The sequence below is a fragment of the Psychrobacter sp. UBA3483 genome (assembly GCF_002377905.1).
Classification (GTDB): Bacteria; Pseudomonadota; Gammaproteobacteria; order Pseudomonadales; family Moraxellaceae; genus Psychrobacter.
This window is the reverse complement of the sequence record NZ_DFQS01000069.1, coordinates 1-50,638: the sequence shown is the minus strand read 5'-3', so window position 1 is coordinate 50,638 and position 50,638 is coordinate 1. Positions and strand designations below refer to the sequence as shown.

Below are 50,638 nucleotides of genomic sequence, written 5' to 3'. Positions count from 1 at the left end.
TTCGAAGTTGAGAGTGGGGTAAAAATAGATAGATTTTACACACCCATTGCCAATTTTATTAATTGAGCAATGGTAAAAACAACCAAAAATCCCGCCAAATATAAGCCTATAAACCAAGCCCATTGCGATTGTTTTTTACTGAGTTTTTTCATCACTATCTCCAAACTGCCTTTTAACTCCAAGCTATTTTCTAATAATCAGTTATCACATATTCATGAGCGGATTAAGATAAGCGCGGCTACTATCCTTACTAGATAGATAATAGCCGCAGCTTATTTAATACATGTGCTCGTGGTCGGTTTTACCTTTAAAAGTATAATACGCGAAAGCCGTGTAACTTAAGATAATAGGTAACATAATACCGGCGCCGATGAGCATAAAGGAGAGCGAAGTATCAGCCGCTGCTGCCTCATAAATTGTCATTTGATACGGTACGATATATGGGAATATCGCCATACAAACGCCGATATAACCCATCAGAAATAACGCAACGGTCAATAAAAATGGACGATACTCGCGCTCAGTAGTTAAATCTTTACGCATAAAGAAGAATAAGAGCAAGACGATAATTGGCATCGGCGCTAGATACAACAGCCCTGGTAAACTAAACCAGCCTTCCAGCGCTTCGATATCTGAAAAATACATAAATATCGTCACCGCAATCATTGCGATGATTAAGGCGGTGAGCAGCCAACCTGATACTTTGCGCGCCCAGACTTGTAGCGTGTGTTCGGTTTTGATAATCAGCCAAGTAGAGCCCAGTAGCGCATAACCAATCAATAGCGCAAAACCACACATGATAGAGAAAGGTGAGAACCAATCAAAAGGGCCACCCGTATACAGACGATTGCTGGCCTCTAAACCTTGGACCAGCGCCCCAAGCATAATACCTTGGGCAAACGTCGCAACGACAGAGCCGATAAAAAAGAAACCATCCCAAACGTAGCGATGGGCGGTGGCTTTAAAACGGAATTCAAACGCCACGCCGCGCATAATTAAGCCAAACAGCATAAAGATAACCGGCAGATAAAGACCGCTCATAATGATGCCGTAAGCGACAGGGAAGGCTGCAAATAAACCACCACCGCCCAGTACCAACCAAGTCTCGTTACCATCCCAAAAAGGCGCGATAGAGTTCATCATGCGGCTACGATTTTTATCAGAGCCTGCAAACGGGAATAGAATGCCGCAGCCCAAATCAAAACCATCTAGTAAGACGTAAATAAAGACTGATAACGCAATTAAGCCGCCCCAGATTAAGGGTAAATCTAATACATCACCATAGTTAAACATTAGCGTAACCCTCCATTATCGACGTCGTCAGCAGGTTCATCCAAACCTTCTTCAGGCCCTTTGGTTTTATCAGCAGCGCGCTTATCACCGCTTAGCGTGCGACCTTGGGCTTCAGTGACAGAGTGATCATAGAAATGATCATCCGACGGATCTTCGTACGGCTTGGGTCCTTGTGCAATGAGGCGCAAAATATAAAAGCTACCCGCGCCAAAGACAAAGGCATACAGAACGATAAAGCCAATCAAGGTTGTCGCCACTTGCTGCGCTGCGACCGGTGACATGCTTTCAGCAGTACGAATTACTTCATATATCGTATAAGGTTGACGCCCCGTTTCAGTCACAAACCAACCCGCAAGCAATGCTACAAAGCCAAGTGGCGTCATCATCATCCATGCACGGTGGAAGAGTTTGCTCTCAGGATCGAACTGCTGCTTTTTAAAGTACTTATAAAGGCTAAATAAACCAATGAGTACCATCAACATACCAATACCAACCATGATACGAAATGCCCAAAACACAATCATAACGGGCGGCTGATCTTCTGGTGCCCAATTTTTAAGACCCTTGACCTCGCCATCTAACGAATGTGTCAAAATTAAACCTGACACATAAGGAAGACTGACTTCATAGTTATTGGTCTGGTTTTTTTGGTCAGGTATCGCAAACAGCCGTAATGCTGCACCGCGTTCATCTTCCCAAATTCCTTCCATCGCCGCGACTTTAGCCGGTTGATGCTCTAAGGTATTTAAGCCATGCTCATCACCAATGAGGACTTGCGCTGGTGCCACAAATATCGCCATAATCATCGCCATGCCGAGCATAACCCGACCATGCTGCCGATGCTCAACGTGTCTTTTGGACTGCAGATAATAAGCGCCAATACCACCAACCACGAAAGCGGTGGTTAAGTATGCCGCCGTCATCATATGGGCGTAGCGATAAGGGAACGAAGGATTAAAGATAATCTCAATCCAATTGGTGGGATATAACAGGCCATCAGCGCCTAGCATAAAACCTTGCGGCGTTTGCATAAAGCTGTTGGCAGCTAAAATCCAAAATCCTGAAATCATCGTACCGATGGCAACAATGGCGGTAGAGGCAAAATGCATGCGTTTGCTTACCCGTCCCCAACCAAAGAGCATAATTCCTAAAAAGGAGGCTTCTAAGAAAAACGCCGTCAAGACCTCAAAAGCCAGTAGTGGCCCTAAGATATTTCCGGCTCTGTCGGAAAATACTGCCCAGTTGGTACCAAATTGGTAAGACATGACGACACCAGATACCACGCCCAATCCGAAGACGACAGCAAATATTTTTACCCAGTGTTTGTATACTTCAACATAAATAGCCTCGCCAGTTCTTAGCCAGCGAAACTCAAGAACGGTCAACCAACTGGCAAGACCGATAGAAAAAGCGGGGAAGATAATATGCCAGGAAATAACGAAGGCAAACTGAATGCGCGCGAGCATCAACGCATCCATTTGATCAATCATAAATGTAGCGAACATAAACGGTTACCCTTATCTGTTAGCTGAATAGCGTTGGCTTCCATGATACGCGCAAGTAACTGTCCGTAACCGTCCATCAATTAGGGCGCTTATTATTACGGGCAATCGCTAAGTATTAGTTAGCGGCAAATGTAATTAAGATAAAAATTTAACTAAAATAGCGTTCATTACCCTTATGTTTTATTCATTACCGTACGGTAAGACTCAGACATTCTAGAGTTGACTATTTAGCCAAAGTAAATAATTTATATCCTTATAAACTATTAAATATTCATCAAATGATAGTTTAAGTCATAGCAAACGTGTCAGTATTATGCGCTTCACCTTACGCACACGCAAGTTGCACAAGTGTGCTATCACACACCTATGCGTTCATAAACCACTTACAATATTAGCCAATAACCTTTGAAATAATAGTCATTGTTTAACTATTGTTATCAATAGATACCAAACAGTAATATAAAAAAACAAATTTTAATAATAAGAATTTAAAGCTTTTTATATAGGTAAAATTTAGTTTGCATCTTGCTGCTGTAATTGTTGATGTAAAATACGGCGTAAGGTCAAAATGGTTTGCGGGTTTTCTTGTATGCTATGACCGCCGTTGATGACCGTCTCTGAGGCCGCACCATCGAGGTGAGCGCTGGTGTAGGGCACGATACCATCTGACAGCTGCTCGGTGAGTGCTTGCCCAACCTCCCCATCGACTGTCACGGCGGCGACCAGCGGCTGACCTGGCAACTCATCACTATCCGTTAACAGCGGGTTGTTATCATCGATGCCGATAGCGTCCTCTGTATTGTCATCCTCTGCTATTTCTTCGGACAAATCGAGCTTTGCCCCAGCAGGTTGCATTTCTGCCAAACCTCTGGTGATATCGGCATCGTTATTGGCGATGATTGAATGATAGGTGATACGGTCGTTGATACGGATGTCTTTGGTTAATTGAATAAAAGATGATTTGTCACTTAATTGACTGGCGCCATTTTGTAGATATAGGGCGCCGAGCGGGTTTTGAGCCAAATCACCTTGTATAGCTAAGGTGGCTAAGTTATCGGTCACCGTTTTTACCAAGCCAACGGGCAGATAAACTATGCGGCGTAGTGCCCGAGTAAACCAGCGGTCGGCGTAATCAGTACCGCGAAACGGCGACGATAAAAATACCGCCGTATCTACTTGCGGTAAGGTTTTAAGCTCAAAACGCTCTTTCAGCTGCTCTTTGCCTGCAGATTGTTTGATTGCTTCACGTATTTGGCGCTTTTCACTCATGGACAGTACGTTTTGGTCGTCAAGTCGGTCTAAATCATCGAGCAAATTTTCGTCAGACAGCATCATACGCGCAATGATACCGCCCATACTGTGGCTGATAATGACGCTATTTTTGCTAGCAATATTTTGCCCAGTGGGATCGGTTTTTTCATAAGTGGTATTGATGAGCTTTTGGATTTGATAGCGATTTTCCAAAATAGGCAGATTGGTGGGATAAAAAATCTGCCAAACTTGATAGTTATTACGCAGTTTGTCGTCATTAAAAATATCGTTGGTCAAATTTACCCACGTTGCTGGGCTTGACGCCAAACCATGCAGCATGATGATGACGCGCTTATCAGGGTCATAGGGCTCGAGCATAAAGAGTTTGGGTAAACTGGTTTCTTTTTTACGGGTAATCAGGTTTAGATAACCGACGCCATCGAGCTGGTTTTCTGCCAGCCATAAGCCGTAACCCGCCGAAAAGTTTGCCGCCAATGGATAATCGTCACCTAAAATATTGGCGCTCTCGCTGCGGTAAGGATTATATAAATGAATATCAAGCTGTTTGCTACTCAGCGTATCAAGTACACTGTTGCCAGTCGGCTTAATCAGACCAGTCATCAGTAAGTGTCCGGTTGGATAAATGCGCGTACTGGCATCATCACTGTCCAAGCTTTCTTTTGAACTTTGATTTACATCGCTCATCGTTTGACGCTTGCTTTCTTGATGGAGTCTGCCTGTCCTATCTGCTAACGATGAAACCAATAACTGACGAATGGTGGTGGTATAGCGGTCATCTAATGAAGCCACCAAGCTGATACCCAAACCTGGACGCTTACTAATAGAGTTTAGTCCAGAGAGGCGCAGCTCATAGGTCGAGACCAAATCGGTTAGGGCAGCGGTTTGTTGATTGGCATTTTTGAGGTAGGTATTTTCATTGGGTAAATAGACATTGAGATTGTAGTCGTCTATTTGCATTTTCATGACTTTGATTTGGTCGGTTGCTCGCCCCTTGACGGCCGTGCGGTTGGCAATCGCTGCTTGCTCGCTACCAGTCACCTTACTTGCCGACGTTGGCAAGTATTCTACCTTGGTATCACCCATCATCTTACCGCCCCCATCAGCCGTCTGATAGAGTTGGGTAATCACATCGTTACTGGCAGCGTTATAGATGTCTTGAGTTTGGATATCCATCTCGCTTGGAATACGACTTTGCGCTTGTGAGCGTTTGGTTTCTTTATCAGCACCTTCAAAATCATGCTCTAAACTGTCGTAAAATAAATAGGTATAACTGGTTTTAATGGCATCAAACAAACGTTCTTGATAGCCAATCAAGCAGCTATCGGTTCTTTTTTGCTGCGCTTTAGCATCAGCGTCGCTTAAAGGCGCGTTGGCATAGTAAGGATCAAGTGGTGGGCGGGCAAGGGCATTGCGGCAATCTTTAGATTCGCCAAGCTGGCGCGCTTTTGCGTAGTGCAATTCAGCAAAAACCGCCAATGCTGGGCGATAATGTTCATTTAGCATGCTGTCGGTAAGCTGCGTTAGGCAGAGGTTAAACTGCTGCATACAAGCTTGTTCATTTAGCCCGGCTGACAATAAGACTGAAGCGGTGTCGCTACTCAGTTTGTTATCGGTGACGATATTGCCGCGCTGAGCCGCAATGGTCTTTGCTGAGGCCTGTTTATTGACTGAAACGGTGCTACAGGCAGGCAATAGCGACATTGCTGCGACCACTGCCAACAAAGTGAGGGGTTTATTGTTATTCTTATTTTCTGGCGACGGTATACCGTTGGCAGGGTCAGCAAATATCATAGATTATTCCAGTAATAATGATCAGCAAGGCATCATAAATAAGTGATAAATATCACCTTTATATAGCAGCATGAGTGTAACGTAAGTTGAGCTATTCGACTATTGTATTTGTTATCTCATATTCAGTCATCTTATATTCATATAGTATGAAATACTATCGAAAAGATGGGGAGGGTACTGCTTAAAATGCCGTATGGATGTTTTCATATTAGACACAAAAAAGCGCGCTTATATTATTAAAAATAATTGAAGCGCGCCTTTCCTTGGTCTTTAAATAGGTAAGAGTTGGTTATTATTTTGCCAACCAGCTAACCTATTCAGCTTTACATAACGAAGATCTAAGTGCTTGGTTTGATGTTAATATCTGGAGCAGGGATATCCCAAATATAGAATTTACCGTCCTCGATCAGCTTAATTTGTTGACGAATAACCGCATTATCAGGGTTTTGTTGTGCCAAGCGGCGTAAACGCTCTAACGCTTTATCACGGCGATCACTTAATAAGTCAGATTGCGCAAGACTTTGCTCAGCTTCGGTGTAACCAAGAGTAACGGCTTGATCAAGATATTTTTGACCTTCTTTAAAACCGCCCCCTTCTGAGAGCATCATGCCATAGATAAAATTGGCTTCGCCGCTATTTGGTTTAAGTTTAATGGCGCGATCGATATATTGTCCGCCACGTACCGTGTATTCTGAGCCTAAATCTAAGTTACGTCCCATGCCATTGAGTTTGGCGGCGCGAACTAAGACATCATATGAAGCATTTGGCGCTTTGGCATACGGTTCAATCCACTCGGTCATGACTTTAATTTTTTCACGGGCGTTGTGGCGTTGGGTACGGTTGGGAAAATTTGGTGGATAATGGCGCGCATTTGGCGACACTTCTTTAATGAAGTCATCGAGTAAGCTGACGTCCAGTTTATCAGTGCCAAGTCCTTGCTGCTGCGGTATGAGCACGGTAGGCACAAAGCTGATATCTGAAATAGTCACTTGCGGCGCTGGGATATTTGGCAGCTGACCACTGCGTAAATCAATACCCGTTGCGGTGATAGGTCCGCGCTCATAAACGCGCGTCGTACCGGTCAACTCGGACGTGTCTGGTGTTGGTACGGCTGGTGGTTGGACAGCATTTTGCGCAGTATTTAAAGGTACACGATTTGGCTGTGTAATAGCCTGCTGGATATTCTGGACATTGCCTTGTTGCGCATTACTTTGCTGCATATTACTAGCTTCAGTATTGGCTGATGGCGCTATGTTAGTTGGTTGAGCAGTATTCTGCACAACGTTATTTTGAGCGCCAGCCTCAACTCCAACATTGGCTTGGGCATCAGCTTGCGCCGTGCTGATCGTTGCATTTGGTTTTGCTAGGCGAATGATACGTTTACTAGAATCGATAGCGCTAGGTACTGCTGTGCTGCTCGTAGCAGGCGCTGCGGTGGCGTCCGCTTCTGCTGCATTTACTGGCGCTGATAGCAGCATAGCACAGGCTGCTGCTAGTGCCGTTAGAGTCGCAAACCTAGGCGCTTTACTAGAGTGCGATACTTTATTACAAATAGGCGTTTGGCTGATGGCTTTCATAAAAATAATTACCTTGTTTAATCGTTGTCGTTTATCAGTTATTGTAGTTACTGACTTGTTATCTATTCATCCATTGATTGATCGTTAGGTTTTGGCATTCCGTAAAATCGTACAAATTTTTCATACCCTAGCAAATTAATCTGACTGCTAACAGTAGTAGGATTGTTAAAAGTACAGAATAATGCCGTAACTGAAGCCACTATAACAAAAATGTAGCTGAGTAGTGCTTTACGTATTATAGATGATAAACGGTTATAAATGATAAGCCGTGGCTTTCATGCGATTGGCCATCCAGCGCATTGTGTGGCGTACCAGTGGCGACAATGCCGCGCCGCCATTGGCCAGTGCCAACTCGCGGTGATGTAATTCTTCAATATCCATTTGCGCCAGTATTTCTCTTGAGCGTTGATCTTGCGGTGGCAATTGACCGATATGATCTTGTAAATGCTCACTAACTTGCGCTTCGGTTTCGGCGACAAAGCCCAAGCTAAACTCATTAGAAATCGCCCCTGCTACCGCGCCAAGACCAAATGACATGCCATACCATAGGGGCGTAAAAATACTAGGATGGCTGCCAAGCTCATCTAAGCGAACCTCGCACCACACTAAGTGGTCGACCTCTTCTTCAGCCGACTGTTGCATGGCTTGCTTGACGTCATCGTTTTTTGCGGCAAACGCTTGCCCGTGATACAGCCCTTGGGCACAGACTTCGCCCGTATGATTGATACGCATCAAGCCTGCGACATGACGCGCTTCGTTGATACTCAGCTCAGGAATCTCATCACTGCTGACAGGCAGCGGGCGAGTGCTAGGATTTGAATGCGGTACGACCGCTCGCAATGCTTTATCTACCCCAAGTAATAGCTGGTCAATTTTTGATAAGGAACGCTGCGCCATGGTTCACTCCTGATGGCTGTATGAATTATAAATAAAATTTACGGTAGACAGATTTAAGTTATTTAATATACCACTTAGCCTATCAAACAACACTTATCGAATCACTATAACAAACAATAGACAATCTCGGCAGCGAAATTATTGGCTTGCCGATTCACATTGTTATATGGCTAGTCGTATCGATTCTGCTCGTCGTCATGGGTTTGGATAACGGCCTGTTTGACATGTTTATTAAGCTTGAGATATAAAAATATACCAAAAATAATATTTAATAAGCCGGTGACTAAAAACAGTTGCGGCAAATTTAGCCCCAGCGCATTTAATATCACAATCGAGAAAATCGCCGAACACACCATAAAGATGGCATTAAAGATATTATTGGCGCCAACAATGCGCGCACGATGGCTTTTTGGCGCATAAGCCTGCATAGAAGCATATAAAGGCACGATGTATAAACCGCCGCTAAAGCCCAAAAAGAACAAGTCGGCAAAGACGCGCCAGCTACCGCTCAGACCCCATAAATCACTGATACCAAATAGGGCAGCCGAGCTGGCATTGATATTGAGCCCTGACAAAGAAAAATATAAATCAATGGCAAAAATGCTAAGACCTGCAATACCAAAGGGCAGTAAGCGCAGACTGACTTGGTTTTTGGTCAAGGATTTGCACAGTAGTGAGCCAATCGACACCCCAACTGAAAATAGCGTTAATAGAAAAATGACTACGGACTCATCGCCATGCAAAATGACTTTGCTGAATTCTGGCGTTTGGGTCAAAAACGTCGCGCCATAAAACCAAAACCAGCTATTACCAAGAATGACAAAGAATAAAAAAGGTAAGGAGTATAAATAACGCACCGTCGCCATACTGGTGGTAAAGATATTCCAATTAATCTTCAAATTAGGCTGCATCGCTGGCATGATGGGAATAAAACGGGCGGCAAAATAGCCTATCGCCGCGACAAAAAGCACCGTCATACTTATCCAAAATAGCGGCTCGGTAATTTGAGTCAATACCCCAGCGATAATCATACCAAGCAAAATAGCAAGTGAGGTACCCATTTGAAACAAACCATTGGCACCGACCAGCTCATTTTCCCTCATTGCTTGCGGCAAGTACGCATACTTAATTGGCCCAAAAAACGTCGATTGCGTCCCCATCAAAAACAGTGCCACAAATAACAGCGCGTACCATTCAAAGACAAAGCCGACAGCAGCAATAATCATGATGCATATCTCAAGCAATTTGATTAAGCGCGTCAGTTTTGATTTTTCAAACTTATCAGCAATTTGCCCTGCCAATGCCGAAAATAAAAAGTACGGCAAAATAAACAACATCGCCGCCAAGTTATTTAAAATACTGACTTCCATGCCCAATTGGCTGGCAGCAGTATAGGTTAGCACCAGTATCAGTGCTTGCTTAAAAACATTGTCATTAAAAGCACCCAAAAATTGGGTAAAAAACATGGCATTAAACCGGCGATGTTTAAAGAGTTGAAACTGATTGGCCATGAAGATTCCTACAGATGGGTCGCGGCTAATAAAGAAGAAAACAAGCTTTTACGTAGCTATTGGTAGATAAACAATTATCAATACTATCAAAAACTTATCGAAATATAGCATAGGTTTTATCAATGTTAAGCCGTATAATAGCAAGGCTTTGGTAAAAATACATGGGCACGGTGCTATGATTTGAGAATTAACTAAGTTATGATTTGTAAATTTTAGCCGTCCAAACCTTTAATTTCAGCGAACTGCTCTACGTTTATTCACCGGTAAGACGGGGCGATTGGCATCGACCGTTAATTGTGCCGCGTGAGGTGATAGGAAATAAATATGAAACATCAGCCTTCAACTCTAGCGCGCCACTCATCGGGGATAGTGCCTACTGCTGCGTCAAATGCGCCGCTGTGTTCGGCTAAATTTGCCCATCTTACTCATATAAATCCTATGGATAACCCTTGTCTTTATTTTACGCGTACGACTCTGTCTCGGGCATTGGCCACCAGTTTGGTTGGTTTTGGGGTCAGTTTTGGTATCGCGCCTGTCACATTTGCCGCCACCGATTTAAATACTAATGCGGTCAATAATGCAAGCAGCAGCCAACTTATCAAAAATAGCGGAAATGATGCGACCACTGCACAGTCGCAACGACAATCGCAGCCACCAACGCCAAAACCGCCTTCTAACTCTTCGGCTCAGTCCTCGTCTAAACGCCCACTTTCTAAAGATGCCTATGAAGACAGCCAGCTTGATATTGCTTTGGACGCCTTACGTCTAAAAAAAGCCGTTGAAGAAGGTATTATCGATCAATCAGTATTGGATGATTATAGTGAGCAGAACTTAGGTATTAAAAATCCTAACAAAAACGCCACCACGCAAGCAAATACCACGGATAAGTCCCAGTTATCAAATAATGATATCGATAGTATTAATGACTTTGCTAGTGCTATCGGTAATGGCATAGATAGTCTAGACAACAACCAAGCATTTGACCGCAATGAAAACTTAGAACAACAAGTTAATAGCGTGCAGCAGCAAGGTTATCAGATGATGACACCTGCCGAGATTGATCGCGAGCTGGCGGCGATGGATAAGCAAAACGCTCAAGATATCGGCAATATTAATCAAAGTAATGCTGTTAATAATATCGATGGCATGCGTTATGACGACAATGACTTTCAAGCTTTGGATGCAGCATTTGATGCGCCTGTTGCAAGGTTAGACGATAGCACGCCGCCAATTGGGCTGGATGTGAGTTTGGATACCACCAATCTACCCGCACCGAGTAATCTTGAAACCTTGGGTAGAAATGAGGCGGCTGCTAAGCAGGCGGAGATAGATGATGTGATGTCGCGTCCTATTGACGTCAGCGATTCGGTTGGTAGTGGCACTGGCGATAGTACGGCCAGCGTAGACATGAATAGTGGTGGAGAAGATGCTCAGTCAGCTAACGCCCAGTCGGACAGCATCAATCCTGATGATTATTTGCCTAACTATGAAAACGATGTAAATGCGGTAAAAGAAAGTATCGAGCAAGCGGCGAAACCCAAACCGATAGCACGTAATAAAAAAGGCAATATTGTTAAGCGTCTTTATAATCGCTTTTTTAATGGTGGCGTCGTCACCCTACCGCATGTTGAGACGACCATTTATTTGCAACAAGCCGCAGCAGATAATTTAAACGATAATAGCAAAAACAATGCTCAAAACGGCCCAAGAAACACGAGGCCAACATTAACCAAAGCCGATGATGATATTCAGCCCTTTAAAAATATTAAAGCTGCCATTGATGATACCACTGTGCAGTCTGTGGTTGATTTCACTGCTGCGCTGCCGCGTCTACGCCAAAGCGCCTTAGATGCCGCCAAAGCCGTCGGCTACTATGATGTAACCTTACGTTTGCGTCAGCCAAACACAGATACCATCGATGTCATCATTGAAAAGTTAGGCGAGCCGGTACGCGTTGATAGTCGTATCGTCGATATTCGCGGCGAAGGTAGCGAGCAAGAAGAATTTGCCAAGCTGGAAAAAGACCTGCCGCCACAAGAGGGCGATATCTTTAACCATCGAGTTTATAAAGACAGCAAAGCGGCGCTTGAGTCCCTCAGTGATACCTATGGTTACTTTGATCAATATTGGCTCAATAAGTCGGTCGATATTATCTTGCCCGATAATACCGCCGATGTGTCGCTGGTTTATAATACTGGCGATCGTTACAAGTTTGATGAAGTGGTGTTTTTTACTTATGATCAAGAGTCAGGGACGCTAACCCGCGATCCTGAAAAGCTGCCGGTTGAATTGTCGTTATTAAAGCAGTTGGTTGGCTTTGAAGAAGGCGAGCCATTTTATCGTCCGGCCGTGACCAAGTTTAGTAACGATTTATCGGCGACCCGTTATTTTAATACTGTTAACGTCGAGACGATTTTGCCGCCAGACGAGCGTACAGAAAGCAGTACTTTAGCCTTTGATAACACGCCTAATAGCCGTAGTGCTGATACTACCGATGACGACTTCGATAGCAATAATGCGGAGCAAAATGAGGCAGTCATTAACGAAAATGACGCTGAGCGCTACGCCACGAGCGGTGAGACGGTCAATCCAGCGGACATCGCTGCTATCGAGTTTGAAGCCGATGAAGAAACCTTGGGTAAACTGCAAGCCATTAAACAAAAAGCCGAACGTTTAAGCCGTCTGCCAGATGATCGGGTATTGGATGAAAAAGACCAAAAAGCGAACAGCATTTTGGGTAAAATTAGTGATTCTATTAGTAATGTCGCGCAAAAAATATTCCCTGATGAAAAAAGCATCCTTGCTGATGAAAACTTTGTCCCGCCGACGCTTGCTGGGCGTAAAACCCCGCAGGATGTGTTAGAAAACAAAAAAGTGCCACTGTACGTCTTTGTCTCGGCGAACAAACCACGTGATGCTCAAGTCGGTCTCGGTTATGGTACCGACACCGGGGTACGCGCCACTGCCAAGATAGATTATAATCTGCTCAATCGTAAAGGCTATCAAGCAGGTGCGGAAACCGAAGTATCGCGAATCACCAAAAATGTTGCCGTTTATGGCAGTCGACCATGGAAGCATCCGCTAAATGATAAGTTGGATGCTCGTTTGACCTATGAAGAAGAGGTCATCGATCAAGGCGAGGGTAATTTTGACTTATCTACCAGAACCTTAAAAGCAGCATTGGCACGTAATATCCGCCGTGAAAACGGTTGGGATCGTAGCTATTCTGTGCGCTACCGCTTGGATGAACTAGAAACTGGCGTCGATGAGGAAGAGTTAGACAATCTTCCGATACGCTTTACTTCCTCAAAACCCAAGCAACAAGCATTATTGTTTGGTTATGGCATGAGCAAGACTGACGTTGATAGCACCACCAATCCTACGCGCGGTATTCGTCAGTATTACTCTCTTGAAGCAGGTTCAGAAAGCGTGATCAGCGATACGGACATGGCGATAGCTCGCGCCGGCGTGAGCGGTATTTATAGCTTTGGTGCTGACGATAAGCACCAAGTGCTGGGCAGTTTAAATACTGGTTATATCTGGGCGGATGATTTTTACGAAGTGCCTTATAAACTGCGCTTCTTTGCGGGCGGCGATCAAAGTATTCGCGGTTATGATTACGAGAGCTTATCACCGATTGATAAAGGCTATCTCACTGGCGGGCAAATCCTCGCAGTCGGTAGCGCGGAATATAACTACGAATTTAAACCAGGTTTCCGCGGGGCGGTGTTTACCGATGTCGGTAATGCTTATGACAAAGATTTTGAAACCGACACCAAAGTTGGCGTCGGCGTCGGTATCCGCTGGGCGTCGCCGGTCGGTGTGGTACGTGTCGATGTTGCCGCTGGCGTGACGGAAGATAGTATCCCTGTTAGACTGCATCTGTTTATCGGGTCGCCTTTATAAATGGCTGCTATAAGTACATCTAACACCAGTGCTTATAACCTGCTCTAATAGAAACTAAAAACAGCCTTATTTTTCATTCTAGCGCTTGCTGGTAATCCTTCTTTAACATAGCTGAGTGTCATGTTGACCAAAAATACCCCGCCAAATAAGCCATCGGATGAAGATCCAGCACAGCGCGATGCCCGCGCTGTCAGACGTTGGTTTCCCCTGTCTTTTTTGCTCAAATTAACGGTCCTTATTCTTATTGTGCTGGCGATTATGTTCGCCATATTTTTATATGCGGTCGGTACTGAGTCAGGCACAAAGTTTATCTTAGAAAAAATCAGTGCCGAGACGGGGGTTAAGTTTAAATATGGTCGTGGTAATTTGCGCGATGGTATTTGGGTCAGTGATATCGATATCAACGCCACCGAAGACCTTGAGATATTGGTCGACAAAGCCTACATAAAAATAGGCTGGCGCGCGGTATTTGCTAAAGAAGTACATCTGCGCGATGCCGATATTCAAACCATTGAAATTATCAATAATAAACCACCTACGGGCGAACCGTTTGATTATAAAACCCTTAGTTTGCCGGTCAATCTGCGTTTTGATCAAGCAAAAATAAAAACCATCATGTATAAGCAAATCACCAAAGACCCTATCGTTGTGCATAATATTGAAGCACGAGATTTGACGTGGGTTGGTAGCGTGGTGAACGTCGGGCGCGGCAAATTACAGTATGCTGATATTGTAAAAGTCAGTGCTTTAAAAGGTCAGGCGGATTTACAAGGCGACTATCCTTTAGATTTGAGCGCTATTGTTGAGGTGAGCGCATTAGAAAAAGCCTATATCGACCCTTTAAATATCACAGCAACCGGTACGCTAAAACGTACCGTTGGTAAAGTCCGTAGCCGCTATAACGATAGCGATGTCAGTGGTGATTTTGTGGTGCAAGGCTTGGATGAAGGTTCGCCGTTTCAAGCGAAGCTTAAATGGGATGATATTTTAATTCCTTATGCTGATAGCCAAAATATCCACCTAAAAAGCGGTATGGCGACCGCGTCGGGTGTCATCTCGGAGATACGTTTGCGTATCAATACCGAGCTGACTGCCAAAGATATCCCTTCAGGTCACTATCAAGGTCGCGGTATTATCGCCAACAGTCAGCTGCGCGTTGATCGCTTGGATGCGCAAGTACCAGCAGGCAACTTAACGCTGCAAGGCATATTAGATTGGAAAGAGAGTTTTGATGCGGTAGTCCGCGCCACGGGCAGTAATTTTGATATTCGTCAGGCGATTCCAGATGAGTATGCTGACTTTAAACCTTATGCGCCGCAAAAGCTCAATGGTCGTTTATCGGTACATTATCAGCATAAAAATAAAAATGGCAATCTAGAGATGGATGCAGATTTGCGTCAGCGCGATGGTGAGCATCTCAATGCCAATATTGTTCGCGGTAAAACGCCAGCTCGTGGTCGAAGCACTAACTCTAAACAAGTCACACCTTGGTATGTCGACGCCAAATGGCAAAATCTGGTACGTCGAAATGTCCCAAATATCGGTAATATTAATAGCCCAAGCGGACAAGCAGACGTCATTATTCGCGGCTCAAACTTATCAGTCGACGCAAATGCGGTCATCAACGAGCTAAATGCCGCGCCCAAAGGCAACTACGATGTGCGTGTGCGTAAAGCCGGTGACGTGATTAATATCAACCGTCTTAATTACAAAGGCATAGTAGGCGACCTATCTGGCACAGGACAGATTCAACTGGCCAATAAAAAACGCCCGCTAACGTGGCAGATTGACGCGCGTACCACGGGTTTGTTACCCAAGCAATATCGTAGTGATTTACCACTTGAGCGTCTAAGTGGGCGTATCAATGCGCGTGGACGTATGCTCAATATCAGTAAAAACCGCGTCAAAGGTCAGCGTCATATCATCAGTTTTAATAATACGGATTTAAAAGCAAACCTCGATGCCAGCCAAGATAGTCGTGCTATTGGTATCACGGGCAGCGGTGATGCCAGCGTCGATATTATCGGCGGCGAGCTATCTGTTTTTGACGCCCGTTTTGATGGTCATGTTGATACCGCTGATGTGCCAAAAGGTCGCTTATCGATTGATGCTGCTGGTACGCCAAAATTGATTCGTATTCGTAAACTCAACTATAACGGTGAAGCCGGCGCAGTAAAAGCAAACGGTGTCATTGACTTACGTCAAAACATTGGCTGGACGGTCGATGGCCGCTTTGACAAATTTAACCTTGGCTATTTTTTACCCAATAATGCTGCCATTATCACTGGTGATTTAAAAACCAGCGGTGTGTGGCAAACGCCGCCAAAGAACCAAGCTAATGCTAACGCAAAGGGTAAGCTAAAAAACTTCGCGGTAAATTTTGATGGTGTATTGGACGCTGAGCAACTGCCAGCCGGTAAACTTAGCATTGACGCCAGTGGTGACGCGCAGCTGATTCGTATCAAGCGTTTCCGCCATGTTGGCGCCGCAGGTAGTATCGATGCTAATGGTACGGTCGATGTGCGTAAAGGTATCGCTTGGGACATCAAGGCGGTGATGAATCGCTTTAACTTGGGTTATTTCTTTAAAAATATCCCAAGTACCATCACTGGCACTATTGATACCGATGGGCGCTGGGGTGACAATCAGCAAATCGTTAATATCAAACAAGTTAACCTAAGTGGCGTGCTAAAAGGCCAGCCGCTCAGTGCCAAAGGTAGTTTGGCGGCGAAGCTGCGCTTACCGAAAGACTTGAGCAGTTATTTTAAACGCTTACAAGCACAAGATGCACAGGGGCAGTATCAGCAAGTTAATGCGCTAATCGATAGCTTAAATGCCAATAATTTGGTGCTACGTTGGGGCGACAATTATCTTACTGCTAATGGCAATGCTAAGCAGCTACAAGCTAAGATTAATATCACCAGTCTTGACCAGCTATCAGATAAGCTTGCTGGTAAAGTGACGGGCGGCGCAACCTTGTCGCAGCCGGTAGGACAGGCTCTACCCACGATTTATATCGACTTGGTTGGTGAGCGTCTAGCGCTACCGGGCTTTATTTTGCGTCAAGGGCGTATCCGCGGTAAGCTGGTCAATTTGGCCAATAGCCCAAGTCAACTTATTGTTAGCGCCGAAGGGTTGGACGTTGCAGGTCAGAGCTTTAAAAAAGTCAATGCGACTTTTAATGGCACTGAGCAGGCACATGTAGTCAATCTTGAGGTGGCAAATGATGAGCTTGCTATCGCCGCTCGGCTTAAGGGTGGTTTTAATCGCGATAAGCTCAGTTGGTCAGGCGTGATTGGTAAAGGGCGTATCAAATCAAAATATGCGACGTTAAACCAACTACAACCTGCGCAATTAATTGTCAATTTACCCAAAAAACAGGGTAATAATTCTACTGACTTAAAAGTGCAGCTTGCCGCCCACTGTTGGCAGGCGACCGACCAAACGGGCAAGCTGTGTTTACGTGAGAATCTCATTGCTTCACCAGCGGCAGGTCAAGTCAATTTAGCGGTACAAAATCTGGATACCTCGCTATTCTCGGTCTTTTTACCCAAAGATATCGATTGGCAAGCGAAGATTAATGGTAAAGCCATCGTCGGTTGGCAACGTGGTCGTCCGCCGACAATTAATACCACGCTGTATTCTGACAACGGCAAAATCGGCTTGATTCAAGATGGCGATAGTCAGCCGGTTACCTTACCTTATAAGCGTGTATCTGTTATTGCTTTATCAGTCCCTGAAGGCATCAAACTGCGCACGGATATCAATACTGGTCGCGGTGCGCGTGGCTATGCTGAGGTTATCGTTGACCCTTATAAAACGCCGAAACCCATCTCGGGTGCGCTGGTGCTCAATGAGCTGAATCTGGCAGTGTTTAAGCCTTTCTTCCCCGGTATGCGGGTGCTCGAAGGTAATATCACCATGGCAGGTGGCTTGGGCGGTACGCTCGATAAACCGCAGTTTTATGGTGATGTGAAATTGGCAGATGGCCGTATTGCGATGCTTGATTTGCCTATCAACCTAAGAAAAGTTAATGTCGATGGCAAAATTCGCGGTACGCAGGCAACTATCGATGGCACCTTTAATAGTGGTACCGGTACGGGTAAACTGACCGGTACAGTGAATTGGCAACAAAAACTGCAAGCCAAGCTCAGTATTATCGGCGAGCGTTTGGTTTTAACCCAGCCGCCATTATTGTTGGCTGAGATTAACCCTGATATCGACATTATAGTGCGTCCGGGTGACCGTTATGTCAATATCACTGGCGCGGTCAGTGTGCCATCAGCAACCATTCGTCCACCAGAAGCCAGTGAAGACATCATTATTCAAACCGAAGATGCGGTTGTGCTTGATCGCCGTTTGATTGGTAATATTGATGAAGTTTTAGCCATCTCAAAACCTTGGTCAATCAATGCCGACATTGGTATCGACTTGGGCGACGATATCAATTTCCGCGGTTTTGGTGCAGTAATTCCGTTAGCAGGGGCGATTAATGTCACCCAAAATGGCACAGGCGTTATGCGCGCCAAAGGCGTCGTGCAGGTTTCTCGTCGTACCAATGTCAATGTTTTTGGTCAGAGCTTAGAGCTGAATTACGGTCAGGTGCGTTTTAATGGCGATGTGATGAAACCAAATCTGAGCATTGAAGCGGTGAAAACCATTAGCGGTAAAACCGTTGGTGTGCGCGTTAAAGGCAATACAGAGAATCCAAACATTATCGTCTTTAATAATGCCGGTCTTACCCAGCAGCAAGCGATGAATGCCTTGATAACTGGCCGTATTAATAATAAGAGTGCGACGCAAATTAGTGAGCAAGGCTTTAAATCGCAAGTGACGAATAACCTTGCAGCGGCAGGACTAAGCTTTGGACTGAGTGGCACACGCAATCTGACCAATCAAATAGGTCAAGCGTTTGGCTTCCAAAGCCTAACCGTTGATGCTTCAGGCAGTAGCGAAGACACCAACGTCAACGTCACCGGTTATGTGACGCCTGACTTATATATTCGCTACGGCGTGGGGGTGTTTAATGCGCAAAATAGCCTATCTATCCGTTATCAGTTGACGCGCCGGATTTATGTCGAAGCAACTTCAGCGGCGGAGAATGCGGTCGATGTGGTTTATAGTTGGCAGTTCTAATTAGCTAGGCTTCTAATAGCCTAGCTATCAGCTTTTAGGTCGCTTGTTAGTGGTTCATTTAATGCAATAAAAAACGCCTTTATTAAAAGGCGTTTTTTATTGCGGCGCGCGGTTTATTTATTTGGTCAAAATTAAGCGGTTATTGCGCGTTAAGCGTAAGCGGTATTCTTCGCCTTCGTGCTCGATACGTACCTCTTTAGTCAGCGCAAATAGGTGCTGTGATTGCAGAGTAGGTAGACGGTTTTCGCGGCAGTTTAAATAACGAGAGATGACCATGCTCATAGTAAATTCCTTTTGATAAAATAATTAAAGATAAGGCTGTAGGGTAAAGTAAGTTATTAACGATAATAATTATCATTTACATTGAGAGCTTTTGCAAGCTATTTGATAAAATAAATCACAGTGATTATGTAAACTTATATAAAGCAGCATTTACAAAGTTTATAAATCGAAACATTGGTATAGGTATAAAGGACAGTAGAATGAGCAGTCATTCAGAGACTTCAAGCAAAAATTCGTTCGCTAAAAATGAAGTACGTAGCCATCAACCGCTAAAAATCGTTAATGTTGCGGTGGCAGTCATTTATTATCAGCATCAGTATTTGCTCGGTTTTAGACATGCATCGCAGCATCAAGGTAATCGTTATGAGTTTGTAGGCGGCAAGATAGATGCGAATGAAACCACTCAGCAAGCGCTGATACGCGAAGTCGCTGAAGAGACGGGTATTGATATCGCGAATAATACTGCGGTAAAACTTGGGCGGCTGCATCATGACTATGGCGACAAGCAGGTTTGCTTACAGGTTTACAAGGTAGCACTAAGTGCGCAGCAGTATGAGCAGCATAAAGATTGCCAGCAGGGATTAGAAGGGCAGGCGCTAGCTTGGGTGGATAAATCGAAGTTATTGGCAGGAGAGTATCATCTGCCAGCCGCCAATAAGACCATTCTTGCATGGTTGCGCTTACCACAGCAGATAGCAATTACTTATTCATTGGCACACTTTAACGACGCGGCTGATTCAGCAGCAGCTTGGATGCACTATCATGCCATGCATTTAGCACACGATGCTTGGGTTTATGTCCGACCAAAAGCCATGGATACAGATAATAATATAGCGCAGTTATTACGCTTGCGTGCAGATATTCAGGCAATTGTACCTGCCGAATTTGAAAGCAGCCAAGCGTATCAACAAGTCATAAACCACCAAATCGTTGTAAAGCAGTTAACCCAGACGCAGCTTATGCAGGGGTCAAGTGATATCAATAACGATATTGACCAAAGCAAAAATGCAATTCACGACGATTTTTCTGCAAACGACTTATTAAACTATCCACTAATCATAAGCTGCCACGACGCCGAAAGTATTGCTGCCGCTAATAAGTTGGCACATAAACGTTTAGAGCAGCAATTACCGCCCGTTATTGGTATTTTTCTATCACCAGTTTTAGCAACCCAAACCCATCCTGATGCCGAGCCGCTTGGCTGGCAAGCATGGTCAGAATTAGCAGAATTAGCAAATATGCCAGTGATTGGACTCGGTGGTCTATCGCCAGAAATGAGCGTAAAAGCAGAGCAGTATGGCGGCATTGCTGTTGCTGGCATCCGTCAATTTTTACGGTAATTTTTAACATGGTTTTTAGACTATTTGAGAGTATGTTTTAGGCTAATAATCAATCAAAACATAAAAGGAGATTGCAAAGCTAAAAGCAAATATAAGGCTATACAAGAGTGGGGTTTAATGGGGGGCAAACCCCTGATTTTAAATCTGTTTTTACACAACGTAACTATGTATGGCTTGTATGCCGTAAATATAGAATTACTTACAAACCGTTGCGTTTTCCTACATTGCTACACTGTTTTGCTTCGTCCTTTGCCATTAATATAAACCTGCAAATTACCAAAGGGCGCGAAAATCATTTTATTTTGTTAAGGGCGATTCATCTAGCAACTATTTATTCAAACACTTGCTATTCAATAAATTGCTATTCAACCACTTATTATCCACCGTGATTTTATTCATCGCAGCGCCACTTAAAGGTATAGGGCATATAGGTTAAACAGTATCTAATTTCCAGTCATCCCTCTTCTTTATTGAAAGTGATTATTGAGACTTATTCATACTGAGTTAATCGCTATAAAATTTTATAAATAAAAATTTTTAACTATCACTATTAATAAATGGTACTCCTATGAAAACCAATAAGTTACCTAAGTCAGCATGGCCTGATTCGCAGGCAGCTGGTTCTCAATCGCAGCAGACTAAATTAAGTCAGCATTACCTTGATAAAAACTATTTAAAAAAAGGTTATCGCAATACAGATAATAATTCACAATCGAGTGATGCCAGCAATGACGCCAGCTATCATAATGATAGCGCAAACGATGTGTCAGTAGACGATGTTGCCCTAAAGGCATCAGCAACAGATAATGAATTTGGCTATAAAAAGATTGGACAAAACGCGCTTATAGCCGCCACGCCTGCATTGATTCAGAAAAGCAATCACCGTCAATATAACGATAATACAAGTGCAAAAAGCACTCAAGATTTGCAAAGCAATAGTTTTCAAGATAGGGGCGGATACGAAAAAGCGCCTGCTTATAAAAAAGTGCAAAAAACTACCGATATCAATATTGACGCTGCTGTAGACAGCTCAGCGAAAAGCTTAATTGAAAGTAATAACTTCAATAAGTCTATTACTGCTGAAACTGTTGATACAGACAACGTCAATGAAGATATGGGTTTACCAACAATACCAGAGCGTATATTTATGAATGGACTTATCAAGCATACAGGTATTGCCTTAGCCATTATTATCCCATTGGCTGCGTTCTCAGCCTATGCAGCGACGCCGCCCGTCAATACCGCGGCTAAAGCTACTGTGACCGCTAATGTAACGACGGATAAAACCAGCACAGAAACCTTATCTATTAAGCCAAATGCGATTATCCATAAATCTGCTAGCGTACCAACCACAGTTGATAGCGTTGATCTTAAAAAATACGCTGGTACTTGGTACGAGATAGGTCGTTTACCGATGTATTTTCAGCGCAACTGTGCCAGTGATGTGACGGCGACGTATGTTGAAAAAACTGACGGTTCAGGCATTAAGGTGATTAATCAATGCAAAGCGCAAGATGGTTCGGCTATTAGTGCAGAAGGTTTAGCAAAACCCGCTGATGCGACCGGTAGTAAATTGAAAGTTACTTTTTTACCGTCGTGGATTCGCTGGGTGCCTGTTGGCCGCGCTGATTATTGGGTACTGGCGCGTGATGCAGATTACAAAACGGCATTGGTTGGTACACCGGATAAAGATTATTTATGGTTGCTGGCCCGCTCCCCAAATGTCAGCCAAGAAACGTATGCAAAATATCGCCAAATTGCGCAAAAGCAGGGCTACGACTTAAAAGAGTTTAAACTTACCCCGCAGACCAATCAGACGGTAAAGTTGGTTCCTTAAGCTTTTTATCATCATATATGGCATAACCATATAAGTATTTTATAATTATCCTATTTTTGTTTGATTTATCGTTAATTGAAAAGAGAGCAGCAGTGCAAGCTGCCTTTATTTTTAGGCAGCAACTTATAAAGCGCTAAAAAACGCGATAAGTGCGACTTATTCGGTTATCACTAGCAAAATAAGGCGTTTTAGGCTAAAATCTACCTTATCTAAAGACAGTGAAGATAAAGACTGTGACGATAGTTACTGATAGTTACTATTGCCAATCACTACCGCCAAAGTCGAGAATGACCGTTTTAAAATCATTATTTAAACTAATGATAACCTATCTATTTATATTTCTTCCTATTTTACTGCTACCTAATTACTGACCAAAAGGATGTTTCTCGTGAGCAACGCTGATACCTTACGCCAATTACATCAAGACCACTTGAACAATTACAATCAACAAGAGCAACAAGCCATCGAGCTTATGGGGCTACTAAATAAGCTTTATAATGAGCAAGATGTACAAGTGACTTTGTTTGGTGATACGCTAGACACAACTTCTGTGGGTCGAATATTGGCATTGCATCAAAAAGTCGCGCTACGTGATAAAGGTGCTAAATCTATCGATGTGGCGGATACCCTAGCGATGGTTAAGGCGCTTGCAGACCATAAAAATATCCAAGCGGCGCGTATCGATGTTGGTCAACTGATTGCTAATGACAGTGATTTACAAGCGGCATTAAAGTCTACTAAAAATGACAACGCTGTTAGCAATGGCGCAACTGACGTAGTGCTATATGGTTTTGGTCGTATTGGCCGTATCTTAACGCGCCTATTGTTGTCACAAGCTTCAAGCGCTAAAGGCTTACAGCTAAAGGCAATCGTCGTACGTCCTGCGGCAGCGGGCGATTTGGCCAAGCGCGCCTCATTGCTAGAGCGTGATTCGATTCATGGTAGCTTTGCTGGTGGCGTGGTTGTCGATGATGAAAACAATGGTTTGATTATTAATGGCCGTTTTGTACAAGTGATTTATGCCAAAGACCCAAGCGAGATTGACTATACCGCTTATGGTATCAACGATGCATTGGTCATTGATAATACAGGTATTTGGAAAGATGAAGCTGGTCTTGGCAAGCATTTGCAATCGACTGGTGTGAAAAAAGTACTCTTAACAGCACCAGCTGGTGGTGAGATTAAAAACGTCGTTTATGGTGTAAACAACGATACGGTCGGCGATGACACTATCGTCAGTGCAGCGAGCTGTACGACCAACGCGATTACCCCAACGCTCAAAGTGTTAAATGATGAGTACGGTATCGAGAATGGTCACGTTGAAACCATTCATTCGTTCACCAACGATCAAAACTTAATTGATAATTATCATAAAGCTGATCGCCGTGGTCGTAGTGCAGTATTGAATATGGTTATTACCAGTACTGGCGCGGCAAAAGCGGTCGGTAAAGCGCTACCAGAGCTTAGCGGTAAATTAACGGGTAATGCCATCCGTGTACCGACGCCAAACGTCAGCTTAGCGATTTTGAATTTAAACCTTAAAACGGCGCCAGCCAGTGCTGATGCGTTAAACGAGTTCATGCGTAAAGTGTCTAATAGCAGTCAGTGGCAAACTCAGATTGCTTATACAGACTCTACAGAAGCGGTATCGACTGACTTTGTTGGTGATACGCATGTGGGTATTGTCGATGCGCAGGCGACTATTTTGACAGACAATCATGCTATTGTTTATATTTGGTATGATAACGAAGTCGGCTATAGCACGCAGGTGTTACGTTTGGCCACGCAAATGGCTGGCATCAGCTACGCGCAAATTCCAGCGTAGAAATTTGCACAGTTGCTATCTTAGCAGTTTGTATTTAGATAAAATACTAAGGCAAGATAGCGCGACGAAAGTAATTTTTATCCTAGATAAATCGGTGTAAATTATTCATGGCAGTACTCAAACACCCGATAGTCCGAATGGTTATCGGGTGTTGTTGTCATGATAAATGCGAAGAGTGGTATGAGATGCTAGCGAGTACCATTTTTAAAGAAGATTTTATATTTTTAAGTTGTCCATAACTACCCAAACATATAGCTACTACCTAAAGTACAGTCGCTGACTGTAGCCAGTTGATCAACTGGATGGTAAATAAAGGAACGTAAGATGCGATTTATTGATGAAGCCGTCGTAACGGTAAAAGCAGGTGACGGTGGTAACGGAATCGCCAGTTTTCGCCGAGAAAAGTATGTCCCACGCGGTGGCCCTGACGGTGGCGATGGCGGTAAGGGCGGAGATGTCTATGTCATTGCAGATGACAATACCAACACCTTAGTTGACTACCGTTATACCCGTCGTTATGACGCCATGCGCGGTGAAAACGGTCATAGTAAGAACTGTTCAGGTAAAGGGTCTGACGATATCTATTTGTCAGTTCCAATTGGTACGACCGTAGTCGATACTGAAACTGACGAAGTATTAGGCGATTTGATTGAAATTGGTCAAACGCTACTGATTGCCAAAGGCGGCGACGGCGGTCTGGGTAATACCCATTTTAAAAGCTCAACCAACCAAGCACCGCGCAAAGCCACTTCAGGTTTTGAAGGCGAGTTAAAAGTGCTTAAGTTTGAGCTAAAAGTAGTTGCTGACGTTGGCCTGATTGGTTTACCTAACGCGGGTAAATCAACCTTTATCCGTCAGGTATCTGCTGCAAAACCTAAGGTTGCTGATTATCCCTTTACTACCTTAGTGCCAAACTTAGGGGTGGTTGATATTGGTCGTCACCGCTCATTTGTGATGGCGGACATTCCTGGTTTAATCGAAGGCGCCTCAGAAGGGGCTGGGCTTGGTATTCGTTTTTTAAAGCATGTCGCTCGTACGCGCCGTCTGTTACACTTGGTTGATGTAAAACCGATCGATGGCAGCGACCCAGTAGAGAATGCCCGCGTGATTTTAAATGAGCTTGAGCGTTTTTCGCCTGAATTGGCCAATTTGCCACAGATTTTGGTGCTAAATAAAATTGATCAGGTTGCCGAAGAAGACTTAAATGAGCTTTGTACTCATATCGTCGCTGAGCTTGGTTGGACAGGTATGGTATTTCGTACCGCAACCTTGACCGGTGAAGGCGTTGATGCGATTAAGTATCATTTGATGAATGAGATCGAGCGCGAGCGCGAGCGTGAAATCGAAGATCCTATTTTTGCAGAAGCCCAAAAAGAGCGTTTTGAGCGCTTAGAAGCAGAAGTTCGTTTGAATACCGAAGCGCAGCGTGAAGCCTATCGTGCGGCTCGTAAAGCAGCGCGTGAAGGTACCAATTTAGACGACGATGACGATTTCGACGATGGCGTCGAAGTGGTATACGTTCCTTAATATATCTGCGCTTAAATGTATCTGACTTTAAATATATTTAGGGTTAAATTGGCAAAAATTAATGTTTCGTTTTTTAAATAGGTGTGCGTACAGTTTTTAATATAATCCACATAATTCATTTACCCTAGTAACAGGAGTTTATATGGCAGTTGACATAGAGAACACGACAGAAGAAGCAAGGTTTGTTAAGCAAGCTCGCAACTTTGATATTCGGCGCGTTATTGTCAAGATTGGCTCATCGCTATTAACCAATAATGGACGAGGGCTTGATCGAACTGCCATTTACGAATGGGCAAAGCAGATTGCCAAACTGCATAAGCAAGGCGTGGAAGTATTACTTGTGTCATCAGGTGCTGTCGCTGAAGGCGTGGTACGGATGAATCTGGACGAGCGCCCAAGAAAACTGGCGGCGCTACAAGCTTGTGCGTCCATCGGGCAGATGGGCTTGATTGAAACCTGGTGGTCAGCACTAATTCAGCATGGTATTCAAAGCTCGCAACTATTATTAACTCATGATGATTTGTCTAATCGTAGTCGCTATTTAAATACCACGGGAGCATTGACGCAGTTATTAGAATGGCGCGTACTGCCCGTGATTAATGAAAACGATACCATTACCATTGATGAGATTAAATTCGGCGATAATGACACCTTAGGCGCGATGGCAGCGGCGATGGTCAATGCCGATTTATACATTATCTTAACCGATCAAGAAGGCGTCTTTACTGATAATCCGCGTAATAACCCGAATGCCAAAATGATTCGCCAAGAGCGTGCGATGGCCGATTATTTATTCGATATCGCCGGTGACGGCGGCAAACTTGGTCGCGGTGGTATGCTGACGAAAATCCGTGCTGGACGCTTGGCTGCCATGGGCGGTTGTCCAACAGTTATCGTGAGCGGCGCTATCGACGATGTCATTACGCGCGTGGTTTCTGGCGAAGCCGTTGGTACGTTATTAACCACTAATGACGAAGATAAAATCATAGCTCGTAAACAGTGGCTAGCGGCGCATTTGCGCATGTCAGGTACGCTTATTGTGGATGCTGGAGCTGCAAAAGCGGTTGTCGAACATCACAAGAGCTTATTACCAGTTGGCGTCGTCGAAGTCCGCGGTGATTTTGATGAAGGGGATGTGGTTGAAATTGTCAATCAAGACACGGGCGAGCGTATCGCTGTTGGTCAAGTAAACTTCTCATCGCGTGACGCCTGCCGTGTGGCTCGCGAGCGTACAGAGCAGTTTGATAGAATTCTTGGTAACAAAGAAGAGCGCGTAGTCATGGTACATCGCGACAATTTAGCGTTAACCGTGTAGTTGTACCCATTTAATCGGTAGGTGTTGTCAAAGCTTAATAGTTAATGGCATTTAACGTAGCAGGCCGTTATCGCATGACGATAGAGTTTTTATCGTTAAATGTCTTTTTTGAGGCATGATAAGTCTATGCCTTATAAGCGTTTATTAACCTTTTCTTTCACTTATTTTAGCTAGCCCTGTTATTTATTTTATTGAATACAGGGCTATTTTGGAGAGTTGTACATGAGTGCTTCAGACAGTAACAATGCGCTTGAGCAGAACTTTGCGCCTTTAAAAAACGATAGATTGCTACGAGCACTCCGCTTTGAGCCCATAGATACCACGCCCGTATGGATGATGCGTCAAGCCGGCCGTTATTTACCAGAATATAAAGCCACCCGCGCCGAAGCTGGTGATTTTATGAGTCTATGTAAAGATACGGCGCGTGCGACCGAAGTGACCTTGCAGCCGCTGCGTCGTTATGACTTGGACGCCGCGATTTTATTCAGTGATATTTTGACCATTCCTGATGCCATGGGGCTAGGACTATATTTTGAAACAGGCGAGGGTCCGAAGTTTAAGCATCCGATTCGTACGCAAGCGGATTTAGACCGATTACCCGTGCTTAATATGAATGACTCGCTTGATTATGTCATGCGCGCGGTGACAAGTATTCGTAAAGCACTAAACGGACAAGTACCGTTATTCGGCTTCTCTGGCAGTCCTTGGACGCTAGCGACTTACATGATTGAAGGCGGCAGCTCAAAAGATTACCGCTATACCAAAGGTTTTTTATATAGCAATCCTGAATTTTTACATCAATTGTTAGATAAATTGGCAACGTCAGTGATTGATTATTTGGATGCGCAAGTGGTTGCTGGCGCACAAATATTGCAGATATTTGACAGCTGGGGCGGGGCGCTTGGTCATCGTCAGTTTGTGAATTTCTCGCATGCCTATAATAAGCGTATTGTCACTGAGCTAAAGATACGTCATCCAGAAATCCCAGTCGTGCTATTTACTAAAGGCGGTGGGTTGTGGCTTGATGTGCAAGCGGATAGTGAGGCCGATGCGCTAGGTTTAGACTGGACGATGCCTATTGATCGCGCCCGTCAAGTATTGACAGAAAGTCAGCGCCAATTGACCAAGCAACATAAAAAACTACAAAGTAGCAAAGCCATTCAGGGTAATTTAGACCCCGCAACCTTGTACGGCTCGCCTGCGACCATCCGTGCTGAAGTCAACGCCATGCTCGATAGCGCTTACGCCAGTGGCGAAAAAACCGGCTATGTGGCAAACTTAGGTCATGGTATTACCCAGTGGGTCAACCCTGATAATGCCAAAGTCTTTATCGATGCGGTACATGACTATAAAATCTAAAGCCGTTAATTATTAAAAATAATCGCTTAGCATTGTTTGTATGAACATTGCTAATTTAGACAGCACTAGTAATAGCGCTTATATTTAGCAGCTATAAGGTTTAACTTTGATGTAGGCCTTATAGCTATCTAAGCATTTACGCATTAAAAGAAAAAGGAATATCTTATGATTTCAGCAGCGATTGTCGGCGGCACAGGCTATACAGGTATTGAGCTGATTCGCTTATTATCTGCTCATCCTGAAGTGTCTATTGATTTGCTAACCTCGCGTAGCGAAGCTGGCACCCGCGCTGATGAGGTATTCCCAAGTTTACGCGGTATCTCAGATATCGTTTTTAGTGATTTGGGCGATGAGACACTTGCTACCTTACAAAAATGCGACGTGGTGTTTTTTGCCACCCCACATGGCGTGGCGATGAAGCAAGCTGAGGCATTAACGGCAGCGGGCGTCAAGGTTATTGATTTGGCGGCGGATTTTCGCTTGCAGTCATTAGCAGATTTTGAGCACTGGTATCAGCAAGCACATGCTTGTCCTGACTTACTTAAGTCGGCCGTTTATGGCTTACCTGAAGTTAACCGCGAAAAATTGGCCGATGCGTTGGTCGTTGGCAACCCTGGTTGCTATCCAACCACCGCTATTTTGGGCTTAAAGCCTATTATCGATGCGCAAAACCAGCAAGCCCAAAGGCTGGTTGAGTCACGTATCGTTATCGATGCAAAATCTGGTGTCTCCGGTGCGGGTCGGCAAGCGAAGCTTGCGCTTAACTATGCGGAAACCACCGATAATTTCAAAGCTTATAGCGTTGAAGGTCATCGGCATTTACCAGAGATTGAGCAGGGCGTTGCTCAATTGTTAGAGAGCCAGTTTGACCATCGTATCCGTTTTTTACCGCATCTGGTACCAATGATACGCGGCATGCTTAGCTCTATTCATTTAGAGCTTACCGAAGCAGGTGCTGCTATCGATTGGCAGCAAGTGTTTGAGACAAGCTATGCGGCAGAGCCGTTTATCGATGTGATGCCAAAGGGGCTTTATCCTGATACGCGCAGCGTGCGAGCCAGTAATCGTTTGCGTATTGGTATTCACCAAGACAATGCGCGTGCTGAGCTGACGGTGATTGTCGTTCAGGACAATTTGGTGAAAGGTGCCGCTGGGCAAGCAGTACAAAATATGAATGTGATGTTTGGTTTCGATGAATCGATGGGCTTAGACTTTGCCCCTATCGTTCCTTAACAGATGTCTAGCCATTAACAAATCCCTCATATTTATGGTGCTAGGTATTGATTATAAATTCCGCTATAATAACCTGCCTTTACTGTTAAGAGATATCGTCTAAATGCGTTTGAAGAGTGCACCACGCCTTTGCCAACAGCCTGCACGAGTATCGTGCCAAGACTCTGTTTCCTATGATGTGGGGCACGATTCGCATCTCTCTTATTCTCATTACCATCAGAGTCATGCGCTGATAAATAGCCCTATTATTAGCAACTCGCTTATTAAGAATAAGCAACGAGGCGCTTCTACCTTAGTATTAGCATTATTTGTGGTGGCGGTATTGGTAACAGCTGGGGTCGGACTCGCATTTGGCCATAAACTTGGCTATCAGCGCGGCTATTATTCGATGCAAGCAGAAACTCAGCAAGCGGTGATTACCAGTAAAGAAGCCACGCAAGAGCTAAAGGATTTACGCCTTAGCAGCAAAATTGCGACCAATGAAGCAGCTACTGCTAAGCAAGAGTTAGAAATAAGTTTGGCAAATTTAGAAGAGCTACGTGAAAATCAACAGGAATTGATGGTTGAAAATAAACAACTAGCCCAGCTTAATGAGATATATGCCGAGCTTGTTAGTGAACAAGGTGGTATGCCTTTACAAATACTCGGGGCAAAAATAAAACCATTACCTGAAAACGCTTTTGAGTACGGCTTTGATGTGGCTATGCTTGCCAGCGACGGCAAAGCTAAGCGCTTAAAACCTACTTTGACCTTGCTGAATGACAATGACTTTGTAGAAGTGCCGCTTGAGCCGGCAAGTTATACCATCGATGGCATAACACGTATTCGTGGCCGCTTTATGATGCCAACAGGCTTTAAACCTTTGCAGGTTAAACTAAGCTTAAATGCTGGTGGGCAGGAAGTAGAGCAATTATACGACTGGAAGCTTGGAGATAAGGTTGATAGCATGCCGCTATCATTATTGGACTTACCAGAAGTTGATGAAAGTCCCATTGAGCCTTAAGCTTTTGATATTCGATGGAGAGTTTATTTTTTATTGAACTTTAAATTTTTAATGTGTTAATACTTTCGTGTCTTATGCTTAGTGATATATAGACAGGTCTGCCAATCCTTTTTAATCCTCTTTTATGCTGTTACAGCATCGCTATTAATTTGTACTCTAATTATGATAAAACAAACGATATTACATTCAACGCCAACCGTTGCGGATTGGCATTTCCCAAATACGCCGCCGCGTCTGGCGCAAGATGGCGATACCGAAGGTGAAACTTCACCGCAAGCCGATGTATTGGTAGCAGAGCCGGAAGTGGCAAAACCGCCGATGTATGCAGTGGTCATGTATAACGATAACTACACGCCGATGGAGTTTGTCGTCTATGTGCTACAATCAGAGTTTCGTCATAGTATGGATACAGCGGTTGAAATTATGCTGACCATTCACAATAGCAGCAAAGGCATTGCGGGTATTTATCCAAAAGACATCGCTGAAACCAAAGCCAAAAAAGTCAATAGCTTGGCGCACCGTGAAGGTTATCCTTTATTGACTCAAATCGAGCCCCATCAGGGCGAATAATTTTTTAGCCTATTTTGTCTTAAGTTTTCTCTACTTTCGGTTGATTCTACTCACTTCTCTATTTTTTACCTTTTTATTTATTACAAGGACTCTGCTGTAGCGCAAACCTGCTGAGTGCTTTACTGGTTTGCGCTAGCCTGTTGATTGACTTGATTCCCTCATCGTTAAATTTATTTAAGTACTTTAATTTTCTCTTATAAATCTTTGTAGCCTTGCATTTACTACTTGATTTTTCTTTCATATCGCCCATATATTAAAGTATACCCTTGTACACTTAACCGTAGTAAACCCCACATTTTTTCATATCGTTTTAACACCTTTTATCTCTGTTATATTCAACCGTGAATTTTAAAAATAGCCGCTCGAAGCGCTTTATTGCCTATTTGTCACTTTAATACTGCATAATAAATACTGCGCAATAAAGGTCTAGTGGACACTTCGATACATTTTAGTCAGCGTTAAAAGATTGACTATGTTTAAGTATCATGTTGAGATAAAGGTAAGACGCAAATAGTACTCAAGCCATGGAAGACATCATTCAATAATATGCAGTAATGTCTGTTAATAATCCCAACATTGCCCTTGAACAATCTATCTATCGCCCTGATTTAGTTACTAACTCATTCATAAAGCTATCAATAATAAGATAGGTACAACCGTAGGAAGTCCTTATGTTAAGTCGTCATCTTGAAGTTTCTTTGCGTTTAGCAATGACACTTGCGCGCCAAAAATCGCATGAGTATCTCACTGTTGAACATCTCCTATTGGCGTTATTAGAAAATACCAATGCTGCCAATACGTTGACTGCTTGCAATGCCAATGTGTCAGCGTTGCGTAGTGAGCTAGAAGCCTATATTAATAAGCATACGCCAACCGTGGACGCAGATTCTGAACAATCGCCACAACCAACCCAGAGCTTTGACCGCATTTTGCAGCGTGCTATTTTCCACGTGCAGTCTATTGGTGGCGGGCGTTTGGTGGAAGGTTCTGATATTTTGGTATCGATGTTTTCTGAGCATGATACTTACGCCGTTTATTTGCTTAAAAAGCAGGGCATCAGCCGCCTTGAGCTGACCCAGTATTTATCACATGGTCAAGACAAGGACGAGCCATCTGAGCCACGTGCTTCCATGACTGGTGAGCGCCGTAGTGCGTCAGAAAAAACCAGTAAAGATCCTTTGGTTGAATTTGCAACCAACTTAAACCAACGCGCCGCTGAAGGCAAAACCGACCCACTCATCGGTCGTGGCCCTGAGATTGAACGCGCCGCTCAAGTATTATGCCGTCGCCGTAAAAATAACCCACTATTGGTGGGTGAGCCAGGCGTGGGTAAGACCTCGATTGCCGAAGGTTTGGCGTGGTTGATTATCAATGATAAAGCACCGAAGCCACTCAACGGCTGCGTGATTTATAGCCTAGATATAGGCTCATTAATCGCTGGTACTAAGTATCGCGGGGATTTTGAAAAACGCATGAAATCGCTACTTGATGCGCTAAAGAAAAAGCCTAATGCGATTTTGTTTATCGATGAGATTCATATGATTATTGGCGCAGGCTCGTCAATGAGTAGCAATATGGACGTCTCAAACTTAATCAAACCAGCGCTTGCCAATGGTGAGCTGCGCTGTATTGGTTCAACAACCTTTACTGAATATCGTCAGGTGTTCGAAAAAGACCATGCCTTGTCACGTCGTTTTCAAAAGATTGATGTGAAAGAACCAAGTGTCGATGACAGTATCGATATTTTACGTGGGTTGAAACCGCGTTATGAAGAGTTTCATAACGTCGAATATACCGACGAAGCCTTGGTCACTGCTGTGCAATTATCGGCAAAACACATTCACGAGCGCTTTTTACCCGATAAAGCCATCGATGTCATCGATGAAGCGGGTGCTTATAAGCGCTTAGGTATCGTCGCGGATTTGGACGATATTGATGTTGAAGAAAGCTTTATTGCTAACTTAGAACAAGACTTTGATGCGCAAATCGATGCGGATGAAGAAGGTCTAGATGGTAGTCTTGACGACGACAGTAGCCATGACACAGATAGTGTTAATGAAATGCAAGAAGAAGCAGATACGGCAAAAGCCAATGATAAGGCCAATGGGTCTAAGAAATCTAAAGGCAAACGCGCACCGATAAAAATCGATGTTGCTGATATCGAAGCCATCATTGCTAAGCTTGCGCGTATTCCGCCCAAATCCGTATCAAGTGATGATAAGAGCATTCTTGAGCATTTAGATCGTGATCTTAAACACTTGGTATTTGGTCAAGATGAAGCGATTGAAACCTTGGCGGATGCGATTAAACTGTCGCGTGCCGGTCTAAAAGCGCCGGATAAACCAATTGGCTCGTTTATGTTTGCTGGTCCAACGGGGGTTGGTAAAACAGAAGTATCGCGTCAATTAGCAAACCTATTGGGTGTTGAGTTGGTTCGCTTTGATATGTCAGAGTACATGGAAGCGCATACGGCGTCACGTCTGATTGGTGCGCCTCCTGGTTATGTTGGTTATGATCAAGGTGGTTTGCTGACTGAAAAAATCAATCAGCATCCGCATTGCGTGTTGTTACTTGATGAAATCGAAAAAGCACACCCTGATGTCTTTAACTTGTTATTACAAGTGATGGATCATGGTACTTTGACTGATAACAACGGCCGCGTGGCTATCTTTAAGCAAGTTATCGTCATTATGACCACTAACGTCGGCGCTGAAAGTATTAGCCGCTCTTCGATGGGCTTCACCCAGCAAGATCACAGCCGCGACAATACCGAAGCGCTCAAACGCGTCTTTACCCCTGAATTCCGTAACCGTTTGGATGCGATTATTCAGTTCAACGCCTTAGATACGTCGGTTGTGGTTTCTGTGGTCGATAAGTTCTTGGTTGAGCTACAAGTACAGCTCGATGATAAGCAAGTGACGCTCGAGATTGACGATGAAGTCCGCGATTACTTGGCGGAAAAAGGCTATGATCGCCTAATGGGTGCGCGTCCTATGCAGCGCCTCATTCAAGACGAGATTAAAAAACCACTCGCAAGTATGATTTTGTTTGGCGACTTGGTAAACGGCGGAGTAGTACATTTAAGCTTAGAGCCCAAAGAAGCCAATGAGCAAGACGGCGAGGCTATTAAGCTTGATAAAACTAGCGGTAAATCTTCGGATAAAGGCTCAGCCGACAGTCGTATTATCTTAACGGTCGTTGAAACCCATGAGCCGCATCCAGACTCTGAGTCATTAGCTAGCTAAGTTTTTGCTATTGATATAATAACGACGGTTACAGCGTTATAAAAACGGTTACAATGGTAGCCGTTTTTTTATTGCTATAATTTATTGAATGACCGTATTTCTTATCCTCCTATAAAAAATAAAAAAGGACCTATCATGGAATTATTTGATGAAAAATCTACGAAGAGCGATGCTCAAAAGCAAGCAATTTTGGATAATGTGCGCTTACCAGAAGACTGGAAACAAGCCTTAGCAGAAGAATTGACCTCTGATAATATGGATAACTTGCGCGCTTTTTTAAAAGAAGCTTATCAATCAGATGATAGTATTTATCCGCCAGCGCCCTTAATGTTTAATGCATTAAATCTAACGCCGTTATCGCAGGTGAAAGTTGTGATACTGGGTCAAGACCCTTATCATGGACCAGGGCAAGCAATGGGTTTATCGTTTTCAGTACCAAAAGCCATACCAAAACCGCCGTCTTTAAATAATGTACTAAAAGAGATGGCGAGTGACATTGGTATCGCCCCGTCAAAACATGGCGATTTAACCTATTGGGCGCAGCAAGGGGTACTATTGCTCAATAGTTCTTTGACGGTTAAAGAAAGCGAGCCTAATAGCCATCAAAATAAAGGGTGGGAGCAGTTTACCGACGCGGTCATTGATGTGGTCAATGAACAAACTGAGCATACGGTATTTATATTGTGGGGCAGTAAAGCGCAGAAAAAGGGTAAATATATCAATACCGATAAACATTTGATTCTGACCGCTGTACATCCATCGCCGTTGGCTGCTAACCGTGGTGGGTTTTTTGGTTCTAAGCCATTTTCTAAGACCAATGATTATCTAATACAGCATGGTCAAACGCCCATCGATTGGCAGTTACCGCAATAAATGAAAAATATGCAAAATATAAGCTTGCAGCACTATCCGCCAGTTAACCACCACCTTGCTACAGGTCAATTTTGGTCAGTCGAAGATGTCAACTGGATGCAACAAGCACTTAACCTTGCTAAGCAAGGCGCTGCGCGTGAAGAAGTGCCCGTAGGAGCGATACTGGTACATAATCAGCAGATGATAGGGCAAGGTTTTAATGAGCCGATTGGACGCCATGATGCGACTGCGCATGCTGAGATAGTTGCATTAAGAGATGCCTGCAGGCGTTTAAACAACTATCGCTTGCCACTTCAGACAACGCTATATGTGACTTTAGAGCCGTGTACCATGTGTATTGGGGCGCTGATTCATGCTCGTGTCGACAAGCTTGTCTATGCTGCTAGTGAGCCGAGAGCTGGCATGGTTGGTAGTCAAATGAACTTGGCTGCCGAACCTTTTTATAATCATCGTATTCAAGTGTATAAAGGCTTATGTCATGAACATAGCAGTCAGATGCTAAAGGCTTTTTTTCGTGAGCGTCGGCAAGCGTCCAAACGAAAAAAAAGATAAAAAAACCGTTCAAATGATTAACAAGATATTAGTCTCACTGCTAGTGATAGGGAGCTATGTTTGCTATACTATCGCCCTATTTGCTTACGAATCTGTCTATTACCGTGCAAGCGTTTGATAGCGCAGGGAAATTCTTTGTTTACCACGATGTCAGCTCTGCCGACGATTAAGTGAGTGTTATGTCTGCTTTTACACCTGATACTAATGACAATAGTGATATTCGCTCATTGCGCTATCCAGTTATCTGTATTGATGGTCCAAGTGGGGCAGGTAAAGGCACGGTTACGTGGCGCTTAGCGCAAACCTTGGGCTATCAGCTGCTTGATTCAGGGGCATTATATCGCATTGTTGGTCTAAAGGCGTTTGAAGCAGGTCTGATTACAGCAGATGCCAGCCAAGCGATTGATGAGACTGCGTTATTAGAATTGACCCAAAGCTTACAGATCGTTTTTGAGCCCAATAGCGATTCAGGGCGCGTGGATATCATTGTCAATGGCACTAAGATTGGCGAGCAAGTACGTAACGAAACCGTTGGCGGTTATGCTTCACAAGTCGCAGTTTATCCAAAGGTGCGTCAAGCGCTGCTTAAATTGCAGCAAGACATGGCAACCCAATCAGGATTGGTCGCTGATGGTCGCGACATGGGCACGGTAGTTTTCCCCGATGCCGATGTAAAGGTCTATCTGACCGCAAGCGCTACCGCTCGTGCAGAGCGCCGCGTGGCACAGCTATTAAAAGCTGGGCAGGCGGCTGATTTCGATGCGATTCTGGCAACGATTAAAGCGCGAGATGAGCGTGATGAAAACCGAGCAACGGCACCGTCAAAACCGGCTGAAGATGCACTGGTTTTAGATAGCTCAAACCTAGACGCTGACGCGGTTTATGAGTTGGTAAAAAAACATTGTCAAGATAAAGGTGTTTGTTTTAATCGTTAATAAAAACAACATATTAAGTACTAAAAGGTTTCCTATGGCTTCCGTTTTAGTATAAAATTGTATAAATATAAGTAAGACAGTCGTTGCTAGTGAGTTCGCTACAAAATCGCTTATTAGCAACAACCGTTTTTTTATATGACTGCATAAGATATAAAACCAGTATTCTCGTTTTATACAGTCATACATTTGATCCGTACTGTGCTGGACAGGATACGGCTATACAAAGGTAGACATAATGGAATCATTTGCTGAACTATTTGAAGCGAGCATCGAAGAAACAGGTCTTGATATCGAGCGTGGCTCGGTTATCACTGGTACTGTTGTAGCCATCGATAGCGATTGGATCACAGTAGATACTGGTCTTAAATCTGAAGGTATCGTCGCTCGTGAAGAGTTTTTAAGCGAAGAAGGCGAACTTGAAGTTGAAGTTGGCGACACAGTCGACGTCGTGGTTGAAGCGGTTGATAACGGTATGGGTCAAACCTTACTGTCACGCGAAAAAGCCAAACGCGTTGAGACTTGGAATTTCCTTGAGAAAATCTCTGACAACGATGAGATCGTTAAAGGTATTATTTCTAGCAAAGTAAAAGGCGGCTTTACCGTTGATATCGGTTCAGTTCGCGCGTTCCTACCAGGTTCATTGGTAGACGTCCGTCCGATTCGTGATACCACGCATCTAGAAGGCAAAGAGCTAGAATTTAAAGTTATCAAACTTGATCAAAAACGTAACAACGTGGTAGTTAGTCGCCGCGCTGTTATGGAAGCTGAAAACTCAGCTGAGCGTGAAGAGCTATTGAACAAGCTTGAAGAAGGTATCGAGATCGAAGGTATCGTGAAGAACCTAACTGATTACGGTGCATTCGTTGATCTTGGTGGTATTGATGGTCTATTACACATCACTGACATGGCATGGCGCCGTATCAAGCACCCATCTGAGGTGGTTGAAGTTGGTCAAGATCTAAAAGTTAAAGTATTGAAGTTTGACCGTGAGCGTAATCGCGTAAGCTTGGGTCTAAAACAACTTGGTACTGATCCTTGGGATAACGTTGGCGGCACTTACCCAGTAGGTAGTGTGGTTAAAGCACGCGTCACCAACCTAACTGATTATGGTTGTTTCGCTGAAATCTCTGAAGGTATCGAAGGTCTAGTACACGTATCAGAAATGGATCATACTAACAAAAACATCCACCCATCAAAAGTTGTACAAGTGGGTGACGAAGTTGAAGTGATGATTCTGGACATCGACGAAGAGCGTCGCCGTATCAGCTTAGGTATCAAACAAACTCTTGCTAACCCATGGGATGAGTTTGATAAGAAACATGAGCGCGGTGATAAAATTACTGGTACGATCAAATCAATCACTGACTTCGGTATCTTTATCGGTCTAGACGGTGGTATTGATGGTCTGGTTCATCTATCTGATATCTCTTGGAACGAAACTGGCGAAGAAGCTATCCGTAACTACAATAAAGGCGACACCGTTGAAGCAATGGTATTGTCTGTAGATTCAGAAGCCAACCGTATCAGCTTAGGCATCAAACAATTAAGCTCTGATCCATTCAACGAATACCTAGTCAACAATGACCGCGGTGCTATCGTTAATGGTAAAGTAAAAGAAGTAGATGCTAAAGGCGCTACTATTGAGCTTGCTGATGAAGTAGAAGCTTACTTACGTGCCTCTGAGATTCAACGTGACCGCGTTGAAGATGCAACCAAGCATCTATCTGTTGGTGATGATGTTGAAGCGAAAATCATCAGTGTTGATCGTAAAACTCGTAACATCAACTTGTCAATCAAAGCAAAAGACGAAGCTGAAGAGCGTCAAGCGATTAAAGAACTGGGAAGCACTGGTACGACTGCTGCCGCCGGTTCTGATGCACAGCCAAAAACCATTGGTGACTTGATCAAAGAACAAATGCAGTAAGCGGTAGTTTGTTGATATAGTTATACTATAAAAAGAAAGCGACTCCGGTCGCTTTTTTTTATGATTAAATTTGAGTAGGCGGTAAATGAAGAAGGATTTGCTGTAAAAGGGCAAACTCTTATTCCTATTTAGACCAATATCCGCTATCATTTGCAACATTGAGTAACGAGATATGAACGTAAAATTAAACAGTCCTCAATTGTTTAATGTACTTCATCATCATCTTATCCATTAATCAATAAGGTCCATGTGATAATGCAGCAAGCAATTAACAAGTCCGAATTTATTAGTAATCTGAGTGCGAATTGTGACAACATGACAGACACTGTCGTCGATGATGCAGTACGCGAAATATTAAATTTGATGACCGATACCTTAGCCAATGATGGCCGAGTAGAGGTGCGTGGCTTTGGTAGTTTCTGTCTTCATCATCGCCGTGCCCGTATGGGACGCAACCCTAAAACAGGCGAAAGCGTTCCAGTACCTGCGAAAGCCATTCCACACTTTAAGCCGGGCAAAGCGCTACGTGAAGCTGTCAATGCTAAGGTAGCGAACGGTTAATAAAGCAGAGCCGTCAGAATGTCCGCGTTCTTTGTTAAACGGTTCATACGATTCAACATAAAAGGATATTTTTGATGCGCATTTTACTGCTGATTTTACTGTTTCTAAGTTTTGCCTATTCGTTAGGGTTGGTATTGGCCAATAATACTGAAGTTGGGGTGAATCTACTTTTTTCTCAAGCACCGACGATGAATTTGGGCTTATTACTGATTCTGTGCTTAATACTAGGCATTGTGATTGGCATGCTACTCGCGCTGCTTATCTTCCGCGTGCTACAAAATAAGTGGGAAATCTCACGGCTACAAAAGCTAAATGCCAATCTGCAAGAGCAAGTGACGCAGGCTAATATCGTCATTGACCGTCAGGCAAACGCACCATCGGTACAAGAAGCGGTTTACGGCGCGACAGCGACCAATGTACAAGATGACAGCGTTATTGATATAGACGATGGTGCTACTTTAACCAAGCAAAAGCGTGAGCATTGAGTGCACACTAAGCATTCTTATATTGAGACGTTTATATAATCATTTAATAAACTGATAGAACGTGGCACAACTATGAATAACATCATCCATTCTCCAGTCGTCGTTGCACTGGATAATATGACTGAAGATGCCTCCTTAGCGCTAGCTGACCAATTAGACCCAGCATTATGTCGCTTAAAAGTCGGCAAAGAGCTGTTTACCCGCTGTGGCCCTGACATTGTTAAAGCACTACATCAGCGTGATTTTGACGTGTTTTTGGACTTAAAATTTCACGACATTCCTAATACCACGGCACAAGCGGTACTCGCAGCAGCCGAGCTTGGTGTATGGATGGTCAATGTGCATGCAAGCGCGGGCCTTGAGGCCATGTCGTTAGCCAAGCAGCGCTTGTCAGACGGTAATTTTGAAACCCTGCTAATCGCTGTTACTGTGCTGACTTCTATGGATAATCAGGCACTGACGCAAACAGGTATCACTGATGGTCTAGATGCCCAAGTAAGCCGTTTGGCACAACTGACCAAGCAAGCGGGCCTTGATGGGGTGGTATGCTCAGCACAAGAGGCCAAAACGCTTAAAGCATTATGTGGGCAGGATTTTAAGCTGGTCACCCCTGGTATTCGTCTGCTAGACGACAATGCTGATGATCAAAAACGCATCTGTACACCGAAGCAAGCGTTAGCAGATGGTTCTGATTATTTGGTGATTGGTCGCTCAATCACCCAAGCTGTTGATCCTTTGGCCAAATTACAATTGATAATTAATAGTATCTAGTGCTATAGATTCACCATACAATAAAAAAGACAGCCTAATTCGCTGTCTTTTTTACTTTTTGCCCATTATTAAAAAGCTGCTACACTGGTTAAATTTACGCTAATCGTAAGCTGAGGAAAAAGCTGACTTTTGCAAATAGTCTGATTGGATAATAGTAAAACCTATGAAATTACAGATTTTAAGTGACTTACATATTGACAGTTATGCGCGGCAGTCGTATCCACTAGGGCGCATCCCTAAAACGGATGCAGACGTGCTGCTCGTAGCGGGAGATACTGCCAATAGTGATGATGGTATGGCATGGCTACAAGAGCAGGCAGCGCATTTGCAAGTACCTTTGATTACTATCGCGGGCAATCATGAATACTTCGGCGAAGATGTGCTGCATTTTGATAAAAAGCTAGCCACTTGGGATAATTATAATAATGAACTAGAGCAGGGCGTGCGCTTTTTACAGTGTCAGTATATGGATATTGGTGAAGTGCGGATTCTGGGTTGTACGTTATGGACGGACTATCAATATCAAGCCGATGCCGATACGATGGCAGCAGCTAGGCGTTTTATGCGCGATTACAAGCAGATTTATGCGGGTGGCGAGCTGTTCTCTCCTGAAGTATCGATACAAATCCATACTGAGCATCGTCAGTGGCTACAGCAAGCGCTGATAACGGCGCAAGCATTGGGTAAAAAAACGGTGGTCATGAGTCATCATAGTATTAGCCCGTTATCGGTGTCTGAGAAATTTGCCAACTTGCCGAGTAATGCCGCCTTTGTCAGTGATTTATCGAGCTGGATGCATGAAGATTGGGCACCTGTGCTATGGGTACATGGCCATACTCATGAAGCCTTTGATTATCAAATTAATAAAACGCGGGTGATAGTCAATCCGCGTGCTTATCCTAATGAGGTGAGCAGTACCGAATTGGCGTTTGTTTGGAACAAAGTGGTGGATATTGGCTAAATCCTGTTAACCAAGCGCTTATATCGATATATAGCTGAATAAGCTATAGTGCAACTGAGCTTATATTTTGTTCATTCTCATCAATAAATCTGCTACGCTTACTATCATGAGTAAATTACCTAATAATATCCCATCGGGACTATCGACGCCGATTGAAAAGCCTACTAGCCTCCGGCCAAGCGTACCTGCACCTTCTCATTTACCTGACAGTATGATGTCTTCGGTCGGTTTGTTGCCAGTAGATAAAAGACTGATTTTATTTACCAGACATTCTTTACGTGAGCGCTCTGATGGTAATGGGTTTGCCAGTTACCAATTACCACTAACGCCCAAGGGCCGTGTATTAGCAAAGTCTTGGGGGCGCTGGTTAGCAGAACATCTGCCGTATTCGCTTGATGTTGATAGTATCTCAAGCCCAATTGGTCGCTGTATTGATACCGCGCAGCTGATGCAAGAAGGGGCGGGACTACGACGTGATATTGCCCATCAATCGCTACTGGTTGAACCGGGTAGTCTGGTAACTGAACCTGAGATTGCCAACCCAATTTTTAAAGAAATTGGCGTGCTCAATTTTATCAATCGCTTTTTACAAGGCAATCTTGAGGGCACGAAAAACGCTTATCAAGGTGGGCTCGATCTTTTATCGCTTTTTTATCAGAATCAGCCGCAACATGGGCATTTAATGCTCGCCGTCAGTCATGATACGTTACTATCAGCGTTTTTAGCAGTGATGCTAGACGTGGTTGAGATTGATTGGAATGATTGGCCAAAGATGATGGAAGGGGTGTTTTTGTGGTTTGATGATAAGCCTTTTGAGCAGGCTAATGCCTATTTCGTTTGGCGCGGGCAAGTATATATCCGTCCGATCAGTGATTTACTAAAATGCTACCGTGCCGCTGGTTTTCATCCAAGCAAATTGCTATTGCCACCAGAGGTAAAATGGACATAGACCTTATTCTTGAAGTATTTAATTAGCCTTATAATATTTTTAAAATAGTAATGGTTAACTTTTAAATAGGCATAAAAAAACCTTGCTCCAGTATGAAAACCAGTAGCAAGGTTTTGGTCATCACACTATCAAGTGCGATGCGGTCTAAACGCAACCAATCTTAAGCTTGTAAGCCTTTGATGGTTTTGTTTAGGCGGCTCTTACGACGAGCAGCTTTATTCTTATGAATAATACCTTTGTCAGCCATACGATCAAGAACCGGTACCGCTTTTTTGTAAGCTTCGGTAGCCGCGTCATAATCTTTAGCAGCGATAGCCGCATCAACACGTTTTAGATAAGTACGAACCATAGAGCGTTGTGACGCAGAGTTCTGACGACGTTTGGTGTTTTGACGGGCGCGTTTACGAGCTTGTGCAGTATTAGCCACGCGTATCTCCTTGATAAAGACAGATAAAAATATGAATGTTGATTGCAATAATAATGGGTTTAACAATCATCGGTGACGAGCAGCCTCTCGCCAAACATGATGTCGATGTCTATTATGAGGGCACTTATCTGTTATTAAAGTACCTAATAGTAATAGAGCATCGCTCGCGCCAGAACTGTTTGGAATAATTAAACAGCGTTGACGTGTAAAGCCGGTTATCTTAGCAAATTATTGCGCTTAGAACAATATATTTGATGATTAATGCTAAAAGAAGTTATGCTAGCCGAACTTAAAGGTTTAATTAAAGGATTTATCGCCCTAACAAGTGAATTATCTAACAAAAGTTAAACTTAAAAGTCTGTATTATTCCAATAAACCTAGGCGTTGATAAAATCTTTTACAATAAATTGTGTAGAATAGCGCTAGGGAGCTGTTAATTTAGGTATGATACCAAAGCAAACAATTTCTATAAGACATCATTTTTAGCATTACAAACACCCCAACATGATATAAACGGATAGGCTATGCAGCGAAAAGCAATTGTAATTGGCGCAACAGGGTTGGTCGGACAGCATCTTGTTAAGCAGCTTAGTGAGCTTTATGACACGTTGATTGTGATTGCACGGCGGCCGCCTCGCTACATCAATGCCAGCATGCGCTTTTATCAGGTCAATGATTTTGATAACTTGGCTGAAATATTTGCCAGCGTCGGCGCAGATAGTAAGACCGATGCCTTTAGCTGCCTTGGTACCACCAAAAAACAAGCAGGTAGTGATGAAGCGTTTCGAAAAGTTGACCACGACTATAATGTCAATTTTGCCACATTATGCCGTGCGAAAGGCGTAGAAAACTTCTTTTTATTGTCTTCAATGAATGCCGATATCGACAGCCGTTTTTTATACAATCGGGTCAAAGCGGAAACAGAGCAGTCTATTATGGCGCTAGGTTTTACCCAGTTGGTGATTTTTCGGCCATCATTATTACTTGGCAAGCATAAAGGCCGCCCACTTGAAAGCTTTGGTCAAAAAGCCTTTAAACTGATCTCGCCAATCGTCCCCGAGTCATTATCCTTGCATCCTATTTCTGCCAAGCGCGTTGCCAGTGCGATGGCGATGAGTGCGCATGAGGTGTATCAGCGTAATAAATATCGTAGTGAGCCTACCATTACAGACACGGAAATTATCGAAAATAAACAGCTACTAGCAATGACCAAAGTCAAAAAATAGCCTAAGCATAAATTAATAAAAACTCAGATTTCATGATAGATAATTCAACTATTTAACTTAACAAGGAGCGTCACGATGTCAGATACAGCAGAAACAACCACAATGAATAAAGACAACTTTGTCACTTGTGATTTATTAGATGCCAATCCTGAGTCGCAGGTATGCCTGCCCAATATCGAAGGCAAATCGTTTTATAGCTTTGGCGGTAAAGACAGATTTTGTGGTGAAATCGTGACGGTAAAATGCTTTGAAGACAATAGCCGCGTAAAATCCTTATTGAATAGCGATGGCAAAGATAAAGACGGCAATGGTAAAGTCTTGGTCGTTGACGGTGGTGGTTCAATGCGTTGCGCGTTGCTCGGCGATATGATTGCGCAATCAGCGATTGACAATGGCTGGGCAGGGGTGGTGGTATATGGCTGCGTGCGTGATGTAGATGATATGGCACAAATGGATATCGGCGTCATGGCGCTTGGTTGCATCCCGCGCAAATCAAATCGCCGTGATGAAGGCCAAACTGACATTGAAATCCGCTTTGGTGATTTAACGTTAAACTCAGGTATGTTTGTTTATGCCGACAATAACGGCATTATCGCGAGCGAAAAACCATTGATTTAAAAACAGCTTATACTTTAACAGTAGCTTAATGGTTATAACTCCGAGACCTCAGCTTAATCGTTGAGGTTTTTACATTTAAGTAGCTTGTCTTTATAGATGAATATGCGTTTTATCAATTGTTTAGATTTTGATTTTTTCATAACAAGGCTAAGTGACAAACCGTTACGGCATAAATTTTGGTAATTGCGCAAATATTCGTATAATAGCTTTCTGACTCTTAACGTTGACCCTATCCTTTATGTCTATCACTGCTTTGACCGACGCCTTTGACCCTATTAACCAGCAGTTATTTCCTATCCAGAATACCGAGCGGCGCTGGCTGGCGCCTGTGCATGGAGCAGTCAGTAGTTTGTGGCTGGCAAGTCTGGTACAAACGCCGCTATGGGATGTGGCCGATCGTCTAAAGATCGTGGTGACGCGTGACCAAAATCAGCTTAACCAGATAGAGACGGAGCTGGCATTTTGCGGCGTCGATGCTTATGTGTTTCCCGATTGGGAAACGCTGACCTATGACGAGCTGTCTCCGCATCAAGACATTGTGAGCGAGCGCATCAATCTATTGACTGATATGCCAACCTCAGGCGTGCTACTGATATCGGTACAAGCATTAATGCACCGTGTCGCACCGCCAAGCTGGTTGATAGGACAGCATTTTGATTTGAGTGTCGGTGATCGATTCGATATCAATACTCAGCGCGAACTATTGGCAAAGGCGGGTTATCGCGCGGTTGAGAACGTTTTTGAGCCGGGCGAATTTGCCGTACGTGGTAGTATCATTGATATCTTTGCCATGGGTCAGCCATTTCCGCTACGCCTAGATTTATTCGACGATGAAATTGAGACCATTCGCTTTTTTAATCCGCAGACCCAACGCACATTGACCGTTGATGACCTCAAAACCATGATGAGTGGCAACGATAGCAGCATGGGCAAAGAGTCGCTATCGCTGCTGCATAAACTGCCAGATATCTCAAAGCCCATTAAGCAATTTCAAATACTACCAGCCAAAGAGTTTCCGCTCGATGAAGGACGGGAGACGTTCCGCACCAACTTTGCCGCCATGTTCCCCAATGCCAGTAGCCGCAAATCTGAGCTGCATAAAGATGTGATGGCAGGTATCGCTAGTAGCGGACTTGAGTATTATCAGCCACTGTTTTTTGATTTAAAGGATTGGCAGGCAGAGAGTAGTTTGTTTTCCTACTTACCAAGCGATGCGCTGTTTATCACCGATGAGCTGATTAACGAAAAACAGGCAGATTATTGGTCACAAATTCAGCGCCGATATGAAGAGCGGCGTCATGATATTGACAAGCCCATCGTCGCACCTGAATGGTTGTATCTACTATCAAATAGTCTAAATGAACATCTTAATCATTACCCGCGAGTGATACTCAGTGCGCGTAATAAGCTTGCGACCATGATCGATATCGCTGCGACTGATAGCATTGATAACGATGACGCAACCTTAGCCCCTAAGCAGCTATCACTGACGCCAAAAAAACAGGGGCTAGTGACGTTAAGCGCGCAAGAGCCGCCGCAACTGGCAGTGAACCACCAAAAAGCTGAGCCCCTTACCGAACTGTTAGCATTTTTAGCGCTACAAGAACAAACAGCAACACCTGTATTAATTGTGGCAGAAACAGCGGGTCGGCGTGAGATTTTGATTGAACTGTTTAAAGGCAAAATTGATATCAAAGCCTACGATAGCTTTGAGGCTTTTTTAGCAGCGGACAAATCGAAGAATAATAGTAATAAATTACCGCAAGTCGGATTGACCATCGCGCCCATTGAGCGCGGGGTTTATGTCCCTGAGCGCTTGGTGGTGATTAGCGAGACGCAATTATTTGGCCGGCAAGTGCTGCAAACGCGCCGACGCCGACAAAGCGGGGTGTCAGAAGAGTTTTTGGTTAAAAGTGTCACCGAGATAACCGAAGGCAGCCCAGTGGTGCATATCGAGCATGGTATTGGGCGTTACAATGGTCTGATTACACTCGATGTCGGCGATGGTGAGCAAGAGTTTATTCACTTAAAGTACGCTGATGACGCCAGTATCTATGTGCCGGTTGCGAATTTACAAATGATTAATCGCTATAGCGGCGGAGATCCTGCACTTGCGCCATTACATAAAATTGGCAGCGGTAAATGGGATAAAGCCAAGCAAAAAGCGCTTGAGCAAATCCATGACGTGGCGGCCGAGCTGCTTAATATGCAAGCACGGCGCGAAGCGAAAGTCGGTATTCATTTTAAAATCGACCCATCACAGTATGAGCTATTTGCCAGTCAATTTGCTTTTGAAGAAACGCCTGATCAAGCCAATGCCATCCATGCAGTTATGGAAGACATGCGGCAGAATCAGCCGATGGATCGTCTTATTTGCGGCGATGTTGGTTTTGGTAAAACAGAAGTCGCTATGCGTGCGGCGTTCATTGCAGTGAGTGCCGGTTATCAAGTGGCGGTGTTGGTGCCGACAACCTTGCTCGCCGGTCAACATGAAGACAATTTCCGCGACCGTTTTGCTGATTGGCCGGTACGTATCGAAACCCTGTCACGCTTTGGTGGTAAAAAACATCAAGAGACGGTATTGGCTGATTTGGCAGCGGGTAAGGTTGATATCGTCATTGGCACGCATAAACTTCTGCAACCTGATGTGAAGTTCTCTAATCTCGGTTTGATGATTGTCGATGAAGAACATCGCTTTGGGGTGCGTCATAAAGAGCGTATCAAGGCGATTCAGACCGATGTAGACAGTATGTCGATGACGGCGACGCCAATCCCTAGGACGCTTAATATGGCGCTATCAGGTATGCGTGATATGTCGATTATTGCCACCCCGCCTGCACGTCGTCTGGCGATTAAGACTTTTGTTATGCAAAAGACTGATGCCTTATTAAAAGAAGCCATCTTGCGTGAGCTACTACGCGGCGGACAGGTTTATCTATTGCATAATGATGTGGCAAGTATTGAGCGCATGGCAGAAACCGTACGTGAACTGGTGCCTGAAGCACGAGTAGGGGTGGCTCATGGGCAAATGCAAGAGCGCCAACTTGAACAAGTCATGCAGCAGTTTTATCATAAAAAGTTCAACGTGCTAGTCTGCTCGACCATTATCGAAACCGGTATCGATGTTCCCAATGCCAATACCATTATCATCGAGCGCGCAGATAAGTTTGGTTTGGCGCAATTGCATCAGCTGCGCGGTCGCGTCGGCCGGAGTCATCATCAGGCGTATTGCTACTTGCTAGTACCTTCTATCAAAGGGCTTAAAGGCGATGCCAAGCGCCGTCTGCATGCGATTGAACGCGCCAATACGTTGGGCGCAGGCTTTATGCTGGCAAGTGAAGACTTGGAGATTCGCGGCGCGGGTGAAATCCTTGGTAAACAGCAAAGTGGTAACATGCAAGCGATTGGCTTTAGCTTATATATGGATATGCTTGAGCGCGCAACGAAGGCGATTAAAGCCGGTAAAGAGCCAGATTTAAGCACGCCATTGTCGCTGACCAGTGAAATCAATTTGCACAGCTCGGCGCTAATACCAGAAGAATATTTGCACGATGTGCATCAGCGCTTATTGTTTTACAAACGTATTAGTAATGCTGATGATAAAGAAGCCTTGACCGATATTCGTACCGAAATGATTGACCGTTTTGGGACATTACCCGACCAGACTAAGCAATTATTTGCCGTTCATGGACTGCGTATACAAGCTGAACCGCTCAAGATTAATAAGATTGATGCCAATAGCAGCAGCCTAACACTAGAATTTGCGCCTGATACGCCGGTCGACGCCTTAGCGATTATTCAGCTGATTCAAAAAGACGGTCAGCACTATCGTATGAACGGTGCATCTGGTATACGCTATCAAGATAGCAATAAGCTGGCAACACCGCAGCAGCGTGTCAGCGTCATTCAAGACCTATTGCGCTATTTTAGCGAGCATACAGTGACAGAGTCTGCCTAGCTTTGTTTGTTTATATCGCTAAACCAAGCACATTTACGAAATCGTTTAAGTACAGCAAATGCCATACGCTAAGACAATCAGTCACGGCGCTATTTTATCGCTTGGATAACTGATAAAATAGCGGCATCTTATATTTAGCCTGCTGTTTCTTTAAGCATAATGCTTTAAGCGTATTATAGTTTAGTAAATTCAGTTCTGCTTTTTGGTATTTTAATTCCATTTATTTGAGCGTCATAACAAGAGAACCGTCATTATGTTCCAACTTCATCATAAACTTGCAGCCGACAGTTTTTTAGTGGGTGATTTCCCATTATCAACCTGTCGTTTAATCAATGATTGTCAGTTTCCATGGTTAATATTGGTACCGCGGGTATCAGGTATCAAAGAATTGTACGAGCTATCTGAGGCAGACCAAGCGCAGTTTTTGCGTGAGTCGAGCTGGTTATCAAGCCAACTTGCTAAGACTTTCCAAGCAGATAAAATGAATGTCGCTGCCCTCGGTAATCAAGTACCGCAGCTACATTTTCATCATATCGTCCGCTATCAAAACGACATGCAATGGCCAAATCCAGTATGGGGCATTCCTGCCGTTCCTTATACCAAAGAAGTGTTGGCGCAAATGCAGCAAACGCTAATGATGGCGCTGCGTGGTCATCACCAAATGCCGTTCGATTGGCAAATGTAGTTAAGCTTTAGATAATGGTTGATAAATGTGACTTCAGTACTTTTTATTTAAGTCGTTTTATCTAAGCCATCTTATTTAAGTAGGTATGCTCAAAGTAAAATCATAGTAAAGTGGTTTTTAAGGGCAATTGAAGGTTTGGTTGCTATAAAATATTTTACATTTGTTTGTTAATCGTTATATTAGAGAGTGGGTTGGTTAAATGGATATAGCCAACTTATGTACTCGCAGCCGTTTTCGTGGATTGATGTACATTGGTAGTTATCAATAGTTATCATTGATTAAGCGCGCATCACAGGTTGCGGGATATTTAATCTTAGACTGAGATACTTCAGTTGAAGATTTTACTCTATGTTAAGGATAACAAATGGCTACTTCCTCTATCGCACCTCCACTATTACGACCTTTTATGTTACTCATCTCTATTTGTACCACTGTATTGAACCTAACGGCATGTGAGACGGATTCAACGGAGTCTGCTTCAACACAGTCGGCATCCGTACAATCTGTGGCAGCCTTGTCCGATTTGGGGCCAACGATTAGTGAAAATGCTACTGCCGCAGCGGACAGCTCTGTCACGTTAAATCGTAGCGCTTCTGCTATGTCTATGAGAACAATGCCGACAAGTCAGTATCTCGTTGGTAGTGGTAAGGCAGATATCACCGGAGCTGCTGCCGAAACTGGCATGTTTGGTTATGCGGCGGGGTAGGTGGTACAAGGTATCAACGACCGTTTGTACTCTTATGCTTTTATTATCGGCGAAGCGGATAAAAATGCGGGCAAACGCGTCGTCTATGTATCAGCAGATATGGGCGCTATGTTTACCGCGGTAAAACTTGAGGTCATTAAACGTCTAAAAGCGGATTATGGTGACTTATATAACGATGACAATGTCATGCTCACCGCCACGCATACCTATGTGAGTAACGCCGGCTACTCACATCAGCAGCTGTATCAAATTGCCAGTACCGATGACACGCTAGCAGGCTATAGCAGCCAAAACTTCAATGCTATCGTCAATGGTATTGTCACCTCAATTAAACGCGCTCACGCTACCTTGACGCCAGGGACGTTATCTTTGGCGCAAGGCGAGCTAAAGGGTGCAACAGTCAATCGCTCAGAATTTGCCTATAACAATAATAAAGACGCTAAAGATTTTGATAGTAATGTCAATGAAACCATGACCCAGTTGCGTCTTAATAACGCCGATGGCACCCCAGTAGGTCTGATCAATTGGTTTGCGCTGCATCCAACCAGTTTTAGTAATAAATTTGGTGGTGTATCAGAAAGTA

The 50,638-nt window shown here is 44.0% G+C and carries 35 protein-coding genes and 1 pseudogene; 27 read left to right on the top strand and 9 right to left on the bottom strand.

The annotated features are described in order from the left end of the window. Positions 1–35: 35 nt before the first annotated feature. The 7 genes from B2866_RS12485 to B2866_RS12455 form a co-directional block, all read right to left on the bottom strand. On the bottom strand, positions 36–152 hold the full coding sequence (locus B2866_RS12485; RefSeq protein ID WP_102077207.1) for a DUF2474 domain-containing protein: 117 nt from the start codon (positions 150–152) through the stop codon (positions 36–38). A 124-nt stretch (positions 153–276) separates the two neighbouring features. Beyond that, positions 277–1,293, bottom strand: coding sequence for a cytochrome d ubiquinol oxidase subunit II (cydB, locus tag B2866_RS12480; protein WP_102077206.1), 1,017 nt, complete (start codon positions 1,291–1,293; stop codon positions 277–279). Further along, complete coding sequence (locus B2866_RS12475; protein ID WP_296194818.1) at positions 1,293–2,798, bottom strand: cytochrome ubiquinol oxidase subunit I; 1,506 nt, start codon at positions 2,796–2,798, stop codon at positions 1,293–1,295. Before B2866_RS12475 ends, cydB begins: the two co-directional genes overlap by 1 nt. Before the next feature lie 513 nt (positions 2,799–3,311). Beyond that, the gene (locus tag B2866_RS12470) at positions 3,312–5,861 is read right to left on the bottom strand and encodes an esterase/lipase family protein (RefSeq protein WP_296194815.1); all 2,550 of its coding nucleotides are present in this window, start codon (positions 5,859–5,861) and stop codon (positions 3,312–3,314) included. A gap of 338 nt (positions 5,862–6,199) precedes the next feature. Continuing rightward, complete coding sequence (locus tag B2866_RS12465) at positions 6,200–7,438, bottom strand: tetratricopeptide repeat protein (RefSeq protein WP_296194812.1); 1,239 nt, start codon at positions 7,436–7,438, stop codon at positions 6,200–6,202. 252 nt (positions 7,439–7,690) lie between these two features. Then, entirely contained in the window at positions 7,691–8,335 is a 645-nt protein-coding gene (gene coq7 / locus B2866_RS12460) for a 2-polyprenyl-3-methyl-6-methoxy-1,4-benzoquinone monooxygenase (RefSeq protein ID WP_201591678.1), read from the bottom strand. Between the two features lie 170 nt (positions 8,336–8,505). Then, positions 8,506–9,846 (bottom strand): MFS transporter, encoded by a 1,341-nt coding sequence (locus B2866_RS12455; RefSeq protein ID WP_296194805.1) that lies wholly within the window; start codon positions 9,844–9,846, stop codon positions 8,506–8,508. A gap of 324 nt (positions 9,847–10,170) precedes the next feature. On the opposite strand from B2866_RS12455, the gene B2866_RS12450 reads away from it, so the two are divergent. Both B2866_RS12450 and B2866_RS12445 read left to right on the top strand, forming a co-directional pair. After that, a complete protein-coding gene (locus B2866_RS12450) occupies positions 10,171–13,752 on the top strand; it encodes an autotransporter assembly complex protein TamA (RefSeq protein ID WP_296194800.1) in 3,582 nt (1,193 codons plus the stop codon). Between the two features lie 120 nt (positions 13,753–13,872). Continuing rightward, positions 13,873–18,888, top strand: a complete 5,016-nt coding sequence (locus tag B2866_RS12445) for a translocation/assembly module TamB domain-containing protein (protein ID WP_296194797.1) — start codon at positions 13,873–13,875, stop codon at positions 18,886–18,888. 117 nt (positions 18,889–19,005) lie between these two features. Here B2866_RS12445 and hemP read toward each other — a convergent pair whose 3' ends face one another. Then, positions 19,006–19,164, bottom strand: coding sequence for a hemin uptake protein HemP (hemP, locus tag B2866_RS12440; RefSeq protein WP_227672156.1), 159 nt, complete (start codon positions 19,162–19,164; stop codon positions 19,006–19,008). Between the two features lie 206 nt (positions 19,165–19,370). Between hemP and B2866_RS12435 the strand changes: the two genes are divergently transcribed. The 19 genes and pseudogenes from B2866_RS12435 (at position 19,371) to B2866_RS12345 (ending at position 42,435) form a co-directional block, all read left to right on the top strand. Beyond that, positions 19,371–20,510, top strand: a complete 1,140-nt coding sequence (locus tag B2866_RS12435; protein ID WP_296194795.1) for an NUDIX domain-containing protein — start codon at positions 19,371–19,373, stop codon at positions 20,508–20,510. Between the two features lie 568 nt (positions 20,511–21,078). Then, positions 21,079–22,347 (top strand): lipocalin family protein, encoded by a 1,269-nt coding sequence (locus B2866_RS12430; RefSeq protein WP_296194793.1) that lies wholly within the window; start codon positions 21,079–21,081, stop codon positions 22,345–22,347. A gap of 379 nt (positions 22,348–22,726) precedes the next feature. Continuing rightward, entirely contained in the window at positions 22,727–24,172 is a 1,446-nt protein-coding gene (locus B2866_RS12425; protein WP_296194791.1) for a glyceraldehyde-3-phosphate dehydrogenase, read from the top strand. Positions 24,173–24,496: 324 nt separating this feature from the next. Continuing rightward, on the top strand, positions 24,497–25,699 hold the full coding sequence (cgtA, locus tag B2866_RS12420; RefSeq protein WP_296194789.1) for an Obg family GTPase CgtA: 1,203 nt from the start codon (positions 24,497–24,499) through the stop codon (positions 25,697–25,699). A gap of 142 nt (positions 25,700–25,841) precedes the next feature. Continuing rightward, on the top strand, positions 25,842–27,014 hold the full coding sequence (gene proB / locus B2866_RS12415) for a glutamate 5-kinase (protein ID WP_296194787.1): 1,173 nt from the start codon (positions 25,842–25,844) through the stop codon (positions 27,012–27,014). A 222-nt stretch (positions 27,015–27,236) separates the two neighbouring features. Continuing rightward, the gene (hemE, locus tag B2866_RS12410; RefSeq protein WP_296194785.1) at positions 27,237–28,373 is read left to right on the top strand and encodes a uroporphyrinogen decarboxylase; all 1,137 of its coding nucleotides are present in this window, start codon (positions 27,237–27,239) and stop codon (positions 28,371–28,373) included. 165 nt (positions 28,374–28,538) lie between these two features. Beyond that, the gene (gene argC, locus B2866_RS12405; RefSeq protein WP_296194783.1) at positions 28,539–29,606 is read left to right on the top strand and encodes an N-acetyl-gamma-glutamyl-phosphate reductase; all 1,068 of its coding nucleotides are present in this window, start codon (positions 28,539–28,541) and stop codon (positions 29,604–29,606) included. Positions 29,607–29,709: 103 nt separating this feature from the next. After that, a complete protein-coding gene (locus tag B2866_RS12400) occupies positions 29,710–30,609 on the top strand; it encodes a hypothetical protein (RefSeq protein ID WP_296194781.1) in 900 nt (299 codons plus the stop codon). Between the two features lie 162 nt (positions 30,610–30,771). Further along, positions 30,772–31,179 (top strand): ATP-dependent Clp protease adaptor ClpS, encoded by a 408-nt coding sequence (locus B2866_RS12395; RefSeq protein WP_296194778.1) that lies wholly within the window; start codon positions 30,772–30,774, stop codon positions 31,177–31,179. Positions 31,180–31,850: 671 nt separating this feature from the next. After that, positions 31,851–34,247 (top strand): annotated as a pseudogene (locus B2866_RS12390) (AAA family ATPase); the annotation flags it as partial. Positions 34,248–34,559: 312 nt separating this feature from the next. Then, positions 34,560–35,297 carry a uracil-DNA glycosylase gene (locus tag B2866_RS12385; RefSeq protein WP_296194774.1) on the top strand — a complete coding sequence of 246 codons (738 nt, stop codon included), beginning with the start codon at positions 34,560–34,562 and terminating at the stop codon, positions 35,295–35,297. Positions 35,298–35,306: 9 nt separating this feature from the next. Next, positions 35,307–35,849, top strand: a complete 543-nt coding sequence (gene tadA / locus B2866_RS12380; protein WP_296194773.1) for a tRNA adenosine(34) deaminase TadA — start codon at positions 35,307–35,309, stop codon at positions 35,847–35,849. 179 nt (positions 35,850–36,028) lie between these two features. Continuing rightward, a complete protein-coding gene (gene cmk / locus B2866_RS12375; RefSeq protein ID WP_296194772.1) occupies positions 36,029–36,784 on the top strand; it encodes a (d)CMP kinase in 756 nt (251 codons plus the stop codon). A gap of 235 nt (positions 36,785–37,019) precedes the next feature. Beyond that, a complete protein-coding gene (gene rpsA, locus B2866_RS12370) occupies positions 37,020–38,708 on the top strand; it encodes a 30S ribosomal protein S1 (protein ID WP_068404509.1) in 1,689 nt (562 codons plus the stop codon). Between the two features lie 255 nt (positions 38,709–38,963). Next, positions 38,964–39,269, top strand: coding sequence for an integration host factor subunit beta (locus B2866_RS12365; protein WP_068404507.1), 306 nt, complete (start codon positions 38,964–38,966; stop codon positions 39,267–39,269). A 74-nt stretch (positions 39,270–39,343) separates the two neighbouring features. After that, positions 39,344–39,754: a lipopolysaccharide assembly protein LapA domain-containing protein gene (locus B2866_RS12360; protein ID WP_296194757.1), complete on the top strand. Its 411-nt coding sequence runs from the start codon at positions 39,344–39,346 to the stop codon at positions 39,752–39,754. A gap of 72 nt (positions 39,755–39,826) precedes the next feature. Further along, complete coding sequence (pyrF, locus tag B2866_RS12355) at positions 39,827–40,525, top strand: orotidine-5'-phosphate decarboxylase (RefSeq protein WP_296194754.1); 699 nt, start codon at positions 39,827–39,829, stop codon at positions 40,523–40,525. Positions 40,526–40,688: 163 nt separating this feature from the next. Beyond that, positions 40,689–41,486: a metallophosphoesterase gene (locus tag B2866_RS12350; protein ID WP_200662462.1), complete on the top strand. Its 798-nt coding sequence runs from the start codon at positions 40,689–40,691 to the stop codon at positions 41,484–41,486. A 106-nt stretch (positions 41,487–41,592) separates the two neighbouring features. Further along, positions 41,593–42,435, top strand: a complete 843-nt coding sequence (locus tag B2866_RS12345) for a histidine phosphatase family protein (protein ID WP_296194747.1) — start codon at positions 41,593–41,595, stop codon at positions 42,433–42,435. Between the two features lie 160 nt (positions 42,436–42,595). On the opposite strand, the gene rpsT is transcribed toward B2866_RS12345, so the two are convergent. Then, positions 42,596–42,862, bottom strand: coding sequence for a 30S ribosomal protein S20 (gene rpsT, locus B2866_RS12340; protein ID WP_010200097.1), 267 nt, complete (start codon positions 42,860–42,862; stop codon positions 42,596–42,598). A 524-nt stretch (positions 42,863–43,386) separates the two neighbouring features. Here rpsT and B2866_RS12335 point away from each other — a divergent pair. From B2866_RS12335 to B2866_RS12310, 6 genes are all read left to right on the top strand, one after another. Beyond that, positions 43,387–44,088, top strand: a complete 702-nt coding sequence (locus B2866_RS12335) for an NAD-dependent epimerase/dehydratase family protein (protein ID WP_068404498.1) — start codon at positions 43,387–43,389, stop codon at positions 44,086–44,088. A gap of 75 nt (positions 44,089–44,163) precedes the next feature. Then, positions 44,164–44,706, top strand: coding sequence for a ribonuclease E activity regulator RraA (rraA, locus tag B2866_RS12330; RefSeq protein WP_082894266.1), 543 nt, complete (start codon positions 44,164–44,166; stop codon positions 44,704–44,706). Positions 44,707–44,944: 238 nt separating this feature from the next. Next, positions 44,945–48,664: a transcription-repair coupling factor gene (gene mfd / locus B2866_RS12325; RefSeq protein WP_296194743.1), complete on the top strand. Its 3,720-nt coding sequence runs from the start codon at positions 44,945–44,947 to the stop codon at positions 48,662–48,664. A 253-nt stretch (positions 48,665–48,917) separates the two neighbouring features. After that, a complete protein-coding gene (locus tag B2866_RS12320) occupies positions 48,918–49,349 on the top strand; it encodes an HIT domain-containing protein (protein ID WP_144296506.1) in 432 nt (143 codons plus the stop codon). A 364-nt stretch (positions 49,350–49,713) separates the two neighbouring features. Further along, entirely contained in the window at positions 49,714–50,055 is a 342-nt protein-coding gene (locus B2866_RS12315) for a hypothetical protein (protein ID WP_286796553.1), read from the top strand. Beyond that, on the top strand, positions 50,056–50,638 hold a 583-nt coding region (locus B2866_RS12310; protein WP_296194733.1), incomplete at its 3' end, for a neutral/alkaline non-lysosomal ceramidase N-terminal domain-containing protein.

Coding starts and splice junctions, on each gene's coding strand:
- B2866_RS12485 (WP_102077207.1), bottom strand. CDS start 152: ATGAAAAAACTCAGTAAAAAACAATCGCAATGGGCTTGGTTTATAGGC.
- cydB (WP_102077206.1), bottom strand. CDS start 1,293: ATGTTTAACTATGGTGATGTATTAGATTTACCCTTAATCTGGGGCGGC.
- B2866_RS12475 (WP_296194818.1), bottom strand. CDS start 2,798: ATGTTCGCTACATTTATGATTGATCAAATGGATGCGTTGATGCTCGCG.
- B2866_RS12470 (WP_296194815.1), bottom strand. CDS start 5,861: ATGATATTTGCTGACCCTGCCAACGGTATACCGTCGCCAGAAAATAAG.
- B2866_RS12465 (WP_296194812.1), bottom strand. CDS start 7,438: ATGAAAGCCATCAGCCAAACGCCTATTTGTAATAAAGTATCGCACTCT.
- coq7 (WP_201591678.1), bottom strand. CDS start 8,335: ATGGCGCAGCGTTCCTTATCAAAAATTGACCAGCTATTACTTGGGGTA.
- B2866_RS12455 (WP_296194805.1), bottom strand. CDS start 9,846: ATGGCCAATCAGTTTCAACTCTTTAAACATCGCCGGTTTAATGCCATG.
- B2866_RS12450 (WP_296194800.1), top strand. CDS start 10,171: ATGAAACATCAGCCTTCAACTCTAGCGCGCCACTCATCGGGGATAGTG.
- B2866_RS12445 (WP_296194797.1), top strand. CDS start 13,873: ATGTTGACCAAAAATACCCCGCCAAATAAGCCATCGGATGAAGATCCA.
- hemP (WP_227672156.1), bottom strand. CDS start 19,164: ATGGTCATCTCTCGTTATTTAAACTGCCGCGAAAACCGTCTACCTACT.
- B2866_RS12435 (WP_296194795.1), top strand. CDS start 19,371: ATGAGCAGTCATTCAGAGACTTCAAGCAAAAATTCGTTCGCTAAAAAT.
- B2866_RS12430 (WP_296194793.1), top strand. CDS start 21,079: ATGAAAACCAATAAGTTACCTAAGTCAGCATGGCCTGATTCGCAGGCA.
- B2866_RS12425 (WP_296194791.1), top strand. CDS start 22,727: ATGTTTCTCGTGAGCAACGCTGATACCTTACGCCAATTACATCAAGAC.
- cgtA (WP_296194789.1), top strand. CDS start 24,497: ATGCGATTTATTGATGAAGCCGTCGTAACGGTAAAAGCAGGTGACGGT.
- proB (WP_296194787.1), top strand. CDS start 25,842: ATGGCAGTTGACATAGAGAACACGACAGAAGAAGCAAGGTTTGTTAAG.
- hemE (WP_296194785.1), top strand. CDS start 27,237: ATGAGTGCTTCAGACAGTAACAATGCGCTTGAGCAGAACTTTGCGCCT.
- argC (WP_296194783.1), top strand. CDS start 28,539: ATGATTTCAGCAGCGATTGTCGGCGGCACAGGCTATACAGGTATTGAG.
- B2866_RS12400 (WP_296194781.1), top strand. CDS start 29,710: ATGCGTTTGAAGAGTGCACCACGCCTTTGCCAACAGCCTGCACGAGTA.
- B2866_RS12395 (WP_296194778.1), top strand. CDS start 30,772: ATGATAAAACAAACGATATTACATTCAACGCCAACCGTTGCGGATTGG.
- B2866_RS12385 (WP_296194774.1), top strand. CDS start 34,560: ATGGAATTATTTGATGAAAAATCTACGAAGAGCGATGCTCAAAAGCAA.
- tadA (WP_296194773.1), top strand. CDS start 35,307: ATGCAAAATATAAGCTTGCAGCACTATCCGCCAGTTAACCACCACCTT.
- cmk (WP_296194772.1), top strand. CDS start 36,029: ATGTCTGCTTTTACACCTGATACTAATGACAATAGTGATATTCGCTCA.
- rpsA (WP_068404509.1), top strand. CDS start 37,020: ATGGAATCATTTGCTGAACTATTTGAAGCGAGCATCGAAGAAACAGGT.
- B2866_RS12365 (WP_068404507.1), top strand. CDS start 38,964: ATGCAGCAAGCAATTAACAAGTCCGAATTTATTAGTAATCTGAGTGCG.
- B2866_RS12360 (WP_296194757.1), top strand. CDS start 39,344: ATGCGCATTTTACTGCTGATTTTACTGTTTCTAAGTTTTGCCTATTCG.
- pyrF (WP_296194754.1), top strand. CDS start 39,827: ATGAATAACATCATCCATTCTCCAGTCGTCGTTGCACTGGATAATATG.
- B2866_RS12350 (WP_200662462.1), top strand. CDS start 40,689: ATGAAATTACAGATTTTAAGTGACTTACATATTGACAGTTATGCGCGG.
- B2866_RS12345 (WP_296194747.1), top strand. CDS start 41,593: ATGAGTAAATTACCTAATAATATCCCATCGGGACTATCGACGCCGATT.
- B2866_RS12335 (WP_068404498.1), top strand. CDS start 43,387: ATGCAGCGAAAAGCAATTGTAATTGGCGCAACAGGGTTGGTCGGACAG.
- rraA (WP_082894266.1), top strand. CDS start 44,164: ATGTCAGATACAGCAGAAACAACCACAATGAATAAAGACAACTTTGTC.
- mfd (WP_296194743.1), top strand. CDS start 44,945: ATGTCTATCACTGCTTTGACCGACGCCTTTGACCCTATTAACCAGCAG.
- B2866_RS12320 (WP_144296506.1), top strand. CDS start 48,918: ATGTTCCAACTTCATCATAAACTTGCAGCCGACAGTTTTTTAGTGGGT.
- B2866_RS12315 (WP_286796553.1), top strand. CDS start 49,714: ATGGCTACTTCCTCTATCGCACCTCCACTATTACGACCTTTTATGTTA.